Here is a 57671-nt window from a genome sequence, read left to right as displayed (position 1 = left end):
GTCTTGGAGACCGGAGCCTTCCATGATCAAGTCTGAACTTGTCGAGAAGCTCGCCGCAGAGAATCCGCATCTGTTCCAGCGCGACATCGAAAACATCGTCAATGCCATTCTCGACCAGATCGGGGATGCCATGGCGCGCGGCGACCGTGTCGAGTTGCGCGGTTTTGGCGCCTTCTCGGTAAAAAACCGCCCGGCGCGTGTCGGGCGCAATCCGCGCACCGGCGAACAGGTCGATGTCGAGGAAAAATACGTGCCGCAATTCAAGGCCGGCAAGGAAATCCGAGAACGTCTCAATCGCGAGTGATGCGATACGCTCCTGGACCACTAAATTAGTTCGGAAGACTTTATGGTCAGCAAGATCGTTGGTTGGCTGGTTCTGGTGCCGCTTTGTGTGGCATTGGTGGCTTTTGCCCTCGCCAACCGGCAACTGGTCGCCGTCAACCTCAATCCTTTCGGTAGCCCCGCCTCGGCGGATGCCGCGGGCTATGGCATTCCGCTCTTTGTCATTCTCTATATCGTGCTGCTGATCGGCGTATTGCTCGGCGGCACCGCCACCTGGTTTGCGCAAGGGCAGCACCGCAAGCGCGAGCGCCAGTGGCGCCGCGAAGCCCAGGCGCTCAACTCCGAGCTCGAAGCCCAGCGCCGGCGGCAGGGTCAGGGCGGTACCAATGCCCTTTCCGAAGTCGACGAAATCCTGGACCTGCGGTGAACGCACCTCCTTGCCCCCTTTATCCTAGCTCCGACAGCTGAGTTCCGACCACGCGATGGGCGACCCCCTGATCATCAAAATCTGCGGCATCAAGACTTTTGCCATGCTCGACACCGCCATTGCCGCCGGCGCCGACATGATCGGCTTCATGCATTTTGCGCGCTCGCCGCGTCATGTGCCCATCGACATGCTGGCCGAATTGATTTCGGCCGCCCGCGGGCAGGTCGAAAGCTGCGTGGTGCTGGTCAATCCGGACAATAGCTCGGTCGCCGAAGTCGCCGCGCTCGGTCCGGACTGGATCCAGCTGCACGGCCCCGAAACCCCGCACCGGGTCGAGACCATCAGGTCCGATTCCGGGGTCGAAATCATGAAAGCGTTGCCCATCGGCACCGCCGAAGACGTGGCGCAGGTTGCCGCCTTTTCCGACATCGCCGACCGTATCCTCCTTGATGCAAAGCCCCCCAAGGGTGCGGATCGACCCGGCGGATTGGGCGAAAGTTTTGACTGGTCACTCCTCAAGGCGCTTGACCCGTCCGTGCCCTTCATGCTTTCCGGTGGCCTGACGCCGGACAATGTCGCCCAAGCCATAAGAACCGTCTCGCCATTCGGCATCGACGTGTCTTCGGGCGTGGAGCGGGCACCCGGCGAAAAGGACAAGAGGCTGATCGAAGCGTTCATCCGCAACGCCCGCGCGGCCGTTTGAAGGATCGTTTGCCGGGTCATCTCGGCGGCGCCGAGAGGATTTCAATGGACGGCACCAATTCCCTGCGCAATGGCCCGGACGAGCATGGCCGCTTCGGGATCTATGGCGGGCGTTTCGTTGCCGAAACGCTGATGCCGCTGATCCTCGATCTCGAAAAGGAATACCGGGCCGCCAAGGTCGATCCGGTCTACCAGGCGCAGATCAAGGACCTTGCGACCCATTATACCGGCCGCCCCAGCCCCCTCTACTATGCCGAGCGCCTCAGCCAGCATCTGGGCGGGGCAAAAGTCTGGTTCAAGCGCGAAGAGCTGAACCATACCGGCTCGCACAAGATCAACAATTGCCTTGGCCAGATTCTCCTCGCCAAGCGCATGGGCAAGACCCGCATTATCGCTGAGACCGGCGCCGGCCAGCATGGCGTGGCGACCGCCACCGTCTGCGCCAAGTTCGACCTGCCCTGCACCATCTTCATGGGCGCCACCGATGTCGAACGGCAGATGCCCAACGTCTTGCGCATGAAAATGCTCGGCGCCGAAGTCCGCCCCGTGACGGCTGGTGCCGGCACGCTCAAAGACGCCATGAACGAGGCGCTGCGCGACTGGGTGACCAATGTCGAAAACACTTACTACCTGATCGGCACCGCGGCCGGCCCCCATCCCTATCCGGAAATGGTGCGGGATTTTCAGTCTGTTATCGGCACTGAACTCAAAGAGCAGTTCCGCGAGCTCGAAGGCAAACTGCCCGACGCCGTGGTGGCCTGTGTCGGCGGCGGCTCCAATGCCATCGGCACTTTTCACGCCTTTTTGGACGATCCCGAAGTTGCCATTTATGGCGCCGAAGCCGGCGGCCATGGCGTCGATGTCGAAAACGGCCATGCCGCTTCGATGACCGGCGGCCGCCCCGGCGTGCTGCACGGCAACCGCACTTATCTGCTGCAGGATGCCGACGGCCAGATCCTCGAGGGCCATTCCATTTCGGCCGGTCTCGACTATCCCGGCGTCGGCCCGGAGCACTCCTATCTCCACGACACCAAGCGCGTCACTTATGTGCCGATCACGGACAACGAAGCGCTCGAAGCCTTCCAGCTCTGCACCCGCATGGAGGGGATCATTCCGGCCCTCGAAAGCGCCCATGGCCTTGCCCAGGTGATAAAACTCGCGCCGACCCTCGGGAAAGATAAGTCCGTGGTTCTTTGCCTTTCGGGCCGTGGCGACAAGGACGTCGAAAGCGTCGGAAAATATCTGGGGCTGCTGAAATAATGACCACCCGTATCGACCGCGCCTTCGCCGCCGCCAAAGCCGCCAACCGCCCCGCCTTCGTCACCTATGTCATGGGCGGCGATCCCGATCTCGCCACCAGCCAGGCCATTTTGAATGCCCTGCCGCAGGCCGGCGCCGACATTATCGAGCTCGGCCTGCCCTTTTCCGACCCCATGGCCGATGGCGTCGCCATCCAGATGGGCGGCCAGCGGGCGCTGAAGGCCGGGCAGACCCTGCTCGGGCTTTTGGGCATGGTGGAAGAATTCCGCCGCAAGGACGAAAACACGCCGATCGTGCTGATGGGCTATTACAACCCCATCTACAGCTTTGGCGTCGATAGATTTCTCGCCGCCGCGAAGGAAGCAGGCATCGATGGGTTGATCATCGTCGACCTCCCTGCCGAGGAAGACAATGAACTCTGCATTCCGGCCCTCAAGGCTGGAATCAATTTCATTCGCCTGACCACCCCGACCACCAATGACCAGCGCTTGCCGGTCGTGCTCGAAAATACGTCCGGTTTTGTCTATTACGTCTCGATGACCGGGGTGACCGGCGCGGCCATCAAATCGCGGGCCGCGGTCGGGGAAGCCGTGCAGCGCATCAAGGCGCATACCGATCTGCCCGTCGCCGTCGGTTTTGGCATCAAGACCGCCGAAGACGCCGCCGAGATCGGCAAGCATGCCGATGGCATCGTCGTCGGCACCGTGCTGGTGGAAGCAGTTGCCAAGACCCTGGTCGATGGCAAGGCCACCGACAGAACCGTCGCCGCCGTCCGGGACCTCGTTGCCGACATCGCAGCGGGCGTGAAGCGGGCCAGGACGTAAAATGCCTCCTCCCCACAGTGTCATTCCCGCTAAAGCGGGAATCTCTGCCTGGGGTTTGAGATCCCCGCTTTCGCGGGGATGACACCGCGCTATGAAGGTGGATAGAGGCAAGCCAGCCTTTGCCGCGGCCCTTCCCACCTGATAAGAATTGCCACAATTGACGTTTAGGTGACGTCCCAAAAGCGTTTCAGAGAAACGCCAGAGCTCACCGCGAAAGGCCGCGCCATGAACTGGATCGACAATTTCGTCCGCCCCAAAATCCGCTCGTTCCTCAACAACAAGCGCGACACGCCGGAAAACCTTTGGGTGAAAGACCCCGAGTCCGGCGAGATGGTGTTCTATCGCGATCTCGAGGCCAATCAGTGGGTGGTGCCGAATTCGGGCTACCACATGAAAATCAAGCCAGCCGACCGGCTGGCCAATTTCCTCGATGATGGCGCCTATGATCTCGTGCCGGCCGCCTCGGTCCCGGCTGATCCCTTGAAATTCCGCGCCCAGAAGCGCTATGTCGATCAGCTCAAGGAAAATCGCGCCAAGACTGGCTATGACGATTCCGTTCTGGTCGCGACCGGCAAGCTCTATCAGCGCCCCGTCACCGTCGCCGTGCAGGATTTTGATTTCCTTGCCGGCTCTCTCGGCATGGCCGGGGGTCAGGCGATCATTGCCGGGCTTGAAACCGCTGTCGAGCGCAAGACGCCTTTCATCCTCTTCGTCGCCTCCGGCGGCGCGCGCATGCAGGAAGGCGTTCTGTCGCTGATGCAGATGCCGCGCACCACCGTCGCCGTGCTGCGCCTGCGTGAAGCAGGGCTGCCATTTTTCGTGGTTCTCACCAACCCGACCACGGGCGGCGTCACCGCCTCCTACGCCATGCTGGGCGACGTCCACATCGCCGAGCCGGGCGCCCTGATCGGCTTTGCCGGCCAGCGCGTTATCGAGCAGACCATCCGTGAAAAGCTGCCAAAAGGCTTCCAGCGCTCGGAATATCTCTATGAGCACGGCATGGTCGATATGGTCGTCCACCGCCATAACCTGCGCTCCACCATCGGCTCGCTCGCCAGCATTCTCACCCGCGCTCCGGCCAATGACGAGCTTTCGGGTTCGACCAGCAAAGCTATCGCCGCGCAGTCGAGCCTTCGTGACGCAGCCGTTGCCGCAGAAGGCGACGACGACCTCGCTCCCGCTGCCGCCCACGCTGAATAAGGCCTTTACCCGCATTTAACGGCGTTCGCCTAACCTCGCAAAAAACAGCGCGCCTGCCGAAGGGATTCGGACTGGCGCGCCTTTGCGAGGACACAGATGCGCCGCTTCTCCCTGCCCATAGCCCGGAAACTGCCGCTCGCCCTATTGGGCTCCGCTCTCCTCGTCAGCGCGGGCGTCGGCCTCGCCAGCTATATCATCGGTTCGCAGGCCTTGCGTACCTCGGCGGAGAACACCCTTGCCACCCTCGCCTCCGAGCGCGCGCGGCAGGTGTCGTCCTATATTCATGGCGTCGAGGAAGACCTCGTCGCCACCGCACGCTCTGCCGATACCCAGCAGGCGCTGCGTGACTTTGCCGGCGCCTGGCTGCAGTTCAAGGTCGATCCGACCGCCGAAGTCCGCAAACTCTATGTCGATGACAACCCCGACAAAGCCAATCTCTCGGCGCTCGATACGTTGGGTACCACTGGCGCCTATGACGTCACTCATACCCGCTTCCAGCCGGGTTTCCGCAACAAGGTGGTAGCCCGCGGTTATCGCGATTTCTACCTGATGGATTTGAAGGGCTTTGTCGTTTACTCGCTCCAGAAGGGCCATGAATTCGGCACAAGCCTTGCCGAGGGAGGCCCGCTGACGTCAACCGGCCTCGGCCGGGTCTTTGCCCAGGCCCTGACAATCGAAAACGACAATGACATGGCCTTTGCCGACTATGAGGCCTACGCACCTGCCGCAGGTCTCCCCGCCAGCTTCTTTGCCAAGCCCGTCTTCAACGCCCAGGGCCGCAAGATCGGCGTCGTCGCCTTCCAGCTGCCCTCCGAAGTGCTCGACGGGGTCGTCGGCGATCGCACCGGGCTCGGGGAAACCGGCGAAGTCATCGTCGTCGGCGCCAATGGCGTGTTGCGCTCGGATTCCATTTTTACGCCCGACAATGATGCGCTCAAAACCGGCTTTGCCGGCCCGGTGCTTGACGCCGCCATTGCCGGCAGTCACACGATCGGGGAAACCACCGACTATCGCGCCACCCCCATGCTGGTCGCGGGCGCACCCATCACGACCAAGGGCGAGCCTTGGGCCGCTGTCGCCATCATGGCGCAGGACGAGGTTTTGGCGCCCGTCGCCCAGATGCGCAACATGATGTTCGCCATCGGCGCGGGCCTCCTCGCCGTGGTCGCCGTCCTCAGTCTTTTGTTTTCCCGCTCCATCACCAAGCCGATCACTCGCCTCACCGGCACGATGGAAACCGTCGCCGCCGGCGATTTCGACGCCGAAGTGCCAGGCACAACGCGGAGCGACGAACTCGGCGCCATGGCCCGGGCCGTCGAAGTATTCCGCGAAAACGGCCGCAAGATCAGCCAGCTGACCGAGGCCGAAGCGGCGCAGGCCCTTCGCAATCAGGCCGAACGCGCCGAAATGATGGTGACCCTGCAGCGCGCCTTTGGCGACGTCGTGGAAGCGGCCGTCTCCGGCGATTTCACCCATCGCGTCGAAGCCAAATTTCCCGATGCCGAGCTCAATACGCTCGCCCGCTCGGTCAACCGGCTCGTCGAAACCGTCGACCGTGGCCTTGCTGAAACCGGTTCGGTGCTCTCGGCCCTTGCCGACACCGACCTCACGCACCGCGTCAACGGCGACTATCAAGGCGCCTTTGCCCGCCTCAAGGACGACACCAATGCCGTGGCCGAACGGCTTGGCGATATCGTCGGCCAGCTCCGCGCCACTTCCGGCACGCTAAAACGCGCCACCGGCGAAATTCTTTCGGGTGCGAACGATCTTTCCGAACGCACGACGCGCCAGGCCGCCACCATCGAAGAAACCTCGGCCACGATGGAGCAACTCGCTTCCACCGTCCTCGACAATGCCGGCAAGGCGGAAGCGGCCAGCAAGAAGGCCCGCAATGTTTCACAAGCTGCCGAAGAGGGCGGCGAGGTGATGAGCCAGGCGACCAAGGCCATGGACCGGATCACCGCTTCCTCGGCAAAAATCTCCAACATCATCGGCCTCATAGACGACATCGCCTTCCAGACCAATCTCCTCGCGCTCAACGCCTCGGTCGAAGCCGCGCGTGCCGGGGAAGCCGGCAAGGGGTTTGCGGTCGTCGCCGTCGAAGTGCGTCGCCTCGCCCAATCCGCCGCCAGCGCCTCGGCCGACGTAAAGGTGCTCATCGAACAATCGGCGAGCGAAGTGAAGGGCGGCACTCAGCTCGTAGGCAATGCTGCCGGAAAACTCTCCGGCATGCTCGACGCCATCCGCGAAAACACCGCCGATCTCGAAGCCATCGCCAGGGGTAGCCGCACCCAGGCCTCGGCCATCGAAGAGGTTACGATCGCCGTCCGTCAGATGGACGAGATGACCCAGCATAATGCGGCGCTGGTCGAAGAAACCAATGCCGCCATCGAACAAACCGAAGGCCAGGCCGTGCGCCTCGACCAGATCGTCGAGCAGTTCACGGTTTCGGCGGCGCCGATTCGTGAGGCTGAACCGACCCGCGGCATAAAAGGCATGCAGGACAAGCTCAAATCTGTCGCCAGCACCTATCTCCGCCGCAGCAGCGGCAATGCCGCGCCAAAACTTGAGGACTGGTCGGAGTTTTAGAACCACCCCCCACCCAACCTCCCCCTCCTAGGGGGAGGGGTACTTCGGTGGCTCACCAGCCGTTCAGCAAACTCGATAGGTCCCTCCCCCTACCAGGGGGAGGCTAGGTGGGGGTAGCCGCGCACCGCTGCCAACACTGGACAATGCCCCCCATGCCCGGTTCTATCCCGGCATGAACACCCAAGACCGATTCCCCGATGTGATGCTGCTCGCCGCCGGCCTCGGCACCCGCATGCGCCCGCTGACGGATGCCCTGCCAAAGCCCCTCATTCCCGTCGGCGGCATACCCCTCATCGAACGCGTCATGGACAATGCGCGGGCCGAAGGCGCCAAGCGCTTCGTTGCCAATGCGCATTACCTGGCCGATCAGGTGCTGGCCCATTTCGGCGGTCTCCTCAAAGTCAGCCGCGAAGACGAACTTTTAGGCACCGGTGGCGGCGTGAAGCGGGCGCTGCCCATGCTCCATTCCGACCCCTTCTTCGTGATGAACACCGACGCCTTCTGGCCGGCCGGCAGCGACAAGCCACTCGCCCGCATGATCGCCCGCCATACCGGCCCTCAAGACATCGTCATACTCTGCGTACAGCCGCGCCGCGCCGCGGGCTTTTCGCGCAGCCACGATTTTTGTCTCGCGCCTGATGGCCTTGTGACCCGCGACTATGGCGCGCCGGTCATTTATGGCGGCGTGCTGCTGCTCGGCAGCGCGGGTTTTGCCGATACGCCAGACGGGAAATTCTCGCTTTATCCGCTGCTCGAAGCAGCGCTCGAGCGCGAAACCCTCAAAGGCGTCGTCCTCGACGCGCCGTGGTTCCATGTCGGCGACCCAACCGGGCTTGCCGAAGCCGAACGTCTGCTTGTTCAGCCATGACCATCTATTCCATCGCCCCAAACGCCCCCTTCCTGCCGACGCTGGCGGACGCCATTCTCGATGGCCGCGTGCTCGGCGATTGGCCGAGGCAGGGCCCATTCTGGCTCAGTGACATCACCGTCATCCTGCCCACCCAGCGCGCCCGCGAAACTCTGGGCGAGGCCTTTGCCGGGCACCCAAAATTTACCGGCCTCCTGCCTGACATTCGCACCTTTGGCGGCGATGATGGCGATGAAGAACCCTTCCTGCCGCCCTTCGACGCCCCGCCCGAACTGAGAGCCGCGAGCACGCTGCAGCGCAGGCTGCTGCTTTCTCATCTCGTTGCCGCCTGGGCCACGAGTGCCGCGGGCAAAGAAGCTTTTTCGAGCCCGCCGACGGCGGCCGAAATCTTCTACATGACCGATTCCCTCGCGCTTGTTTTTGACGATCTCGCCATTGCCGAACGCGGCACCAGCGAATTGCGCGCGCTCGGCGGTCAGCTCGGCCCCGAACTTGGCGCCTATTGGCAGCAGACGCTGACCTTTCTCGATATTGCCCTGACCGCCTGGCCCCTTATGCTGGCCGAAAAGGAGCGGGCCGATCCGTCCCAGCTGCGCGGCGCCCGCCTCGATCGGCAAGCCGATGCCGCGCCGTTCATCTATGGCGATCGCCCCGTCATCGCTGCCGGTTCGACCGGCTCAATCCCCGCCACCGCGCGCCTCCTCAAGGCCCTCGAACGTCTGCCGCGCGGAGCCCTGGTCTTGCCGGGCCTTGATACAAACATGTCGTCCGACACCCACGCGGCCCTCCTCGATCCCGATCAGAGCCCCCATGGGCATCCGCAATATCACCTCGCAAAACTGCTTCGCACCCTGGGCACCAGCCCGGCAGAGGTGATCGAACTCGCGCGCGTCGAACACCCCCGCACGGCGCTTCTCCACCGCGCCCTGGCCCTAACCTCGGAAACCGCCTTTTGGGCCGCACAGCGTCCCGACGCCGAAACCCGCGACGCCGCTCTTGCAGGCGTCTCGATTATCGCCGCGCGACACGAGGACGAGGAAGCCCGCGCCATCGCCATCGCCGCCCGTGACGCGCTCGCCAACAAACAGACTGTCGGTATCATCACGCCCGACCGCAATCTCGCCCGCCGCATCGCCGCCGAACTCTCGCGCTTCGGCGTCGTCGTCGACGACGCGGCCGGCGCTCCGCTGTTCCAGTCGACCGTAGGCCGCCTGGCCCGGCAGATCCTCACCCTTGCGGTCAACCAATGCGCTGCGGTTGATCTGATCTCGCTGCTCCGCAATCGCGCCAGCCTTTTCGGCCGCACCCGTAGCGAGATTTCCAATCTCGCTGACGATATCGAACTGGCTCTGCTGCGCGGACAAAGGCCCGCCCCCGGTCTCGATGGCCTGCGCACTGCACTCGCCGAACACGTCGAGAATCCGCCCAAAGGCGCTGCGCGTCGGCTCAACGAAACACACGCCCCCGCCATTCTTGCGCTGCTCGACGATATCTCGGCCGCGCTGGCGCCGCTGACCCGCCTTCTTGCCACCCCGCTCATTCGCGCGGCCGATCTCGCCGCCGCCATTGCCAGCGCTGTCGATCGCGTCGCGGCCGGCGCGCCAGTGCGGGGGCGCGAGGAATTGCAGGCCTGGGCCGAGGAAATGGCCAAGCTCACCGGCGAAGGCCATGCCTTCAAACCCGCCGGACTCGACGCCGTTCTCTCGGCGCTGATGCAGGGCTTTCAGGTGCGCAACCGCATCGATAGCCGTGGGGATATCGCCATCTGGGGCCAGATCGAAGCGCGCCTGATGTCGCCCGATCTGATGATCCTTGGCGCCCTCAACGAGGACATCTGGCCCGAGCCGGCCGATCCCGGCCCCTGGCTCAGCCGCGGCATGCGCCTCGCTGTCGGCCTCGAGCCGCCAGAACGATTGCAGGGCCTCGCCGCCCACGACTTTGCCCAGGCCATGGGCAACGCCGAGGTCATCCTGGCCTATGCCGACCGCATCGGCACGAGCCCATCTCTGCCCTCGCGCCTCGTGCAGCGGCTCGACGCCTTTGCCGGCGAAGACGCGGCAAAAACCATGCGACAGCGCGGCCATGGCTGGATCGAGGCCGCCCGCGCCATCGACGCGGTGGATGGCGAACAGCGTGCCGCGCGTCCCATGCCCAATCCCCCCGCCAGCATTCGCCCGCGAAAACTGTCGGTCACCGAGGTCGAGACGCTCATGCGCTCGCCCTACGACCTCTATGCCAAGCACGTCCTGAAACTGCGCCAGCTCGATCCGCTGGGCGATGTGCCCGATGCCCGCGAGCGCGGCACCATCATCCACGATGCCTTTGCCCGCTTCGTCATCGATGGCCACGACCCCACCGCGCCCGACGCCTTCGACACGCTGATGACCATCGCCGCCGACGCCTTTTCGGGTCTCGAGGCCATCGGCGAGCGCCGCGACATCTGGCTCAAGCGCTTTGCTACGGCCGCCGAGCAGTTTCTGGCCTTCGAGCGTGAGCGCCACTCCCGCGTGCGCCAACGTCATGCCGAAATCAAAGGCGAGATGCCCCTTCATCTTGCCAAGCCGTTCAAGATCACCGGCCAGGCCGACCGGGTCGACGAGATGATGGACGGCACAGTCGAAATCTTGGATTTTAAAACCGGCTCCCCGCCAACCCCGGCGATGATGAAGGCCTTTGAGGCCCCGCAATTGCTGATGGAAGCCGTCATGACCCAGGCCGGCGCCATGAAGGACATCACTGCCGCGCCGACCAGCGCCCTCACCTATGTAAAGATCGGCCTTGGCCCCGAGGCTTTTGTGCCGTCCGATTTCAAGGCCGCCGACGGTATGCCGCTGATGGAGGCTGCCGACGAAATAAACCGAAGGCTGCAAAGTCACATCGATCATTTCCTCTTCCGCGATACCCAGATGCCGGCCCGGCTCCTGCCACTCGCCGGCCAGCGCTTTGCCGGGGCCTATGACCATCTGGCGCGCGTCGCCGAATGGACCAGCGTCGACGGCGGGGAGGACGAAGCATGAGCGCAGAACGCGGAAAACTCACGGTCCCCTCCGACACCCAGCGCGCCCAGGGCCGCGCCACTGATCCCAGCCATTCGATCTGGGTGGAGGCCAATGCCGGCTCGGGCAAAACCTTCGTGCTCACCCGCCGCGTGCTGCGGCTGTTGCTGGCCGGGGTAAAACCCGAATCCATTCTTTGCCTGACCTATACCAAGGCCGCCGCCGCTGAGATGCGCAAACGCGTCTCCCAGGAACTGGCGCAATGGGCCGTCATCGACGAGGCCAAGCTGCGCGAAAAGCTCGACGACCTGCTCGGCGCCGTGCCCGATGCCGCAGGCCTTACCACCGCCCGCACGCTTTTTGCCCGCGCCCTTGAAACGCCGGGCGGGCTGCGCATTCTCACCATCCACGCCTTTTGCGAAGCAGTCCTGCATCGCTTCCCCATCGAAGCCGGTGTGCCCTTCGACTTTTCGGTCATCGAGGAAGATCAGCAGACCCAGCTCATCCTCGCGGCCCGCGAAAGCGTCTTGGCCGAGGGGCTGCGCGGCGGTGCCAATGGAGGAGCGGTCGAAACCCTGTTCCAGCTTCTCAGCGACCATCATATTACCGAAGCGATCGGCGCTGCCCTCTCCAAAGGCGCGCGCCTAAAACCACTGCTGGCGGATCCCGAAGCCGCCAAGGCGCGGCTGCGACGGCTTGTGGGCGTCGGCCATGAGAGTGCGGCCGATCTCATCGACAGCGCCATCGGCGACACGCTTCTCATCCCGGAAACACTACGCCATATCGTCTCGACGTTGGGCGGCGATCCCGAGGGCAATCGCAAATGCGTCGATCTGCTCGCCCGGCTCGATCCCGAGCGGCCCGATCGCGAAAAGCTCTATGCCGCCTTTTTCACCGGCAAGGGCGAGCCGCGCGCCAGCCTCCTCACCAAGGCCGAACAGAACGCTCATCCGCATTTTTTGGCCCTTCTCACCGCCGAACAAGACCGCCTCGTCGCGCTTGATACCGAAATCCGCGCGGCCCAGCTTGCCGAGCGCAGCAATGCCGTGCTCGACATTCTGGTCGCCATCGCCCGCCGCTACGAAGACGACAAGCGCCGCCGCGCCCTTCTCGATTTCGACGATCTCGTCGAGCGCCTCGGCGATCTCCTCGACAATCTCGAGATCGGCCCCTGGGTGCAATACAAGCTCGATGCCGGCATCGAGCATATTCTGGTCGATGAAAGCCAGGATACCAACGACCAGCAATGGCGTGTGGTCAGGGCACTGGCCGCCGAGTTCTTCGTCGGCGAAGGCGCTGCCCGCCGCCCGCGCTCAGTCTTTGCCGTGGGTGATCAAAAACAGTCCATCTATTCCTTCCAGGGCGCCCAGCCGGCCCTTTTTGGCACCACCGGCTACGATTTCGCCCGCCGGGCGGAAGCGGCCGAAATGGCCTTTGCCCGCCTGCCGCTCCACACCAGCTTTCGGACGCTTTCAGGCATTCTCGACGCCGTCGACAAGGTTTGTGCCCGTTCCGATATCCAGCTTGCCCTGCTCGCTGCCGATCCGGTGCTGCACACCGCCGCCCGCAGCCAGCCCGGCGGCAGTGTCACTCTCTGGCCGCCCATACAGGCGCAAAAATCCGAAGCCGGCGATGGCCAATGGCCGCTCGAGCCGGTCGAAGCCGAACAGAGCGCCGCGCGGCAGGTCGCCATGCGCATTGCCCGCGAAATAAGAAGTTGGATCGACAACCAGCGCCCCTTGGCCCAACGCGGCCGCGCCGTCACGGCCGATGACGTCCTGATCCTCGTCCAGTCGCGCAGCGCGCTGTTTCAGGAAATCATCCGCGCCCTGCGTCTATACCAGGTGCCCACGCCCGGCGCCGACCGGCTTGCCGTCACCGGCCACATCGCCGTGCTCGATCTCCTGGCGCTGATCGACGTGCTGCTCAATCCGGCCGACGATCTGCAACTCGCCGCCCTCCTTCGCTCGCCGCTGTTCGATTTTTCCGAGGATGATCTCTTCAACCTCGCCAGCACCCGCGCCGATCGGCAGACCCTGTGGTCGGCCCTTCTTGCTTCGACCCTGCCCGCGGCAAAGTCAGCCGCCGATCGTCTCACCACCTGGCGTGCCAATCTCGACTTCGAGCGCCCCTTCGAATTCCTCGCGAAAGTTCTCTATGCCGATCAGGGCCTCAAGCGTTTTCACGCGCGCCTCGGCACGGAAGTCGATGAGGTCATTTCCGAATTTCTGGAACTGGCCCTCAGCCACGAGCAGCGCGAGCAACCCTCGCTGCAGGGCTTTGCTGCCGACATGCGCCAGCGCAATGTTTCCATCAAGCGCGAGCTGGCCGAAGGTGGCGGCGGCGTTCGCGTCATGACCGTGCACGGCGCCAAGGGACTCGAAGCACCCGTCGTCATCATGGCTGATGCCGCGAGCAAGCCGGCCGCTAAGCAGATCGGCAGCCCGATCTATATCGTCTCCGACACGCCCGGCCCGCTCCTCATTCATGCGTCTAACCAGCGCCAGCACGTGCCGGTAACCTTGGCGATCAAGGAAGAGACCGACGCCAATCTGGCGCAGGAATATTGGCGCAAACTCTATGTCGCCATGACCCGCGCCGAGGACGAGCTTTACGTCACCGGCGCACTGACCCAGACCGGCAAGCTCGAAGGCTCATGGTATGAAGCCATAGAATCGGCCCTTTCCGACAATGCCGAGATGTTGGAGAGCGAAGACGGCCTTGCGTCTCTCGTCTACCCAATCGTGCGCCCGCAACCGGCTATCATAACCGGTGCCGCAATCACCAGCGCCACACCCAAGCGCTGGGTCGACCCAGATCCCCTGCTCGCCTTCGCCCCGCCGCGCACGCTCTCGCCGTCGCGGGCGAATGAGGCGAGTGCCAGTGAACCCGCCCTTGCCACTACGGCCGAACGCGTACGCGATGCAGAAACCGCCCGAAAATCCGGTATCGCCCTTCACGCGCTGCTTCAGCATCTTGGCAAGATCGACCGCACCCTCTGGCCCAATGTCATCCCCCGCGCGCTCGACGTGCTGCTGCCCGAAATGCCCGATGAGCAGGCCCGCCTCGCGCCAAAGGCCCGCTCCATTCTCGAACGGCCGGAATTCGCCGATCTCTTCGGCCCCGATAGCCGCGCCGAATTGCCGTTTCTGGTGGAAGCCATTCGCGAGGGGGAACCAATCCGCCTTTCGGGACGTATCGACAGGCTCGTAGTTGACGACCACAGCGTGTTGGTGATCGACTACAAGTCCGACGCAACGGCGCCGAAAACGGCCGGTGACGTGCCCCAGAGGTACGTTACGCAACTCTCGCTTTATGCGCTGGTTGCAAGCCAGCTGTTCCCCGGCCGCTCCGTTCGCGCGGCAATTCTATGGACCGAGTTGGAATCATTGATGAATTTGCCGTCCGAGCTTCTCGAACAAGCGCGCGGGAGTTTCACCCTCAAGTGAACCACCTTGTCCAAAGGCTGGACTCTCCCCAGCTTTGGGAGCAAACAACCCACCGCTTTCAACCCAAAAGGCACAATAAATGACGAAGCACGTTTCCGACGCCACGTTTGGCGAGGAAGTCCTCAACTCCCAAGAACCCGTTCTGGTGGATTTCTGGGCCGAGTGGTGCGGGCCCTGCCGGGCGATCGCCCCCGTGCTCGATGAGCTTTCCACCGAGCTTTCGGGCAAGGTGAAGATCGTCAAGCTCAACGTTGACGAAAATCCCTCGACCACCGTGAAATATGGCGTCCGCTCCATCCCGACCATGATCCTCTTCAAGAACGGCGAAGCCGCCGACATGAAGATCGGTGCCGGCACGCCCAAGGCGGGCCTCACCAAGTGGCTCGAAGGCCACGCCGCCTAACACCTTGTTGCGCACTTTTTGAAAGCACCGCCGAACCCTTCGGCGGTGCTTTTTTGTGCCCGTCCTCCCTCACGAGGAACCATAGATTCGCCTCACAAACCCGTGAGTTTGGGCAGTGGTGGAGTGCTGCGAGCTCTGCTAGCACTATCCCACCGCAAGACCGCCCGTCCGGAGAGATTCTTTTGGCCCCTATCGACTTGTCTGCAGCGCCCTTCAATCTCGACGAGGAGGCCATTGCCTGGGTGCATGCGACGCGCGATGGCCTCGCCCCGCGCGACAAGCTGGCGCAGCTTTTTGTTCTTCTGGCCCGCGGCCCGGCCGAGGAAGCACTTGAGGCGATAAAAACCTTCCGGCCCGGCGGCATAACCCGCATCTATTCCGAAGATCTCGCCAGCGAAATCAGCCTTGCCCGCCAGCTCGATGCGGCTGGTCCCGCTCCAATGCTGGTCAGCGCCGATCTCGAAGGCAGCCGCATGAGCCTGCCCTTTGGCACGTCTGTACCCAATCCGCTCGGCCTTGCCGCGGTCGACGATGTTGAAGCCACCACGGCCATTTCCACCATCATGGCCGAGGAAGCGCGCGCCGTCGGGCTCAATTGGAGCTTTACCCCTGTTATCGACATCAATGCCGCCTGGCGCAGCGCCATTGTCGGCACCCGCTCTTATGGCAGCGATATCGATAGAATCGAGCGCCACGCGCTGGCGCAAATCGCTGCCTTCCAGGCCAATGGCGTCGCGGCGACTGTAAAACACTGGCCCGGCGAAGGGTATGACGACCGCGATCAGCATCTGGTCACCACCGTCAATCCACTGACCCTTGCCGAATGGGAAGAAAAATTCGGCCGCCTCTACCGCGCCGCGATTCGCTCCGGCGTCCTCAGCATCATGTCCGCCCACATCGCCTTCCCGGCTTTTGTGCGCGAGCTTGATCCCGAAGCGACATCCGAAGCCTTCCGCCCGGCCTCGCTGAGCCGCGTTCTCAATGAAACGCTGCTGCGCGACCGCCTCGGCTTCCAGGGTCTAATCGTCTCCGACGCCACCCCCATGGCCGGCATGGGCGATTGGGGCCCGCGCGACGAAACCCTCCCGGAACTGGTCATCGCCGGTTGCGACGTCATCTTGTTTTCCGACGATCCCAATGGCGACCTGATGCGTCTCGTCAAGGCCGTGGCCGATGGCCGCCTGACGCAGGAACGGGTCGACGAGGCCGTTACCCGCATTCTCGCGTTGAAAGCCGCCCTTGGCCTCCACAAGGACCGCCCCGAGCCCAATATCGACGCCGCGCGGGCTATCGTCGCCACGCCGGAAAAGCTCGCCAAGGCCAGGGACGTCACGGCGCGCATGCCGACATTGGTGAAAGACACGGCCAATCTGCTGCCGCTGTCCCCGGCAAAATACAAGCGCGTGCTGATCTACTCGACCGGTGCCATTCAGCCCTTTGCGCCCGAACCGATTCCGCTGTCCCTGCCCAGTCGTCTCACCGCGGAAGGCTTTGAGGTCACGCTCCACACGCCCGACCTTGCCGTGCGCGCTGGGGACTACGACCTCGTGCTCTATCTATTGGCGGAGGAAACGCTCCTCACCCGAAGCCGCATCTTTCTTGATTGGAAACGGCTAACGGGCAGCGTCTTTGGCGCCATGCATCGCCATTGGCACGAAGTGCCGACGCTCATGGTCTCGCTCGGTTTTCCCTACTACCTCTACGACGCCCCGCGCGTATCGACCTATATCAACGCCTATGGCTCGAGCGACGCCATTCAGGAGGCCGTGCTCGATACCCTCCTCGGCCGCGTAGCCTTTACCGGCACCAGCCCGGTTGACCCGTTCTGCGGTAGTGAGCAGGCGAAGTATTAGGTCACCAGACCTCCCCTCGCCCCTTGAGGGAGAGGGACAGATTTTCTGCGTTCAGCAGAAAATCAGGGTGAGGGGTATTCTCTCCTCCGCAGAGGAGTTTGTGAGAATATCCTATACCCCTCATCCCAGCCGAATTCGCAAATGCGAATTCGGTGACCCTTCGGGCACCTTCTCCCTCAAGGGGAGAAGGAAGAAAGTTGACTAGTTCGGCGGCGTACCGTTTTTCGCGAGCACGTCGCCAGCCAAATACAGCGATCCACAGATCAGCACCCGCGCATTGGGCACGCCAGCCGCCGCCTTCAGCGCGGTCACGATTGACCGCATCGGCCGCGCATCGAAACCGACATCGGTGGCGCGCGACACGATATGCTCGGCCGGATGGGCGTTCTGTTCCCCCGGAATGGTCAGCGCCAGCACCTGCGGCTTAAAATCGGCAAAGGCCTCCAGGAACTCGCCGGGATCGCGATTGCTCATCATGCCCATGATCAGCACCAGCGGCGCGGGTCGATTCCGGTCGAATTCGGCAATCGTTCGCGCCAGCGCCTTGGCGCCGTGCGTATTGTGCCCGCCATCGAGCCATAGTTCATCGCCTGCGGGCAGCAGGGCGCGCAATTTGCCCTCACGGATCGGCTGCATCCGCGCCGGCCACGTCACCTTTCGCAGGCCTTCGGAAATGGCCGCTGCATCGACGGGCAGCTCAAAATGCCGTGTTGCTGCAATGGCCAAAGCCGCATTGTCGAACTGGTGCGGCCCCAGCAGCGCCGGCGGCGGCAGATCGAGCATGCCGGCTTCGTCGGTATAGACGAGCCGCCCATCCTGCGAGACCCCGTGAAAATCTTCGCCCTGCCAGAGCGGCGTGATCCCCAACCGATGCGCCGCGCGTTCCAAGACCTTGCGGCCCTCGTCGCGCTGAATCCCCATCACCGATTTCGAGCCGCGCTTTAAAATGCCGGCCTTGTTGGACGCGATCTCGGCAATGGTCTTGCCCAAAAATCCCTGATGATCGAAATCGACCGGCGTGATGATCGTCCCGAGCGGATGTTTGACGACATTGGTTGTGTCGTATGTCCCGCCCATGCCGGTTTCCAGCAACAGAAAATCGGCCGGCGTCTCGGCAAAAAGCTTGAACGCGGTCACCGTCGTCACCTCGAAAAAGGTGATCCCGGCCCCATCATTTATTTCTTCGACTTCTTCAAGCGCTGCATTGAGCGTCCGCGTTGATACCAATTCGCTCGCGAGCCGAATGCGCTCGTTGAAACGCACGAGATGCGGCGAATTATAGACATGCACCTTCTTCCCCGCCGCTTCGAGGAAAGCCCGCAGATAGGCAATCGTCGAACCCTTCGCATTGGTCCCCGCCACATGGATCGTGGGCGGCAGACGGTCCTGCGGATTGCCCAGCTTTTCCAGCAGCGGCAGCATCCGATCGAGGCTGAGATCGATCAGCTTGGGATGAAGGCCTGACAGGCGTTTCAGAATGGCGTCGGTGCGGGACACTGGTTTTGTCTCCGAATGGCGGCGAAAAATCGCAACGCGCTTGCCGTACCCCCCTCCCAGCCTCCCCCACAAGGGGGGAGGTGAAAATCAGAGTTTGGCAAAATATCGAGCCACCCACCGGCCAAACACCTCCCCCTTGATGGGGGAGGATGGGAGGGGGTGACTTGGGGAAAACTACTTGCGCAGTTCGCCGCCGGTGGTCTTGGTCACGGCGGCAACGATCGCCGATGACACCTTCTCGATGTCCTCATCGGTCAGCGTACGGTCGCGTGGCTGCAGGGTTACTTCGATGGCTACGGATTTTTTGCCCTCGCCAACGTGTACGCCTTCAAAGACGTCGAAAATGCCGACATCGGTGATGAGGGCCTTGTCCGCACCCTTGGCCGCCCTCAGAATCGTCGCTGCCGCTACGCCCTTGTCCATCACAAAGGCAAAATCGCGGGACACGGGCTGGAACTGGCTGAGTTCGATCGCGGGCTTGGTCTTGGTCGCTTTCTTCCGCGCTTCGGGAAGCGCATCGAGGTCGATTTCGAAGGCCGCAACCGGCCCCGAAATATCAAGCTCTGCCACCAGCGCCGGATGCAGTTCACCAAACCAGCCCAGCGTCACCTTTGGGCCCAGCGCGAAGCGCCCGCCGCGTCCCGGATGGCTCCAGGACGCCGCCTCAGGCAGCACCTGCACTTTTTCAACATCGATCCCGAGCGCATCGAGCACCGCGGCCAGATCGGCCTTGGCATCCCAGACAGTGACCGCCTCGGCCTTGCCCGACCAGTGGCGACCGGCGCCGTCGATCTTTGCCGTGCCGGTGCGCACGCCCGAAGCATAAGTGTGCTGACCTTCGGGCTTGTCGGAGAGGAAAATCTGCCCGACTTCGAACAAAGCCACATCGGCAAAACCGCGATTGGCATTGCGGCGCGCACCAGCCAGCAGACCCGGCAGCAGCGAAGGCCGCATGTCGGTCATGTCCGAGGCAATAGCATTGGCCAGCTGACGATCATCCGTGCCGCCGCCAAACCGCGTGGCCTCATCATGCGAAATGAAGCTCCATGTGACCGCCTCATCCAACCCACGCGACGCCAAAACGCGGCGGGCAATGCGACGACGGTTCTGGATAGCGGTCAGAATACGCGGCGCAACGTGATTGAGGCGCGCCAGCGGCTCCACCGGCACGTTATCGACGCCCACCATGCGCATGACCTCTTCGACGAGATCAGCCTTCTGGGTGACATCGGGGCGCCAGCTCGGCACTTTTACGGTGCGGGTATCGCCCGAACCTTCAGCGACGAAACCGAGTGCTGCGAGGATAGCTTCGATCCTGTCCGAAGATACTTCAAGGCCCGTCAGACGACGCACTTCCCCGAGCGGGAATTCCACCGTGGTATTGGCAAAAACGTCCTCTCCGGAGATCGCCGGCTCCGCCGGTTCGCCGCCGCAGAGTTCGAGCACCAGGCGCGTCGCCAGTTCCATGCCCGGCTCGGTCAGCGCCGGATCGACATTGCGCTCAAGCCGATAGCGCGCATCGGACACGATCCCGGTCTTGCGGCCGGTGCGGGCGATCAGCTCGGGGTCCCAGCTCGCGCATTCCATGAAAATATTGGTGGTTTCGTCGGTCACGCCCGAGCGAATGCCGCCCATAACGCCGCCGAGGCATAGGGGCCCCTTGTCGTCGGCAATGACTGTCATGGTCTCGTCGAGCGTATAGACCTTGTTGTCGAGCGCATCGAAGGCCTCGCCACGCGCATTGCGCAGCACCATTTGGCCCTGCACCTTGTCGGCATCATAGGCGTGGAGCGGACGGCCCCAGCCGAGCGAGACGAGGTTGGTAATGTCCACGATGGTGTTGATCGGCCGCAGGCCGACGGCGCGCAAGCGCGCCTGCAGCCAGTCCGGCGAGGGGCCATTCTTCACATTGGCAATATAGCGCCCGGCAAACTTGCGGATTGCCTTGGGCTCGTCCGAAGAGAACTGCTGCGGCAGCGGCGCAATCGGGCTTTTGCCAACCGAAGGGATGGGCGAGAAATCGGTCTTCTTCAGCGTGCCCAAGCCGAACGCAGCGAGATCGCGCGCCACGCCATAGACGCCGGTCGCGTCGCCACGGTTCGGCGTAATTGAAATGTCGAAAACCACGCCATTGATGCCGGCATAGTCGACATATTTCTGGCCGATCGGCGCATCCGCCGGCAGTTCGATAATGCCATCGTGGTCGTTGCTCAGCTGCAGTTCGGCGGCCGAACACAGCATGCCATTGGAGGGCGCACCGCGAATGACGACGCCGCCCTTGAGTTCAAAATCCTTGCCCGGAATATAGGTACCGGGAAACGCAAAAACGCTCTTCATGCCGGTCCGGGCATTGGGCGCGCCGCAGACGACGTCGATCAGTTCGCCGGTCCCCGCATCGACCTTGCAGATATTGAGATGGTCGGAATTGGGATGGGGCTTTGCTTCCACCACATGGGCAATGACGAACTTTTCGAGTGCCTTGCCCTGGCTTTCAATGCCTTCCACCTCAAGGCCGATCATGGTCAGCGCCTTGCCGATCTCTTCGGTCGAGGCCGTGGTCTCGAGATGTTCCTTGAGCCAATCAAGCGTGAATTTCATGTTTCTGGACCTTAGCGGAAGTCACTCTTGCTGCCGGTGATACCAGGCAGCGCGGACGAAAGTTGAAAGAGTTCGACAAGCACATTGGCAAAGCCCCGCGCGTCGTCGATGGCTTTGTGGGTATGGGCGATATGGCCATAAAATTCGGCCGGCAGCTTGCTCATGCCCCAATCGAGATAGGGCGCGCCGCGCAACGTTCCGGCCATGGTATAGAGGCAAACGCCGCCCCCACGAAAAATCTGGCGGCCCTTGAAGGGACCGCTCAGCGCACGGGTATCGGCATATTCATCGAGATAATGGTCCATCCAAAGACCATCGAAAATCATCGGCGCCGCGACGAAAACTTTTAGGCCGGGCAGGCTATCCACCCAGTCGGCAAAGCGCGGCATGACCACGCTCGCGTCTTCGGCGCCTTCCGTTGCCGCCTTCCACGCCTCGGGCTGGGTCTTCCACCAGTCCATGGTCATGTCGTTCTGCGTGCGGTCGGCGCGCGGTTTCAAGACCGCTTCAAACTCGCCATGCCGCGTGCCGTCAGCTTCGATAGCCACCGAAGCAAAGCTCAGCATGGAATTGTGCAGCGGCGTCGGCCCATCGGATTCGATGTCGGTCACGATGAAGATCGGGCGAGCCACGCGATTATAGAGTTCGCGACCGGCCGGCAGCACGCTCAGGAGCTTGAACGTCTCACATACAATCTGCATGTCCGGCGAAAATCCGCCATTGCGGGCGAAAAAAGCTTCGTGCTCGGCCCGCCATTGCGCATAGGGGCCTTCGCCTTCGCGGTCGGTGAAGCTGGGGTCGATATCGTCGAAGCGCCTGGTTTCGAGCGACAGTGTCTCGATCACACAGGCCTCTTCACCGGCGCCATTGAGCACGATATCGCGCCGCCCAACGGCCGGCATGGCTTCCTTGCCCTCTTCATAATCGCGCAGCGCCCCACAGGTCGCGGTCTTTTTGCCGGCCAGCACCAGCGCAAGCAGGCTATCGGCCAGTTCGGGGGAATCCCCGAAGCTGAACTTTACCTGCGCGCTGTTCGACGTGGTGTCAGACATTGTCTCGACTTGCTCGGTGTCATTCCCGCGAAAGCGGGAATCTCTGTTTGGGCCGTAAGGCGGGATTCCCGCTTTCGCGGGAATGACCGGTGATTGGGTTAGCTCGACAGCCCACCAAACAGCGTCGGCAGATCGAGCGGCCTAAAACCATAGTGCTCTATCCAGCGCTGGTCGGCGTCGAAGAAGGCGCGGAGATCAGGCATGCCATATTTCAGCATGGCGAGGCGGTCGATGCCCATGCCCCAGGCAAAGCCCTGATAGACATCGGGATCGAGCCCGGCATTGCGCAGCACGTTTGGATGCACCATGCCGCAGCCCAAAATTTCGAGCCAATCAGAGCCTTCGCCGATCTTCACTTCCGAACCCGAACGGTCGCACTGCACGTCGACTTCCATCGACGGCTCGGTGAAGGGGAAGAAGCTCGGACGGAAACGCAAAGTGACGCTTGGCACTTCGAAGAAAGCTTTCAGGAATTCTTCGAGCACCCAGCGGAGCTGGCCAATGTGCGAATCCTTGTCGATGACCAGGCCTTCCACTTGGTGGAACATCGGCGTGTGCGTCTGGTCGCTATCGTTGCGATAAGTGCGGCCGGGCATGACGACGCGGATCGGCGGATCCTGCGAGGGGGTCAGGTAGGAGGCCGCCGGCTTTTCGTTGGTTTTCTGCATGACGCGCACCTGCACGGGCGAGGTGTGCGTGCGCAAAACCTTCTTTACGCCGTCCGGGCCGGGCTTCATGAAAAAAGTGTCGTGCATTTCGCGCGCCGGGTGACCCTCGGGGAAATTCAGCGCAGTGAAATTATAGTAGTCGGTCTCGATATCGGGCCCTTCGGCGATGGCAAAACCCATATCCGAAAAGATCGCGGTGATTTCGTCGATGGTCTGGGAAATCGGATGTATCCGCCCCTTGGCGGTCGGCGCCGGCGGTAGCGGCAGGGTCACGTCGAGCGTTTCGGCCTTCAGCCGCGCTTCGAGCGCTGCGCCTTTGAGTTCGGTGCTGCGCGCTTCGATCAGCCCGGCAATGTCGTTCTTGAGACCATTGATCGCGGGGCCCGCGCTCTTGCGGTCTTCTGCGGCCATGGCGCCGAGCGTGCCGAGAAGGGCGGAAACCGAACCCTTTTTACCCAGGGCAGCAACGCGAACCGTGTCGAGCACGGCTTCGCTGTCCGCGCCGGCGATGGCCGCGGTCAGTTCCGAGCGCAGGGTCTCGATTTGATTTTCAAGCGACATTCGGAGCTCTCAGTAGAATTTTCAGGGGCGGTTAGACCAAAACAAAACGCCCCGCGCCAGCCCCTTTCGGGGTGGCGCAAGGCGCAATTTCGACCTCAGCGAGCTGGGGTTAGCTTAGGCGGTAACGCGAGCGTGGGTAACGGTGTCCACGCTGGCGAGATAAGCCAGAGCTGCCTTGGCCTTGACGACCAGGGCGCCGAACGCTTCGGGCTGGGTGATCGCGAGATCGGACAGCACCTTGCGGTCGACGGCAACCTCAGCCTTGCTGAGGCCGTCGATAAATCGGTTATAGGTCAGGCCGTATTCGCGCACGGCAGCGTTGATACGCTGGATCCAGAGAGCGCGGAAGTTGCGCTTCTTGACGCGACGATCGCGATACGCGTACTGGCCGGCCTTTTCGACGGCCTGCTTGGCAATACGGATCGTAGACTTACGACGGCCATAATAGCCCTCGGCGGCCTTCAAGACCTTCTTATGACGGGCGTGGGCTGTTACGCCTCTTTTTACGCGTGACATGTTTTAGTGTCCTTCCAGCTTAGCGGTTGTACGGCATGTACCACTTCACCAGACCCTCGTCGCCCTTGGACAGGATCTTGGTGCCGCGGTTGGTGCGGATGTACTTGGCGTTGTGGCTGATCAGGCGGTGGCGCTTGCCGGCAACGCCGGCCTTCACCTTACCCGAGGCGGTGAAGCTGAAACGCTTCTTGGCGCCGGACTTGGTCTTCATCTTGGGCATTTTGCGGGTCCTTATTGGTCTTAACAGGCTCTTGCGAGCCCATCGCTTTCAAAGACCGCCACGGCATGCCTTTTGGCCGGGCGATCCGGAGATGGCGCTCTATAGGGGGAAAGGGAGGGAAAGGCAAGTGGCCCCGGCGCGGCTCGCCGGATAGGATTGAACCCGGATTTGGATCACACACAAATCAGTGTTCCACCTTACCGAACATTCATGAAACCCGGCGGGGGTCTCAAGCGTAATTCCTGCATGCTCCAAACCGTGGAGCAGCCTTTCTGAAACAGGAGACTATCATGCGTCTTATCAAAGCCATCGCCGTGGCCGCAATCCTTGCCACCTCTGCCGGCGCTGCCATGGCCAGTCCGTTCGATGCCCGTGGGTCGGTGCAGTCGCTCGACAATGCCAATTACGCCACGGTGCTGAAGGTCAATGCGGGTGAAGCCCGGGCGCTGGCCATCAGTTTCGACACTGCCGCCCTGCAGCAGCGCGTCAAGAGCAATCCGGCGCTCGCTCGCACGGTCGCCGATCAGGGTTTTTCCATTGACCAGATCGTTGGCCTCGATGCGAGCCGGGACGGCACCAATGTCACGCTTTATGCGCTCTAGTCTTAGAGCGTCCCCAATGACGGGCGGCCAATCGGCCGCCCTTTTTCTTTGCGCCGCTCAATGCGCGCCGGCCGCCGCTTCGTCATCGCGATAGTGCCGCAAAGCCACGAAGACCCCGACCGTCAGCAGACCAATAAGGCCTGCGGCACTGAGCAGCACCACGCCATGGGCGTCGGAAAAGGCCAGCCGCGCCGCTTCCACCAGCGGCGCACCCGCCTGTCCCAATTGCTCGGCGGCAAACATGGTTTCGCCGATGGAGTGCGCAGCATTTTCGGGCAGGGTTTGCGCCAGTTCCGCCGGAATACGCAGCGCGCCCGAATAGCTCGACGCCAGCAGCACGCCGAAGAAGGTGATGCCGAGCCCGGCCCCCAGTTCATAACCCGTGCCTTCGAGCGAACCGGCAACACCGGCCTTGTCGGCCGGGGCGCTCGACATGATGGCGATCGACGAAGCGGTGAGGCCAATACTCAGCGCCAGACCGAGGGCAACCATAAGCGCCACCACGCCAAGGCCGGGATTATGAAAATCGCTCAAACCGAGCCCGGCAAGGCTGAGCGCTGCAATGCTCAGTGAAGCGACCGCCACCAAACGTAAACCCGCATGACCCACGGCAAAGCCGGCCAGCGGCCCGCCAATGCCCGAGGCAATCACCAGCGGCAGCATGAACAGCCCCGCCTGGAGCGGGGTATAACCGACAACGAACTGCAACTCCTGCGCCACGGTCAGTTCGACCCCGGCGAGCGAGCCGGAGACCACCAGCGCCATCACCATGCCCATGCTGATTGCCGGCCGCGAAAAGAGCGTCAAATCGAGCATGGGGGATACCGCGCGCAACTGCTGGCGCACGAACCAGACGAGAAGACCGATACCGGCCATCAGACTTGCCGCCGTCACCACAGGCGAGTTGCCCGCCTTGAAGCCGGATTTTATCGCATAGACCGTCGCGATCAGCCCCGCGATCAGCACCAGCGCCTGCCCGATGGTCCAACTGCCTTGGGCGCTCGTCTCGCGCCGCGGAATGGTGAAAAAGGCCAGCGGCCAGACCACCAGCATCACCGGCACATTGATGAGAAACACCGAACCCCACCAAAAATGTTCGAGCAGCGCGCCACCGGCCAGCGGGCCCAGCGCCGCGCCGGCCGAACCGACCGTGCCCCAAAGCCCAAGCGCCATCGCGCGCTCCTTGGGGTCGTCAAACGTCTGGCGGATGATGGCCAGCACATTGGGCATGATCATCGAGGCGCCAAAAGCCAGAGCGACGCGGGCGCCGATCAGCATCGCGGCGTTCGGAGCAAAGGCTGCCGCAACCGAGGCGACCAGAAACACCAGCAGCCCAGTAAGCAGCATGCGCCGATGCCCGACGCGGTCGGCGAGCGTGCCCATGGGCACCAGCAGACCCGCCATCATCAGGGGATAGATATCGATGATCCACAAAATTTCGGTGCCACTGGCGCCAAGAGCCAGCGTTAGCGAAGGAACTGCAATATGGAGAATCGTCATGTCGATGACGACGGGCAGGAAAGCCAGCATGACGGCCAGCAGCACCAGCCAGCGATGACGCGGGGAAGACATTTTTATCACCTCGTGGCAGGCATAGACCTATTGCTGCCGGATGGCGGGCTATATAAATCCGTCTGGACGGATTGAAAAGAGGGCATTATGGGCCGGAAACAGACAATTGATCGCGGCGCCCTGCTCGATGCGGCCGAGCGCGTCGTCCTGCGCGACGGGGCCGGCCAATTGACCATGGATGCGGTGGCGGCCGAAGCCGGCGTCAGCAAGGGCGGGGTGCTCTATGCCTTTCCCAGCAAGGACGCCTTGATCGACGCGCTCTTTACAAGGGTCTTTGCCGCCATGGACGCCATTGGCGACGCTTTTCTCGCCACGGCCGGCGATACGCCGGAAAACCGGATCCGGGCCCATGTGCTGGGCAGCCGGGGCTCAAGCGAACTCGTTACTGAACGCTCGCTGGCGCTGATCGCCAATTTCATGCGCTCCCCGCAATATCGCAAAGGCGCGCAGGACTATTATCGCGAGGTTTTGGGCCGCCTCGACCTCTCGACCCCGGCCGGCCGCCGCGCCCGTTTGGCGCTCCTTGCCACAGAAGGCGCATTGATGCTGCGCGGCTTTGATTTCCATCCGATCAGCGAAGAGGACTGGCAGCAAATCCACGCCGACATTTTGGAAATTTTGTTGGGTTAGGTCTAAGCCCGCGCCGCTTTGAGCATGGGTTCGATATGGTCCTCGAACAGCAGTCCCGGCTCGTCGCGCAGCGCCGCGCCATAAGCCGCCTCGGCCGCCAGCGATACCCGCAGGAAGCGCGCGACCCCCGCCCCATCCACAGCCGAAAGCCCATAAAAACCGCTTTCGAGACGGCGCAGGATTTCGGTTTTGCTCGCGATCATCCCCGCCGCCACGTCCTTGCCATTGCTCATCGAGCCATCGCGCTTGATGTAGTCGTGGAGCGGGGTGCCCAGATGCATGGAGAGCGGGGTTTTCCCATAGAGCTGAAGCAGCAGTTCGAGATCGGTCATATTACTCAGCGTGGGATCATAGCGGGCGTCGGTTTTCGTCCGGTCCCAGACCACCATTGAATCCATGGAAAGGCTCACCCATTTGTGCTCGCCCGGGCTCAATTCCCGATCGGGTCCGTCCCCGACATAGCGCAGGTGATCGAAGTCCATGGTCATGACATCGAGCGCCGTCGTCACGATCGCGTGGCTCTGCAATGCCGCCACCGCCAAGTCCAGTTTTTGCGGTTTTAGCCGGTCGTCGGCATCGAGAATGGCAACATAGGGCACAACCAATTGTTCGAGCGCCACGTTTCGCGTCCGCGAGGCCCCAGTGCCGATGCCACCGCTCGACAAAAACACCTGCCGCTCGTCCCGCAGCCCCTGGCCATCGAGAAAGGCCGCATAGTCAGAGCCGTCATCGGCAATGATAAAATGCTGCCAGTCGGCATGGGTCTGGGCGAGCACACTTTGCACGGTCGTGGGGAGCGTATCCTCGGCGCGAAAGGCCGGCGTGATGACGGCGACGGTTTTCGACTGGGTCATGAAAAGCCTCTGATCGCTTCGCGCGGGCCGCCGGCTCAGGCTTGAACAGACGGGCCATAGGACCCATATCTGCCTCAGCCTGTCGATGCCAGAGTTTTGGGTCGATAGGATTCGTTGCTTGCTTGAAACAAGGACGGCGTAGATGTCGCGTATATCGGTCTTTTCCGCGCCCTTTCTCCTCGGCTTTGACAGCTTTGAGGAAAGGGTCGATCGGCTCGCCCGGTCTGCGGACGGCTACCCTCCTTACAATATCGAGCGCACCGTCGATCAAGACGGGGCGGAACGCTTCACCATCTCCATCGCGGTTGCCGGATTTTCCGACGCCGAGCTCGAGGTGATGAGTGAAGACAACCAGCTCAATGTTCGCGGAAAGCAGAAGGATGAGCCGGGGCGGGAGTTCCTGCACCGGGGCATTGCTGCACGGCAATTCCAGCGCACTTTCCTTCTTGCCGATGGAATGATCGTGAAAGATGCAACTTTGAGCCATGGCATGCTCGTTATTGCTCTTGAGCGTCCTCGCGCGCCCAAGCTTGCCCGCCGTATCGACATTCGCTCGCTGTAAAGGAAAGGGCCAAAAAATGATGGATAGACGCAATACCGACGCCGTTCCTGCCGATGTGCACCCGCTTCGAGACCTGACCGAAGCTCAGTTCGCCGCCCTGGGCGGCAGTGCCGTGGCCTATATCAAGCCGGTTTCCGGCCTCGTTCTGTCGAGCATGATCGAGGACGCAGAATTCAACGATGGCGAGCTTTATCAGCTCGTCATGTCCGCCGACGGCACCCCGCTGATGGTGGCCGACACCGCCGATGCCGTCACCGAATGGCTCGGCGACAAGAATCTGGGCCTTGCGACGCTGCACTAAGCGCCGAGACAGTCCAAAGAAAAACCCCGCGGACCGGTCTGGTCCGCGGGGTTTTCAATTTCAGTCACTCCACGCGCCTCAGGCGGCGCAGGAATCCTCAAGCGGCGTCGTCAGCAGGGCATAGAGCCGCTTGACGTCGGTTTCCCGCCGCAGCTGATCGATGACGCTTTCCGTGCGCAGAAGCCGCGCAACCCGCGACAGGGCCTTCAAATGATCGGCACCGGCGCCGACAGGCGCGAGCAGCATGATCACGACATCGACCGGCTGGTCATCGACCGCGTCGAAGTCGATCGGCGTATCGAGCCGTGCGAACACGGCGGTTACGTCCTTGAGACCATTGAGCTTCCCATGGGGAATGGCGATGCCATTGCCGAGACCGGTCGACCCCAATTCCTCGCGGCCAGCAATGGCCGCAAGGATATCGTTCTGGTCCTTGCCGGTGATCTCGGAAGCCTTTTTGGACAAGATGTCAAACAGCTGGCGCTTCGAGGTGACACCCGTACAGTCAAGTACGGCATCCTCTGCCAGAATGTCAGCCAATTCCATTAGTCTGCCTTGGGCTCTACTTCAGCTTTGCTACGGCAGTCGGGGCTCTCAATTTGCTCCGAGCGCTGGATCGATCCAGCCTATATTGCCGTCCGCGCGGCGGTAGACCACATTCAGGCCGCCATGTCCAGCGTGGCGGAACATCACAACATTCTGACCGGAATAGTCGAGCTCCATCACCGCCTCCTCGACGCTCATCTGCCGCAGGTTCTTGGTGGTCTCGGCGACGACGGGCGGCGCATAGTCCTCATCGAGCTCGTCAAAGGCGTCGGAGGCGCCGAACACGGTATATTGCGCCGTCACATCCTCCTCGCCGGCACCATTGCCACGGCGGTGCTGCTTGAGCTTGCGATTGTACCGGCGCAGGCGCTTTTCGATATTGAGCGCCATCACTTCGTAAGCCGAGGTCGCATCGCCCCCCTGGGCGCTGGCCTGCAGCACGGCGCCGGAATCGAGGTGGACAACGCAGTCGGCACGGAAACCGATTCCGTCTGGAGTGAGGGTCAGATGGCCGTCATAGCCGCCGTCGAAATACTTTCCGACAACAGTGGAAAAGTGATCCTCTGCTTTACCGCGCAGAGCATCGCCGACATCCATATTCTTTCCCGAAACGCGCAAGGCCATGGCTTCTTCTTCCTTTCGGTCGTGTGTACGACGCAAGAGGTCCCGAAGCCGATTTCCCGACATCCGGGTTCCTGCCTACTGTCACCCTTTTAATGTGGGGTGGCAGACATGAGGATGCTAGACCCAGCCGGGGGCAGGGGCAATCCGCATCATGCCCGGTATGGCCAAATGAGGGGATGACAGGGGAGGGCCGCTCAATTAGCCTTCCCACCGACAACCGAGCCATCCGGGACAAGAGGCCAACGCCCGCGCCCCGCTCTGGGGTTCCACAATCCCCAGGCGAACGAGACGATTTGACGCGAGGGTCAGGCGATCTTTTGCAGCGCTTTTTTCTGGCGGCGGCGGATCACCGAGGAGGGGATGTTCATGCCCTCGCGATATTTGGCCACCGTGCGCCGCGCGACGTCGATGCCCTGCTCCTTGCGCAGCATTTCAGCGATCGTGTCGTCCGAGAGAATATCGCTCGCCAATTCCGCATCGATAAGCTGCTTGATCCGGTGCCGCACCGCCTCCGCCGAGTGATCGCTGCCGCCATCGGACGACGAGATGGCGGTCGTAAAAAAGTATTTCATCTCGTAGAGGCCGCGCGGCGTCGCCATATATTTGTTGGCGGTGACGCGGCTGACGGTGGATTCATGCATTTCGATTTCTTCGGCGACCATTTTGAGCGTCATTGGCTTTAAATGCGCGACACCATGGGTCAGAAAACCGTCCTGCTGGCGCACGATTTCGGCTGATACCTTGGTAATGGTCTGGGCCCGCTGATCCAGGCTCTTGGTCAGCCAATTGGCCGTCTGCAGGCAATCGGACAGAAAGGTCTTTTCCGCACTATCGCGCGCCTTCTTGGTGACGCTTGCATAGTAGACGCGATTGACCAGCACGCGCGGCAGGGTCTCGGTATTAAGCTCGATCTGCCATCCGCCATCGGGCCCGGAACGCACGAAAACATCGGGCACCACCGCTTCGATCGGGGCACTATCAAAGGCCAGGCCCGGCCGTGGATCGAGCAGCCGCAATTCGCCCAGCATGTCGGCGAGATCTTCGCGATCGCAGCCGACGGCCTTGATCAGCGCCGCCATATTGTGCTCGGCGAGGAGGCCGAGATTATCGAGCAGGCGCTGCATCATCGGATCGAGCCGGTCGCGCTCGGCCAATTGCAGCGCCATGCATTCAGCCACCGAGCGGGCAAAGACGCCGATGGGATCGCAGGTCTGCAGCGCGCCAAGCACGGCCTCGACATCGCCCAGCTCGGCGCCGAGCAGTTCAGCCACCGCGTCGAGTTCGACGGTGAGATAGCCGGCCTCATTAAGACCATCGATCAGATGCTGGCCGATCAGCCGGTCGGCCTGAGTGCGCAGCAGCATCTGCGCCTGCGCTTCGAGGTGGTCGGAGAGGCGCGGGCGCGAGGCTATATACTGGTCGAGATCGGGCGCTTCGCCGCCCTCAAAACTGCCATTGCGGTCGGGGCCGGTGACACTGCCCATCTCGTTGGGATTGGATTCGGGGAAAACGTTCTCGACCGCGGTGTCGTAGCCCTCCGCGATCTGATCGGCATCCTTGATGCGGTCCCCCTGGGCAACCGTGTCCTCATAGGCGCTAAGCTCGGCCACGCGCTCCTGGGTTTCGCTGGGTTCGGCATCGCCCGCTTCGCCGCCCTCTTCGCGTTCGAGCAGCGGATTGCGCAGCAGTTCGGCGTCGACGAAATCATTGAGTTCGAGATGGCTCAATTGCAGCAGTTTGATCGACTGCATGAGCTGCGGCGTCAGCGTCAGGCTTTGGGCCTGGCGAAACTCCAGCCGCGGCGAAAGTGCCATCTATTCAACCTCTTGGCGCGTCACTCATGCCCCGAAGGGCGGCTTCCCGCGCGCAACATGGCGCACTTTGCGCCGAAGGGCAAGCGCCAGGGCAAGTTCCGTGCCAGTTGCGTACAAGGACCGGTCGCCATTCAGCTCAGGCTGAGACGAAAATGGCGGTTTTCGAGAACCGGAGCGCAGCGTACGTTTGGGTACGTGAGCACCGGAAGCGCAGAAAACTGCCATTTGCAGGCCAGCATCAGCTGAAGGGCGGCTGGTCCTAAAGTTCGAAGCTCTCGCCGAGGTAGACGCGCCGCGCTTCGGGGCTGGCCGAAATGGTTTCGGGCTTGCCCTGGATCATCACCGAACCGCCATGGATGACATAGGCGCGATCGACGAGCCCGAGCGTCTCGCGCACGGCGTGGTCGGTGATAAGCACGCCAATGCCGCGCTGGGTCAATTGCCGCACGAGGCCCTTCACTTCGGCCACCGCAATGGGATCGACGCCGGCAAAAGGCTCGTCGAGCAGCATGAAGATCGGCTCGGCCGCCAGCGCCCGCGCAATCTCGACGCGCCGCCGCTCGCCGCCCGAAAGCGAGAGCGCATTGGCCTTGGCGAGATGGGCGATGGAAAACTCGTCCAATAATTGTTTTAACCGCCGTTTGCGCTCGGCCCGGCCGCGCACGGTGTTTTCCAAAATCGCTAGAATATTGCCTTCGACGCTCATGCCGCGAAAAATCGAAGGTTCCTGCGGCAGATAGCCGATGCCGAGCTGGCCGCGCTGGAACAGGGGCAGTTTTGTTATGTCATTGCCATCGAGCTGGATTTTTCCGGCATCGGGCCGCACCAGCCCCATGATCATGGTAAAAACAGTGGTCTTGCCGGCCCCATTGGGCCCGAGAAGGCCGACCGCCTCGCCCCGCTTCACAGCCAGGGATACGTCGCGCACGACGGTGCGCTTGCCAAAACTTTTGGCCAGGCCCTGGGCGACGAGCCAGCCCGATTGGTCTATGCGCGTTTTCTCATTCATTGGGTGGTGAAGACGCCGGTTACGCGTCCGCCCTGGCCGGCACTGAAGGTCGAGACATTGGTCGCCAGATTAACCACCAGTTCCTCGGCATTGACGTTCCCGGCCGCATTGCTGACCTTCACATTCCCGGTCAGGCGCAGCAATTGATCGGCCGGCGTGAATACGGCGCGATCCCCGGTTGCCGTCTGCTCGTCGGTTTCGAGCTTTACATTGCCGGTCGCCTCGAAACTCTTGATGTCGCTGGTGCCGCCCTCGCCATAGGTGGCGATGACCTTTTCGGCCCAGACATTGACCGTCGGATGCTTGATCACGACATTGCCGACGAATACTGCCTCTTTGGTACCCTCCTCGATGGTGAAGGTATCGGCGGAGATTTGCACGGCGGTCTGTGCCAATGCCGGCGCTGCGAGAACAGTCGCGAAAACAGCGATCAAAGCAAAGCGCGCGAAATTCATTCCTGCTCTTCCCCGGGGGTTTCGGGCAGCGTGACGATGGCCTTGGTAAAAGTCCAGCGATTACGATCGGCCTCGTGCACCAGGCCCTCGGCGCGCACGGTGGAGCCGTCCGAATAATTGATGGTCACCGGGCCCCTGGCGGTCAGGGTCTGGCTCGCCCAATCGAAAATGGAATCATTGATGTGACCCGAAATGCCGCTCGATTCGCTGATTTCGGTGCGATGCGCGACGCGCACCTGCTGGGTGACCGTATCGAGCACGGCGTCCTCGGCCGAGGCTTCGCGCCGCACGCCATCGGCGCGTTCGAGCATCACCCGCACATTGGTCATGGTAATGAGATCGGTATTGGCGATGGCCGCCGCCGCCTCCTCGGCCCAGACGCGATAGGTTGAACCATCGCTCAGCGTGCCGGCATATTCGGGCGTTTCGACCCTGATCCGGTCGGGGGTCACCTCGATCTTGCCGATGCCATAACGCCCACCAAAGCTCGAAATGGTGATCTGAATGATCAGGGCTAGGAACAGCACCAGCCCCGCTGCGGGCACGGCAAAGCGCAACACCCCCACTACGCGATTGCGGCGCAGGAGGCGTCTATATTGGCGAGACCGGCCGGGCTGATCGGCAAAGGCCAAGGGCTGTTCCTCAGCTATGGGCGAAAATATCCGTCTCTTCCCAACCCAGGAGATCGAGGGCGCAACGGGTTTTGACGAAATCAAAGCACGATTGCGCCAGTTCCATGCGGTTTTCGCGCTTGAGCATGCGATCGAGATGGCGCTTGAGGTCGTGGAGATAAAGCACGTCGGATGCGGCATAGTCGAGCTGGGCGTCGCTCAGCTTCTCATTGCCCCAGTCCGAGCTCTGCTGTTGCTTGGAGAGATCGACATTGAGCAATTCGCGCGCCAGTTCCTTGAGGCCATGGCGATCGGTATAGGTGCGCACGAGGCGCGAGGCGATCTTGGTGCAGTAGATCGGCCCGGTCACGACCCCAAAGCGCTGCTGCAGCACGGCGACGTCAAAACGCGCATAGTGGAAGATCTTGGTGACGCCGGGATCGGTCAGAAGTTTCACGAGATTGGGCGCGTCCGTCAGATCCTGCGGGATCTGGATGACATCGGCGCTGCCGTCGCCAGGGGAAAGCTGCACCACGCAAAGCCGGTCGCGATGGGGGTGAAGCCCCATGGTTTCAGTGTCGATCGCCACCTCACGGCCGTAGTTGGAGAGGTTGGGCAGATCGCCGCGATGCACTCTGATGGCCATGGTTTTTCCATTCTTCCCTTTTGCTTTCATTGGCACAGCAAGACGGCGATGGAAAGGCACCTCCGCCAAGGCAAGAAATGCTCATCTTTGCGGCCCGATCATATCAAGCTTTCTTTATATCTCCCTTGACCCGGCGGGCGCAGGGTGTCACAAAACGGTCAGTTTAGCCCATTTTCGGGCATTTTCTGCATTATCGGAGCATTTACGTGGCCCGTTCGTCTTACCACTTCACCTCTGAGTCGGTCTCCGAGGGTCACCCGGACAAGGTTTGCGACCGGATTTCGGACGAAATCGTCGATCTGGTCTTCCGCGAAGCCAAGAAGGTCGGCATGGATGCCAGCCAGGTCCGCATTGCCTGCGAAACCCTTGCCACCACCAACCGCGTCGTCATTGCCGGCGAAGTGCGCGTCCCCGAAACGCTGCTCAAGAAAGACAAGGACGGCAACGTTCTCAAGGATAAGTCCGGCGCCCCGATCGTCAGCCCATCAAAATTCAAGTCGGCCGCCCGCAAGGCCATCCGCGCCATCGGCTACGAACAGTCCGGTTTCCACTGGAAGACCGCCAAGATCGACGTGCTGCTGCACGGCCAGTCGGCCGATATCGCGCAGGGCGTCGATGAAAGCGGCAACAAGGATGTCGGCGCCGGCGATCAGGGCATCATGTTCGGCTACGCGTCGCGCGAAACCCCCGAACTGCTGCCCGCCCCGATTTACTATGCGCACAAAATTCTCGAGACCCTGACCGAGGCCCGCAAGGCCAATCATGGTCCCGCCGGCAAGCTTGGCCCCGATGCCAAGAGCCAGGTCACGGTGCGCTATGAAGAGGGCAAGCCCGTTGCCGTCACCCAGATCGTACTCTCGACCCAGCACCTGGATGAAAGCCTGACCTCCTCGGACGTCCGGAAAATCGTGGAACCCTATATTCGCGAAGCGCTGCCGGAAGGCTGGATCAGCGACGAAACCGTCTGGCACGTCAATCCGACCGGCAAGTTCGTCGTCGGCGGCCCCGATGGCGACGCGGGCCTCACCGGCCGCAAGATCATTGTCGACACTTATGGTGGTGCGGCGCCCCATGGTGGCGGCGCATTCTCCGGCAAGGACCCCACCAAGGTCGACCGTTCGGCCGCTTACGCCGCGCGTTACCTTGCAAAGAACGTCGTTGCCGCCGGCCTTGCCGATCGCGCCACGATCCAGCTGTCCTACGCCATCGGCGTCGCAAAGCCGCTCTCGATCTATGTCGACCTCCACGGTACCGGCAAGGTCGATGAGGCGAAGCTTGAAAAGGCCCTGGCCGAGGTGATGGACCTGACGCCACGCGGCATCCGCACCCATCTCGACCTCAACAAGCCGATTTATGCCAAAACCTCCGCCTATGGCCACTTTGGCCGCAAGCCGGGCCGCGATGGCAGTTTTTCGTGGGAGAAGATCGATCTGGTCAAGGCCCTCAAGGCCGCCGTCGCCTGATCCATTCTATCGATTGACCAAAGGCCTCTTTTCCGCGATGCGGGGGAGAGGCTTTCGTTTTTGAAATTTTGCGTGCCATGACCGACCATCAGCTCCCCAAAACCCGTGACGGCGAACCCCGCGCCTTTTTTGGCCGCCGGTCCGGCAAGAAGCTGCATGGCGGGCAACAGGCCATGGTCGAAAACGCCCTGCCCGAGCTTGAAATCGCGCTGAACGATCACCTCGACCCCCAGACGCTGTTTCCGGACGCAAAGCGCCTCGTCATCGAGATCGGCTATGGCGGCGGCGAGCATCTGGCGCGCAAGGCCGAGGAGGAGCCCGAGACCGGCTTTATCGGTTGCGAGGTTTTTACCGGCGGCATCGGCAAGATGGTGCAGGCCGCCATTGCCAAAAAGCTGGCCAATGTCAGGCTCTTCACCGATGATGCGCTCAAACTCCTCGTCACACTGCCCGATGCCAGCATTGACGCGATTTATCTGCTCTATCCCGATCCCTGGCCCAAAACGCGCCACCACAAGCGCCGCTTCGTCTCGCCGACAACGCTGAAGGAACTGGCCCGCGTCATCAAACCGGGTGGCACCTTCCATTTTGCCAGCGATATCGAGGACTATGCCGATTGGACCCTCGCCCATATCGTGCGCGAGCCGCAATTTTCTTTTGCCCCGGAGGCGCCGGCCAGCTGGCACACACCCTATCCGGGCTGGCAGCCGACCCGCTACGAACAGAAGGCGCGGCGCGAAGGGCGGATGATCAGCTTTTATTTTACCTTCGAGCGCCGCTGAACCTTAACCGTTTCGTGACGGCGAACGACAAGTTCGCTCACCCGCGCTCTGGACCTTTGCCAATCGCTCCCCATATCGGCTTGACGCCGACCTTCCGGAGTTTTCCAAATGTCCACCACGCTTTCCTTCTCGCATGAGGACAATAGTTTTCTGGCGATGAGGACGGGGAAATGGACGCTGGTCGTCGTCGCCGAATTGAGCACGGGCACGCGGCGGTTCAATGAGCTGCGCCGCGCCATGGACGGAATTTCCCAGAAAACGCTGGCCTCCACCCTGCGCGAACTGGAGCGCGACGGCTTTATTTCCCGCACCGCCTTTGCCACGATCCCGCCGCGCGTCGATTATGCGCTGACCGAATTGGGCACGGACCTGCTCGATCTCGTCGATGCCTGCCGGGCCTTCGTCACGCGCAATCGCGACGCCGTCGTGGCCGCACGGCAAAATTTCGATCTCTCGAACAATATCAGCCTGCGTTAACCAGGCTTCGGGCGCCGCCGGAGGCCGGCAGCGCCAGGAGTGTCACGCTCACAGCGCCTTCGGGAAAAGTGGCTTGCACTTTTCCGTGTCGAAGGCGCGACGAGCAGGCGGTTAGATACCGACGGGAGCCAGAGAGTCGGCGTCGAAGAGCTGCATGGCCTGAGTGCCGTCTTCCTTGATCACGAAAGCGCGGACGAGACCGTTCCAGTCCTCGACGGAGGTGGCATTGATGCCCTTTTCCTTGAGGCGGAGCAGCGTATAGTCATTGGCGACTTCGCCGGTGAGATAGCTCTTGTCGTTGTCGTTCTGGTCGGGCGCTGCCGATGCGGCAAAGGCGGGCATGGCAATGCCGGCAACGAGAGCGGCGGTGGTCAGGGCGAGAATGCTGTTCTTGATCATTTCGAGTGTTCCTTTCGTTTGAACACCCCAAAGATGGGCCTCGTGAATTGGCCTCCAAGGGACAAAAACAACAATTTTGCTCTTGAAAGCGGGTTCATCATGCCGAGGGTTTCATAGGGAAATCAGGTGGTTGGAAAGAAACCCGGTTCTCTTGAGGGAACCTGGTTTCCTTGGCGTGCCGGGCCCGGGAACCGCCCGGCGGGCCGCGGAATTGTGCTTTGGAACCGAGGAGTGAGCCATGCAAATCAGCGTCAAAATTCTCGACACGGTGCCCGTCACCCACAATGTCAGGCACTACCGGGTCGAGCGGCCCAAGGGCTACACTTTCTCGCCCGGCCAGGCGACCGAGGTCAGCATTGACCGGATCGGCTGGCAGGACAAGACGCGCCCCTTCACCTTTACCTGCCTGCCCCAAGCGGAAAATCTCGAATTCACCATCAAGAGCTATTTTGACCATACCGGGGTCACCAACGAGCTTTGGTCCTTGGGCGCAGGCGACAGGCTGATCCTCCGCGATGTCTGGGGCACGATCCAATATCGCGGCCCCGGCACCTTCATTGCCGGCGGCGCCGGCGTCACGCCCTTTATCGCCATCCTGCGCCACCTCAATGCCACGGGCAAAATCGCCGGCAACAGGCTGATCGTCTCGAACCAGACCGAGAAAGACATCATCCTTCGCGACGAATTCGAAGCCATGAACGGCCTCGAAACGCTCTGGACCGTCACGAATGATGCAAAATCAAAGCTGGTGCAGGAGCGCATCGACGCCGATTTCCTCAAGCGCCATATCCCCGATTTCAGCCAGAATTTTTACCTCTGCGGTCCCGACGCGATGGTCAAAGACCTGCGCGGCTTCCTCGGAGACCTTGGCGCCACCGTCGCCAATGTCACCTGGGAGAAATAAAGCGGCCCCTCCGACGTCCCCAAGCCGACCTTGCCTTTTGCCGGAAGCGGGGTTATACGGAGCCAACATCGTTGCTCTCATACAGAGAGTGGTGCCCTGACCGGCCCCGCTCTTTTTGCTTATCTGGGACCCAATGGCTTTCGATCTCACCGAGAAACGCTATATCAAGGAAACCGGCCTCGAAGCCCGCGTTTCCCGCATCGTCGAGCCGGTCGCCAATGGTCTTGGCTACGCGCTCGTGCGGGTCAAGATCACCCCGGAAAATGGCTGCACCCTGCAGATCATGGCCGAGGACGAAAATGGCCGCTTCAACATCAATGATTGCGAGGCTCTGTCCAAGGATCTCTCGCCGGTTCTCGATGTCGAAGATCCGATCGAGCGGGAATATCACCTGGAAGTCTCGTCCGCCGGCATCGACCGCCCGCTGGTGCGCAAACGCGATTTCGAACGCTTTGTCGGCCACGAGGCCAAGGTCGAACTGCTCGACATGATCAATGGCCGCAAGCGTTTTCGCGGCGACATCCTTGCCGTGGACGAAGAGGGCGTAACGATCCGCCTGCCTGACGCGCCCGGCGGCACCAATCCCGACCACAAGCTCAGCTTCGTCACCATTGCCGATGCCAAGCTCGTAATGACCGATAAATTGATGGATATGGCGCGCGCCGATCAGGAATTGCATCCGATCGACGACGATGAGACCGAAACGGTCGAATATGCCGATGCCGATAACGACGATACTTTCTCCGAGGAGAGCAAATAAATGGCCGTTAGCGCGAATCGCCTTGAGCTTTTGCAGATCGCGGATGCCGTCGCCCGTGAAAAGTCGATCGACCGCATGGTCGTGATCGAGGCGATGCAGGACGCCATGGAAAAGGCCGCCAAGGGCCGCTATGGCGCCGAGACCGAGATCAAGGTCGAGATCAACCCGCGCACGGGCGAAACCCGCATGTGGCGCCTGCTCGAAATCGTCGATGCCGTCGAAGAACCGAGCCGCCAGGTCGATCTGAAATTCGCGCGCACCAAGTCGCCAGAAGCCAAGATCGGCGATTTCCTCACCGAGCCGCTGCCGCCGATGGAATTCGGCCGCATCGCCGCCCAGTCGGCCAAGCAAGTCATCGTGCAGAAGGTGCGCGATGCCGAGCGTGACCGCATGTTCGAGGAATATACCAACCGCGTCGGCGAAATCGTCAACGGTACCGTCAAGCGCGTCGAATATGGCAATGTCATTGTCGATCTCGGCCGTGGCGAAGCCATCATCCGCCGCGACGAATTGATCCCGCGCGAAATGTTCCGCTATGGCGATCGCGTCCGCGCCTATGTCTATGACGTGCGCCGCGAGCAGCGCGGTCCGCAGATTTTCCTGTCGCGCACCCATCCGCAGTTCATGGCAAAACTGTTCATGCAGGAAGTGCCTGAAATCTACGATGGCGTCATCACCATCCGCTCGATCGCCCGCGATCCGGGTTCGCGCGCAAAAATCGCTGTTACCTCGAACGACTCGTCCATCGATCCCGTCGGCGCTTGCGTCGGTATGCGCGGTTCGCGCGTGCAGGCGGTGGTTGCTGAACTGCAGGGCGAAAAGATCGACATCATTCCTTGGACCGACACCATTGCTGATCTCGTGGTTTCGGCGCTCCAGCCGGCCGATGTCGCTAAGGTCGTTCTCGACGAACAGGCCGAGCGCATCGAAGTCGTCGTGCCCGACGAACAGCTCTCGCTCGCCATCGGCCGCCGTGGCCAGAATGTGCGCCTCGCTTCGCAGCTGATCGGCTGGGATATCGACATCCTGACCGAGCAGGAAGAAAGCGAACGGCGCCAGAAGGAATTCACCGAGCGTTCGACTTTGTTCATGAACGCCCTTGACGTTGACGAGATGGTTGCCCAGCTATTGGCTTCCGAAGGCTTCTCCTCGGTCGAAGAGCTCGCCTATATCGAGCCCAACGAAATCGCCTCCATCGAAGGTTTTGACGAAGAAACCGCCGGTGAAATCCAGAACCGCGCGACCGAATATCTCGCCGAAATCGAACGCAAGTTCGACGATGAGCGTATCGCGCTGGGCGTCGATGAAGAGCTCTATGAAATCCCGGGCCTCAACGCTGCGATGCTCGTGGCGCTCGGCAAGGAAGACATCAAGACCGTGGAAGACTTTGCCGGTTGCGCCGCTGACGATCTCGTCGGCTGGAGCGAACGCAAGGATGGAGAAACCAAGCGTTTCGAAGGGACGTTCAAGGATTTCCCGGTAAGCCGTGAAGAGGCTGAAGACATGATCATGCAGGCGCGTATCCGCGCCGGCTGGATCGAGGCGAACGACGTTGCTGCCGAAGAAGGCGACATCGGCGACGAAACCGCGGAGGAGGCGGTCTAAGGACCGCCTTCTTGAGGTGATGTCGTGGCCCGGCGCGAAGAAACTATAAGGACCTGTGCTCTCACCCGGCTTGAAAAGCCGGTTGAGGAGCTGATCCGTTTTGTGCTCGGGCCCGATGGCACTATCGTGCCCGATACCGATGCCAAAGCCGAGGGCCGGGGCGTCTGGATCAGCCTCAGTCATGAAGCTGTGTCCGAGGCTGTTCGCAAGAAGGCCTTTGCCAAGAGCCTGAAAGAAAACGTCACTGTCCCGCCCGATCTGGCGGACCTGACGCGGCTCCGGCTCGAACAGAGATTTTTGTCGGCCCTCGCCATGGCGCGAAAGGCCGGTCAGTTCACCTCCGGTGGTATGAAGGTGAAAAGCGCCATCGAGGGCGGGCAGCTTATTGCCCTGCTTTCAGCGACCGATGGCGCGGCCGATGGCAAGAACAAGATGCTGGGGGCCCTGCGCGCCCTCAATCACGCCCGTCGCGAGGGCAGCGCAGCCGGTAAACAAGTGCCACATTTCGAATTGCTCTCAAGTACGCAATTGGGTTTGGCACTTGGACTAGAAAATGTGATACATGCTGCCCTCATGACAGGGGCGGCAGCCCAATCGGCGCTAGATAAGGCCAATCGACTGGCCCGCTACGACGCCAATCCGACGGATAACGACACCGACCGCCCTGCGGTAACCGGTGTGCTTTTGTCCGTGGAACAGGACGAAAGACGATAGGAAGTATGGCTGATAACGACGACAAGCGTTCTGACGATTCTGGCGCCAAGAAGACGCTGACCCTCAAGGGGGGTCCGGCTCTGGGCAATCGCGCCGGCACGTCGCGCGGTCCCTCGCGTGCGACGGTGGTCGTGGAGAAGCGGACGCGCGTAGTTCCAAAGCCCGCCGGCGTGCCCTCGGGCGCACAGGCCGGTGGTGGCCGCCCAGGCGGTTCGGGCCGTCCCGGTCAGGGCCGCCCCATGCAGACCCAGCGCGCGCCGCTCGGTCTCTCGGCTGCGGAAGCGGAAGCCCGCCAAAAGGCTCTTGCTCTTGCCGGCGCTCGCGCCGCCGAGGACAAGGAGCGCTTTGCGGCCGAAGAGGCCCGTCGCATCGAAGACGACAATCGCCGTCGCCAGGTGCGCGAAGAAGCGGCCCGCCAGGAAGACGAACGCCGTCAGGCCGACGAAAGCCGCCGCACGGAAGAACAGGCCGAAACTGCCGCGCCCGAGCAGACCAGCGCAGCGCCTGCTGCCCCGGCTGCCGAGCCCGACCCGCGCCAGCCTTTCGTTCCGGCAAGCCAGCGCAATCCCGGCCCCAGCGCCGTGCGCACCGTTTCGGGTCGTCCCGGCCAGTCGGCTCGTCCGCAGCGCAGCGAACGCCCCTCTAACGAACGTCCGGCCAATACGCGGCCTGATGGCGAGCGGCCCAACCCCAATGCCCGTCCCACCGGCAATACGCGCCCGGCCGGTTCCACCGGCACGCGTCCGGCAGGTACGAGCGCCCGTCCGGCCGGCGAACGCCGTCCCGTCGGCGCCGGCATGGCTCCGATCGGCAATGTGCCGCCCGCCGCACCGAGCGAGGCCGATGGCCGTCGCGTTCGTACCGGCGCGCCCCAGCAACGTCCGACGACCGAAGCCGAGCTTGAAAACGCTCGCCGCGCCTCGCGCGCCCAGCCCGAGCGTCCGACGCGCCGGTCCGATGATGGTGCCGCCCGCGGCCGCCTGACCGTTTCCAGCGCCACGACGGAAAACGATCGCGACAAGGGTCCGTCCCTCGCCGCCATGCGCCGCCGTCGCGACAAGAAGATGGGCCGCAACCAGCAGGAAGCGCCAAAACTCAGCCGTGAAGTCGTCATTCCGGAAGCCATTACGGTTGCCGAGCTGGCCAACCGCATGGCCGAACGCTCCGTCACCGTCATCAAGATGCTGATGGCGCAGGGCACCATGGCGACCATCAACGATGTGATCGACGCCGATACGGCCGAACTGATCGCCTCGGAACTGGGCCACACGGTCAAGCGCGTTTCGGATGCGGACGTCGAAGAAGGTCTCTATGACATCCCCGCCGACGACAAGGCCGAGGATCTGACCGATCGTGCGCCTGTTGTGACCATTATGGGCCACGTCGACCACGGCAAGACCTCGCTCCTCGACGCGATCCGCGAAGCCAATGTGGTTTCGGGCGAAGCCGGTGGCATCACCCAGCATATCGGCGCCTATCAGGTCGAAAAGAACGGCAACAAGATCACGTTCCTTGATACCCCGGGCCACGAGGCGTTCACCGCCATGCGTGCCCGCGGTGCCCAGGCAACCGATATCGCCGTTCTGGTCGTCGCTGCCGATGACGGCGTCATGCCCCAGACGATCGAATCCATCAAGCATGCCAAGGCGGCTGGTGTTCCGATCATCGTGGCCATCAACAAGATGGATAAGCCCGAAGCCAATCCCCAGCGCGTGCGCACCGAACTGCTTCAGCACGAAGTGTTCGTCGAATCGATGGGCGGCGACGTGCTCGACGTCGAAGTCTCGGCCAAAACCCAGGCTGGTCTCGACAAGCTCTTGGAAACCATCCTCTTGCAGGCCGAAGTCCTCGAACTGCGCGTGGCTCGTGATGGCCGTGCCGAAGGTCTTGTCATCGAAGCCAAGCTCGATCGTGGTCGCGGTGCCGTGGCAACGGTTCTGGTGCAGCGCGGTACTCTGGCCATCGGCGACATTCTCGTTGCCGGCACCGAGTTTGCCCGTGTACGCGCCCTGATCAACGACAAGGGCGAGCAGGTCAAATCGGCTGGTCCTTCCATTCCGGTGGAAGTGCTGGGCTTTACCGGCGTGCCGAGCGCGGGCGACCGCTTCTCGGTGGTCGAAACCGAAGCCCGTGCCCGCGAAGTTACCGAATATCGTCAGCGCGCCATCCGTGAAAAGACGGCCGGCGGCGGTGCAACAAGCCTCGAGCAGATGATGAATCAGCTCAAGGTGGCCGGCATCAGCAAATTCCCGCTGATCATCAAGGGGGACGTGCAGGGTTCGGTCGAAGCGATCGTGGCTTCGCTCAACAAGCTGTCCACCGACGAAGTGTCGGCGCAGATCCTGATGAGCGGCGTTGGAGGCATCACCGAATCGGACGTGACCCTCGCGGCGGCGTCCAATGCCATCGTCATCGGCTTCAACGTTCGTGCCAACAAGCAGGCCAACGATCTCGCCACCCGCGACGGCATCGAAATCCGCTACTACAACATCATCTACGATCTCGTGGATGACGTTAAGTCGGCCATGTCGGGCCTCCTGAAGCCCGAACGTCGCGAAACCTTCATCGGCTACGCAAAAATCCTCGAAGTCTTCCAGATCACCAAGGTCGGCAAGGTTGCCGGTTGCCAGGTCACCGAAGGCATCGTGGAACGCGGCGCCGGCGTGCGCCTCCTCCGCGACAACGTCGTCATCCACGAAGGCAAACTCAAGACGCTCAAGCGCTTCAAGGATGAAGTCAAGGAAGTCCAGACCGGCCAGGAATGCGGCATGGCCTTCGAAAACTACGAAGACATCCGCGCCAACGACGTCATCGAATGTTTCCGCGTGGAAACGGTTCAGCGCACGCTCTAAAGCGCTCTGCCACTTATCAAAAGGGCGCGACCTCGGTTGCGCCCTTTTTGCTTTCAGCAATTGCCCCAGTAACCCTCATGGTGAGGTGTTTTGCAGAGCAAACCTCGAACCACGAGGGCGTGGCTCGGGCATCAAGGCACGCCCTCGCCCTTTTTGTTTGTGCTATTCGCCCGCCTGCTTCTATGCTCGAAAAAAGAGGGGCAGGCAGCCTATGCAAACAATCATGATGGACGTCGACGGCGTCCTCGTTGCCGGCCGGCCCAAGGACGGCGCGCATCTTTTCGCTGATCTTGAGGCCGATCTCGGTATCCCGCTCGCCACATTGCAGCGCGAGTTTTTCAAGCCGCGCTGGCCCGCCATCGTCACCGGCCAGAAACCGCTCCTGCCTGAACTGGCAGAGGTGCTCGCCGTAATCGCGCCAACCGTCTCCGCCCAAACCCTCGTCGATTACTGGTTCGAAAACGACTCGCGGCTTGAAGAAACCGTGGTCACGGAGATGGCCGCCCTGCGCTCAAAAGGCCACCGCGTCTATCTGGCGACCAATCAGGAACACATGCGCGCCAGCTATCTCATGGACGTCATGGGCCTTGGCAAACATGTCGATGGCATTTTCTATTCGGCTGATATTGGTCACAGAAAGCCCGCGCCCGAATTCTATGATCATATCAGCCGCAGCATCGGCACGGCCCCCCGGCAGATCACGCTGGTCGACGATACCGAGCACAATGTCATCGCCGCCCGTGAGGCGGGCTGGACCGCCATCCACTGGCAAGCCGGCATGTCCCTGCTCCCCGCACTTGACACTGCTTGACTGAACGCCCAGGGCTACGCCCGCTCGCGCCCAAACCGCGCCACCCATTCGGCGCTGAGACTGTCGGCCATCTTGGCTGTGGGCGTCGGTTGGGTTTCAGCCATCGCCCGATCAAGGCCCAGCGCCGCAAAAATGTCTCCCAGCGCCTTTTGGGGCCCGGCGGTCACGCCTTCATAGGTCAGGCCCAGCGGTTCAATCCCATGCTCGGCAAAAAACCGCTCCCAAGCGGCATCATCCCGCTCAAGTTCATCGAGAATGGTGCCAATCCGCGCGCCGTCATAAACGGGCTCCGGCTGGGTCTCGCCGCCTTCAAGCACGCTGCCATCGGCACGCAGGTGCCACAGCCCCGTCTGCTCGGCCCGCGCCAGCGACACGGCCTGGCCCAGTTTGTCCCGCCGGGAGAGATGGATATAGAGCACCGGCCCAAAAGCCGCTCGAAGCGCCTCTGCGACATTGCCAGCGCGCCCCGCGGCGCGGTTGAGGCGTCGCGCGGCCTCGACAAGGCTCGAATACATGATGCGGACACCAAGAATTCCTGTCCCGGCGCGCCCTTCCCGGTGCATTGCTTCGAGATAGGCCCGGTCGAACCCGGCCGTCTCGATCCCTTCGGCCAGCGACACGCCCCACTTTTCGGCCCACCAGGCAATGTCCTGCGGCCGAAAATACGAGTTCGGCCGCCCGGCAACACCACTTGCCGCCAGCATCTCGCAGATCAGCGTGCTGCCCGAGCGCGGCGTGCCGCAGATGATGTAGGCGTGAGGTTTATCGCTCATGGCAGTCCTTAAAAGTCGGCCGCCATCATGCATATCGCGCCGACGCCGAAAAGGCGCTTGCGGACACACAACCCCAAAAGACGAAGAGCCCGTTCCTTGCGGAACGGGCCCTGGATGCCGGATGCGGGTGACTACGGTATGGTCCGCAGCCGGCAATTTTTTGGAGGTCGTGATGAGAGCTTGCAACTCTCGCTTACACGTTCCTCCAGAAATGTTGCGGCGACATTGCGCCTCAGGCGTTGATCACATTAACGCCACTAGGCGTTGATGACAGTCACGCGCGTGCCCGAGGGAACGCGGGAATAGAGATCGATGATGTCCTGGTTCATCAGGCGAATGCAGCCCGAGGAAACATTGGTGCCGATCGTATAGGGTTCGGTGGTGCCATGGATACGGAAAAGCGTATCGGCGCCGTTTTTATAGAGGTAAAGCGCGCGCGGCCCGAGCGGATTGGTCGGGCCCGGCTCCATGCCACCGGCATAGGGGCCGTAACGATCGGGCTCACGCGCGATCATTGAGCGCGTCGGGGTCCAGCGCGGCCATTCGGCCTTGCGGCCGATCGTGGCATCGCCCCGGAACAGCAGCGCTTCGTCCTTACCGACGCCAATGCCGTAACGCAGGGCCCGGCCGTTCTCCATCACGAGATAGAGGTAGTGGGCTGGCGTATCGACAACGATCGTGCCGGGTCGCTCAGTGGTGAAATAGGCCACTTCCTGACGCCACCATTGCGGATCGACGCGGCGCAAATCCATCGCCGCGACCTGATAGGGCTCGGTGGTGGATGCGGCATACATGCGCAGGTAATAGGGATCGATGACCGGTTCCTGAACCACGGGCTGACGCGTGGTCGAACAGGCTGCCAGGGTCGTCGCTGAAAGACCGAGAAGGAAAAGGCGGCGGGAAATCAAAACTGGAACCTCGGGACAGGCAATGGAGAATCAAGTGGCCGGGGAGCGGCCCTTCTTCCTTTGCAGTAACGCTTCTCCCGCTTAACGTGGCACGAATGCGGCAGTTCCTCGCCACAATGTGATCATACTTGCCCCTGTTGCTGAAATCCCACAGGTTTCACAGCGGTGTGATGGATTTGAGGGCATCAAGCACGGCTGGGGCCGCCAGTGACGCCTCATGATCGATGCCCGGCAGAACGGTCACCAGCGCTTGCGGCAACAGTGTCTGGTAAAGGTTTGGGTGATTTTTTTCGACCACTTCATCCGCATCACCCTGAAGGATCACCAGACGGGGAAGCGCTCGGAGCCTGGTGCTCGCATCATGGGGCAGGGCAAAATCCTCCATCTCCCAGCCGCCAGCACCCCAGAATGGCGCGGCCAGCGTCACGACGCCGAGCAAACGATCCGGCACGCCGAACCGCGCCAGCGTTTGCAGGATCACCGAGCCGCCGAGCGAATGGCCAAGCATGACGAAGTCGCCCTCGATTGCCCGCATCTCGGCGTCGAGTGCCATAAGCCATGGCTCTGCTTCCGGCGCGTCCGGCTTTGGCATCAAGGGCGCAACCAGCGCGACCCGCGGCGGCAGGATGGCGCGCAATCCAGTCAGCAGGGCGCTGCTGCCTTCTCCCGGCCCCTGCGGACCCGCGCTATGGATGAAGAGGATCGTGACCATGCCGCCATAGTGGTCCATGGAGACAAAAAGCAAAAGGCCCGGATTGCTCCGGGCCTTTTTCGTGATTGCGTAGCGCGCCTTATTCGGCGGCGTCGTCCTTGGCTTCCTTGACCAGTTCCTTGCCGGTTGCCTGGTCGAGCACCTTCATCGAGAGGCGGACCTTGCCGCGCTCGTCAAAGCCCAAAAGCTTGACCCAGACCTTGTCGCCTTCCTTGACCACGTCGGTGGTCTTGGCAACGCGGGCTTCGGCCAGCTGGGAAATGTGGACGAGACCGTCCTTGGCACCGAAGAAGTTCACGAAAGCGCCGAAATCGGCGGTCTTGACGACGGTGCCCTGATAGATGGCGCCGACTTCGGCTTCGTCGGTGATCGAGCGGATCCACTTGATGGCCGCTTCGATCTGGGTGCCGTCCGAGGACGAAACCTTTACCGTGCCGTCGTCTTCGATATTGATCTTGGCGCCGGTCTTTTCGACGATTTCGCGGATGACCTTGCCACCGGTGCCGATCACTTCACGGATCTTGTCGGTCGGGATCTTCAGCGTTTCGATGCGGGGAGCGAATTCGCCCACTTCGCCGCGCGAGGTCGAGAGCGCCTTGTTCATTTCACCAAGGATATGAACGCGGCCGTCCTTGGCCTGGCCCAGAGCGATCTTCATGATCTCTTCGGTGATGCCGGCGATCTTGATGTCCATCTGGAGCGAGGTGATACCCTCTTCCGTGCCGGCCACCTTAAAATCCATGTCGCCGAGGTGATCTTCGTCACCAAGGATATCGCTGAGAACGGCGAACTTTTCGCCTTCAAGGATAAGACCCATGGCGATACCGGCCACCGGACGCTTCATCGGCACGCCGGCATCCATCAGGGCCAGCGAGGTACCGCAAACGGTCGCCATCGAGGAGGAACCGTTGGATTCGGTGATCTCGGACACGATACGGATCGTGTAGGGGAATTCTTCCATCGAGGGGCGGATCGGGTTGATGGCGCGCCATGCGAGCTTACCATGACCGATTTCGCGACGCCCGGGCGAACCCATGCGGCCAGCTTCACCCACCGAATAGGGAGGGAAGTTGTAGTGCAGCAGGAAGTTTTCCTTGCGGGTGCCTTCGAGGCTATCGATGAACTGCTCGTCATCGGCAGTGCCGAGGGTCGCAACAACCAGCGCCTGGGTTTCGCCACGGGTAAAGATGGCGGAGCCGTGGGTGCGCGGCAGAACGCCGACTTCCGAAACGATCGGACGCACGGTTTTGAGGTCACGGCCGTCGATACGGCTACCGGTGTCCAAAATGTTCCAGCGCACGATTTTGGCCTGGAGATTGTGGACGACTTCGCCCAGCACTTCCTTGGTCAGCTCGCCGGCTTCGATCTTGGCAGCGAAGGCCGCCTTGACCTTGGCATTGGCAGCGTCAACCGCAGCGTAGCGCGAGGCTTTTTCGGTGATCTTGTAGGCAGCGCGCAGATCGGCTTCTGCAATGGCCAGAACTTCGGCTTCGAGAACGGAGAAGTCGGGAGCCGTGAAATCGCGCGGTTCCTTGGCGGCCAGTTCGGCGAGCTTGATGATCGCCTGGATGACTTTGGCGCTTTCGGCATGGCCGAACATCACGGCGCCGAGCATGACTTCCTCGGAAAGCTCCTGAGCTTCCGATTCAACCATGAGCACGGCGTCCTGGGTGCCGGCCATGACGAGATCGAGCTTAGAATCCGAACGGCGATCGATCGATGGGTTCAGCACATAGGCGCCATCGATATAGGCGACGCGTGCCGCTCCGATCGGGCCCATGAAGGGCACGCCCGAAATGGTCAGCGCGGCAGAGGCCGCGACCATCGAGAGCACGTCGGGATTGTTTTCCATGTCATGCTGGAGAACGGTGATGACCACCTGGGTCTCGTTCTTGTAGCCATCGGGGAAGAGCGGGCGGATCGGGCGGTCGATGAGGCGCGAAACCAGCGTTTCGTTCTCGGAGGGACGGCCTTCACGCTTGAAATAGCCACCCGGGATCTTGCCGGCGGCAAAATACTTTTCCTGGTAGTTGACGGTCAGGGGGAAGAAGTCCTGGCCGGGCTTGGCGGACTTGGCCGAAACGACGGTTGCGAGCACAACGGTTTCACCCAGCGTCGCGAGCACGGCACCGTCCGCCTGGCGGGCGATCTTGCCGGTTTCGAGCGTCAGCGGCTGGCCGCCCCAATTGAGTTCGACCTTGTGGTGGTCAAAATTGATCGACATGTTTTGTCTTTCCATTCTGTCCAAAGCGCGGGAACGCGGGGCTAGGCGAGGGCCCACGAACGCTTTGGTGTACCCGCACCGGCGCTGCACCCCATGTGCGCCCCGGCTCAAAATCAGGTACGGTTTCTATCTCTTTGCAGGTTCAGAACATGGACAAGACAATAAGCGGCTCCACAGCGGAAGGCGCCAATAATCCTGCCATGCTCCGGCGCTGCCGGCCTAGAGGGTCGCCTAAAGCGCGTCGCGATCTCTAGGATCGCTCTCTGCGCTTTAGCGCCTTGTTCTTGTGCATGTCTTTGTCCCGAAACCGGTAACCACTTTCGGGAGACATGCACTAAGGCAACCCTTTTCTTGTGCCCAAAAGGGCAACCGGCGCGGAAGTTACCCCCCGCGCCGGAATTTTGTCGTCTTAGCGACGCAGGCCAAGCTTTTCGATCAGCGTCTTGTAGCGGCCGTCGTCCACCTTCTTGAGGTAGTCGAGGAGGCTACGGCGCGTCGAAACCAGCTTGAGGAGACCACGACGGGAGTGGTTGTCCTTGTTGTGGCCCTTGAAGTGCTCGGTGAGATTGGCAATGCGCTCGGAAAGGATCGCAACCTGCACTTCCGGCGAGCCGGTATCATTGGCAGTGGTGGCGTATTCCTTGATGAGGGCAGTCTTGCGCTCAGCGGTAATCGACATCGGCATATCCTTCTATAAATGTGAGGATGAAGAGCCCCAGCCAGGATGTCGTCCAGGTGGGGCCTGTTTATAGCAGAGGCAAAGTGAGCCCGCTGGCGGTCCCTATAGTGCAAAGCACCAGACAAAGCCAGACTTATTGATTCCTGCGCTCTTGCATCTGCTCGTCCGGCCGCAGCGCGGCAAAGGCGGGATCGAGCGCGGTCATGGGGATATCGATGGTCCATTCCACCCCATCGGCATGTTCGTGCCGCTCGACCTTGGCGCCGAGCGCTCCGCCCACCATGGAGCGCAGGACGGTCGTGCCGAAACCCGCCCTTTCGCTGGCCTTGAGCGGCGCCGACAGGGTTTCGCGCCAACGCATGGCAAGCTGGTCCTCGTCCTCGCTCCAGGAGAGGGTCAACCTGCCTTTTTCATCGGCAAAAGCGCCATATTGGGTCGCATTGACCGCCAGTTCATGCACGGCCATGCCGAGGATTTGCGCGCCCTGCGGATTGATCCGGAGATCGGCCCCCTCGATCCTCACCCGCGCCACTTCCTGCGGCCGGAACGGGGCGATATGGAGATCGATCAGCTCGCGCAGCGAGACGCCGGCCCTTCCATGGGCCAGCAGCAGGTCGGTCGAGCGTGCCAGCCCCATGATGCGGCGCTCCAGCCCCTCGACATAGCGCGGCACGTCGGTGGCGCCGCGCGCGGTTTGCTTGGCCATGGCGGAAATAACCGCCATCTGGTTTTTCGAGCGATGCGCCAGTTCGCGCATCAAAAAGCGTACATCGCGCTCCGCCGTCTGCCGCTGGCGCGAGGCCTGCACCAGGGCCTTTGAAACTTCATCGATTTCGGCCACCGGATAATGCCGCTCGAACACCGCCTCGCCCCGCCCGAGGCGCTGCGCATCGAGCCGCAGGCCCCGCACCGAGCGGCTCAATTGCTGGGCGATGAAGAAGGCGATCAGCGAGGCGACGACGGCTATGACCAGGCCCCACGCCGCCAGCTGCAGGATGGATTCGCCAAGCGGCCGCTTGACCTGAGCCGCGGATGCCCAGGCAATGATGCGCCAGCCGGTCAGGCCCGAGCGCCATTCCGCCGTCACCACGGTTTGGTTGTGAAGGATTTCTTCGGTCCAGCCCGGCGTCGTATCTTCAAGATTGCGCCGCATGGGCAGGGTGTCGCCAATGGCGAATTCGTCCCCGGTGGTCGAGGCGATGACGGTATTGTTGCCATCCACGAGCGCTGCGTGCCAGCCTTCCGGCAATTCCCGCGATTGCAGCACCGGGATGAGATCGCGCGCATTCTGGGTCAGGGCGAGCAGCCGCACCGCGGCATCCTCGGCGAGCGGCAGCCAGACATTATAAACCCAGGTCTGCGCCACCTGGCCAAAGAACAGATTTGAAACGGTCGGTCGCCCCCGCTCGAGCGCCCGAGCCGCGGTGATCATGTCGGATGACTGGCCCAGGGGGGTACCAAATTCCACCCGGCTATTGAGCAATTGATGGGCGTCTTCATCGACGCCGATGAGATAGGAGCCGGTCCCAGCCAGGGCTATGGTAGCGCGATGATGGAATTGTTCGAAGTCTCCCGCTTCCAGCGATTGGTCCGAGGACAGCACGCGCAGGCTGGTGATCATGCCGGAAATCTCGCGGTCCACCGACTGACCCATGGCCTGCACCGTGGCATTGGTCAGGGATTCCACGACCTTTTCCTGCGCGTCGTTGGTGCTGTAGAGCAGCACCAACGCAACAACCAATGCAGGCAGCAGGATAACCAGCAGCAGCGAAAAAAGATAAAGTGCGACGGGTTGTGGCCGTTGCGGCTTCAGACTCTTCGCCTGGCCGGGGCCGGATACCCCGTCGTGGGCTTGTGCTGCCATGTCGTCCTGGTCCTCGTCGGCTGGCACATTGGGCCCGCGCGGGCTGGTCAATATTTTGCGCTAGCGTCGCTGGCGGGGAAACTCTCGTCCACCGCCTCGTCCACCTTATCCCATTTTCTCGGCTTGTCAGCCTGTGCTTCGGCCCCCGCATTGCGCACCTGTACCGGGGAATCCTTGGGCCCGGGCTTTCGCCCGTCCTGCATGGCGGCGGCTTGATCCCTGTGAGGTTTGGTCATGACCAGATCCTTTGGCTCTCCAGTCTCACAACACGCTCACCCCCAGCCCGGTTGCAGGCGGTAGCATCACACCTTCTCGTCTGGTAAATAGCCCGTCATGAACCAGATCGCGCCGAAGAAACTCTTCATCAAAACCTATGGCTGTCAGATGAACGTCTATGACAGCGACCGCATGGCCGACGCCCTGGCGCCGCATGGTTATGCCCCAACCACGGACATGGCCGAGGCCGATCTCGTGCTGCTCAATACCTGCCATATCCGCGAAAAGGCCAGTGAGAAGGTTTTTTCCGAGCTCGGGCGCCTCAAGGAACTGCAAACCGAAAAGCGCGCCACCGGCGGCGACCTGATGATCGGGGTGGCCGGTTGCGTGGCGCAGGCCGAGGGCGAGGAAATCGCCCGCCGCGCCCCCATGGTCGATATGGTCTTTGGGCCGCAAGCCTATCACCGCCTGCCGGACATGCTGGCGAAAGCCGAAGCCAGCCGCCACATGCACCCCGCGCTCCGCCGCGCCGTGGTCGATACGGATTTTCCCGAAGAAGACAAATTCGCCCACCTGCCGGCGGCCAAGAAAGACGTCACCATCGGCCGCGGCCTCACCGCCTTCCTCACCGTTCAGGAAGGCTGCGACAAGTTTTGCTCGTTCTGCGTCGTACCCTATACGCGCGGCACGGAAGTCAGCCGCCCGGTGGCGCAGGTGCTCGACGAAGCCCGCCGCCTTGCCGATGCCGGGGTCAAGGAAATCACCCTCCTCGGCCAGAACGTCAACGCCTACCACGGCGAAGATTCTTCAGGCCGCGCCGTCGGACTTGGTGAGCTGGCTTATCTTCTGGCGGAAATCCCCGGCCTTGAGCGGCTGCGCTACACGACCAGCCATCCGCGCGACATGGACGACGCGCTCATTGCGGCCCATCGCGATCTCGCTTTCCTCATGCCCTATCTGCACCTACCGGTGCAGTCCGGTTCCGATCGCATCCTGAAGGCGATGAACCGCAAGCATACCGCGGCCGAATATCTCCGCCTTATCGAACGCATCAAGGACGCCCGTCCCGATATGGCGCTCTCGGGCGATTTCATCGTCGGTTTTCCCGGCGAAACCGATGCCGATTTCGAGGACACCCTCAAAATCATCCGCGACGTCGGCTATGCCTCGGCCTATTCCTTCAAATATTCCACGCGCCCCGGCACGCCGGGCGCCAATCTCACCGATCAGGTGGAAGAAGCAGTGAAAGCCGAGCGCCTTGCGCGCCTGCAAGAGCTGGTCAACAAGCAGACCACCGATTTCCACGCCTCCTGCGTCGGCCGTACGCTGCCCATCCTCATCGAACGCGTCGGCCGCATGCCCGGCCAGGTCGGTGGCCGCTCGCCCTATCTCCAAGCCGTGCACCTCGAAGGGTCCACCGATCTCATCGGCTCCATCCACGAGGTCGAAATCATCGGCACCTCAACCAATTCGCTGGTCGGAAAATTGCGCCAGGCGGTTGCGGCTTAAGCGTCCACACGCTGAACCACCACCAGCCCTTGCAGCCCCTGAAGTAGCCCTGATGGTGAGGTGCTTTGCCCTTGCAAAGCCTCGAACCACGAGGGCGCGGCGCAGTGGCCTCCGCGCACCCTCTGCGGCCTAAAGCGCAATCAACCCCGCTTCTGTCGGTCGAAACCCGCAGCCACGATAAAATCCCAGCAAATGCGGTTCAAAATCGACATGGAGCCACTTGGCGCCGCGTTCTCGCGCAGCCTCTTGTGCTGATTTCACCAGCCTTGTCGCAATGCCCTGATGTCTGAAATCCTCGTCGACGCAGGTGTCGAGAATGAAGGCATGAATCCCCCCATCCCAGGCCACATTGACGAAGCCGACCAGTTTTTCGCCCTCAAAAGCCCCTATATGGGCGAGGCTCCGCTCCAGCACGGGTTTCCAACGCGCCGGTCCCGCATCGCCCCAAGCTTTCAGCCATAGCTGGCGCAACGCCATGTCAGATGGAAACGGATCGACGGCAATGCTGATCATATTCTCTCCCTTTTCACCCAATCTATCCAACTTATCCCCGCCCCCAAAATCTCATGCGATTATCTCCCCATTCCGCCAGGGTGAATTCGGCAGCCGCGCCTGAGATAATGGTAGCGCCTGAACCGGACCCGCCACAAACTCCGGATCCGTGACGGGCGGCCTTTGGCTCCCAATGTATTATACGGATCGAGTCAATGGCCGCCCGTTACCCGTGTACCCGCGACGCCGAAAGGCCGGGCGGTTTTTCGTGTTGCGTGCGGTTTTTGGAAAGGCGTTTTTCCGAGGGGCCGGGCCATTCGCGCATAGCGCTTATGGCCTCCACCCCTCAAATCGCTCCACTGGAGCGATTTGGCCGCCCTTGCGGCCGGGGTGGAGCGTCACAATATTGCTACAGACATCGAACGCAAATCATCCTAGCCTCGTTAATGCATGGGCGACGCGCTCCGCGGCGCCCCCCTTCGGGAGCCGAGAAAGTTTGAGCAGGCACTTGCCACCCACCGCAGACAACGCCCTCGCATCGCAACTCGAACTCGCCTTTGAAGACAATCGCCTGGCTGCCCAGCTTTATGGCGATTTCGACCAGAACCTCGCCCTTATCGAACAGCGCCTCACCGTGTCGGCCACGCCGCGCGGCAATCATGTGTTGCTCAAAGGCTCTGCGTCGAAGGTCGATCAGGCGCGTCGCGTGCTGGAATCGCTTTACGCTAGCCTTGAAGAAGGCCGACCCGCCGACATAGCCGATGTCGACGCCGTCATTCGCATGGTCGAAACCGAGGACAGCCAACTGACCCTGCCGACGCTCGAGCGCAAGGGCAAGGTCCGCATGGCGCAGATCGCCACGCGAAAATCCACCATTGCCGCCCGCACCCCGGCCCAGGACGCCTATATGCGCGCCATGGACCGCGCCGAGCTGGTTTTCGGTGTCGGCCCCGCCGGTACCGGCAAGACCTATCTTGCCGTGGCCCATGCGGCATCGCTGCTTGAACGCGGCGACATCAACCGCATCATCCTCTCGCGTCCCGCCGTCGAAGCCGGCGAGCGCCTCGGCTTTCTGCCCGGCGACATGAAGGACAAGGTCGATCCCTATCTGCGACCGCTCTACGATGCCCTTTATGACATGATGAAGCCCGAAAACGTCGAGCGCTGCATCACCTCGGGGATCATCGAGGTTGCCCCGCTCGCCTTCATGCGTGGCCGCACCCTTGCCAATGCCGTGGTCATCCTCGACGAAGCGCAGAACACGACATCCATGCAGATGAAAATGTTCCTGACGCGTCTCGGCGAGAATTCCAAGATGATCGTCACCGGTGATCCGACCCAGGTCGATTTGCCGCGCGGGGAAAAATCAGGGCTCGTGGAAGCAGTGAATCTCCTCGATGGCGTCGAAGGCGTGCATATTTCCCGCTTCAACGACAAGGACGTGGTGCGCCACGCGCTTGTCGGGCGGATCGTGCGGGCCTATGAAGCCGACACCGCCAAGCGCCTGGCCTTGAAAGACCGGGATACGGAAGGTCTGGCGCGGACCCTCGGCGCTACGCCCCGGAGCTGAACCAGACACCTATGCCGCCGATCACCCCGCCGCTTGAAATCGCAGTCATCCGCAATGCGGATGACTGGCCCGACCATTTTGACGCCCTCGCCGAAAAGGCTGTGCTCGCCGCCCTTTCCGGCGCCAAACCCAAGATAAAGGGCGCCGCCGAGATTTCGGTGCTGCTCACCGACGATGCGGAGCAGCGCGAGCTTAATGCGCAATACCGGGGCAAGGACGCGTCCACCAATGTCCTGAGCTTCCCGCAGATCGAGCCTTTCGATCCCGTTATCGGCATCCTGGGCGACATCACGCTCGCCCGCGAAACGCTTGTTCGCGAGGCCGAAGAACAGGGCACGAGCCTTGAGGATCACTTCACCCATCTGGTTGTGCATGGCTTTTTGCACATTTTGGGCTATGATCACCTCGATGAGGACGAGGCTCTCGAAATGGAGGGCCTTGAAACCCAGATACTGGCCGGGCTCGGCATTGCCGATCCCTACGCCGACTAGGCCGCCGAATGTTGGCCGGCCTGGCTGCTTTATTTGTCCAATATGAGGATAGCGCGCTGCCCTGAGCAGCCTGAGATTGATGAACGATACCGATCGCAAGGGCAACCGGGTGCCCGATAATCCCGAACCTTCCTCTAGTCCCGCCCTCGCTCAGCCGACGCGAGGGCCGAGCCTGATTACGAGGCTCAAATCCATACTGACGCTCCGCCCGGTGAGCCTGCGCAATGACCTGCAGGTGGCACTCGACGAAAGCGCTGGGGCCGAAACGCAGGATTTCACCGAGAGCGAACGCACGATCCTGCAAAACGTGCTAAAGCTGTCAGCGGTCTCGATCGACGACATCATGGTCGAGCGCTCCGATATCCAGGCCGTCGAGGCCGATATCAATCTCGGAACCCTGCTCGCCAAGTTCCGCCAGGTCGGCCATTCGCGTCTGCCCGTCTACGAAGACGAACTCGACAAGATCATCGGCTTCATCCACATCAAGGATGCCATGGCCAAGATCACCGAGCCGGTGACTGATCCTGAAAAGGATGTCCCGGTAAAACTGCTCTCGGCGGCGCTGCGCCAAAAGATCAACAAGCTTGGCATCACCCGCACGGCCATGTTCGTGCCGACCTTCATGCCGGCCGGCGATCTCCTCCAGTCCATGCGCGCTTCCCGCGTCCACATGGCCATCGTTGTCGACGAATATGGCGGCACCGACGGCATCGTGACCATCGAGGACTTGCTTGAGGCCATTGTCGGCAAGATTGAGGACGAGCACGACGAAGCCGTCCGCGCCATGGTGCGCAAGGTGAGTGAAGACACCTATATCGCCAATGCCCGCGCCGAATTGGACGAAGTCCGTGCCGTTGTCGGCCCCGATTTCGACCCCGGCGAGCATGCCGAAGACGTCGAGACGCTCGGGGGTCTGGTCTTCGACCTTGCCGGCCACGTGCCGCGCCGCGGCGAAAAAGTCAGCGGGCTCGACGGTTTCGAGTTCGAGGTCCTCGCCGCCGACGGCCGCCGCATCAAGCGCCTGCGCATTCGCCGCAAGCGCGGAGACGGCGAAGAAATCCTGGCGATCACCGATCAGCGGCCGGAAGACCAGAAGGCTGCAGCGGAGTAGGGCGCTTGTCGCTGGCCCAACCACAAACGCGGTTGTCACCCCGGCGCAGGCCGGGATGACAGCTAGAGCATTTCACGTTTAGGTAGCTCTGTAGCCGGCGTTGGCGATATAATTTGCGCACTCAGATGGCTCGATGGCCTGTACGAGATGGCCAATGTGTCGCC

The 57671-nt window shown here is 61.9% G+C and carries 53 protein-coding genes; 29 read left to right on the top strand and 24 right to left on the bottom strand.

The genetic code is table 11. The features are described from left to right. Window positions 1-22 precede the first annotated feature (22 nt). The 12 genes from ASD83_RS15450 to ASD83_RS15395 all read left to right on the top strand — a co-directional run bounded on the left by ASD83_RS15450 (window position 23) and on the right by ASD83_RS15395 (window position 16853). Entirely contained in the window at window positions 23-304 is a 282-nt protein-coding gene (locus tag ASD83_RS15450) for an integration host factor subunit beta (protein ID WP_035084445.1), read from the top strand. A gap of 42 nt (window positions 305-346) precedes the next feature. Then, on the top strand, window positions 347-709 hold the full coding sequence (locus tag ASD83_RS15445; RefSeq protein WP_056312588.1) for a lipopolysaccharide assembly protein LapA domain-containing protein: 363 nt from the start codon (window positions 347-349) through the stop codon (window positions 707-709). A 55-nt stretch (window positions 710-764) separates the two neighbouring features. Continuing rightward, entirely contained in the window at window positions 765-1412 is a 648-nt protein-coding gene (locus ASD83_RS15440) for a phosphoribosylanthranilate isomerase (RefSeq protein ID WP_056312586.1), read from the top strand. A 44-nt stretch (window positions 1413-1456) separates the two neighbouring features. Then, entirely contained in the window at window positions 1457-2671 is a 1215-nt protein-coding gene (trpB, locus tag ASD83_RS15435) for a tryptophan synthase subunit beta (protein WP_056312584.1), read from the top strand. Then, the gene (gene trpA, locus ASD83_RS15430) at window positions 2671-3495 is read left to right on the top strand and encodes a tryptophan synthase subunit alpha (protein WP_056312582.1); all 825 of its coding nucleotides are present in this window, start codon (window positions 2671-2673) and stop codon (window positions 3493-3495) included. The genes trpB and trpA overlap by 1 nt, the downstream gene beginning before the upstream one ends. Window positions 3496-3720: 225 nt before the next feature. Next, entirely contained in the window at window positions 3721-4695 is a 975-nt protein-coding gene (accD, locus tag ASD83_RS15425; protein WP_056313284.1) for an acetyl-CoA carboxylase, carboxyltransferase subunit beta, read from the top strand. Between the two features lie 96 nt (window positions 4696-4791). Further along, a complete protein-coding gene (locus ASD83_RS21355) occupies window positions 4792-7284 on the top strand; it encodes a methyl-accepting chemotaxis protein (protein WP_056312580.1) in 2493 nt (830 codons plus the stop codon). A 172-nt stretch (window positions 7285-7456) separates the two neighbouring features. Then, on the top strand, window positions 7457-8152 hold the full coding sequence (locus ASD83_RS15415) for a nucleotidyltransferase family protein (protein ID WP_056312578.1): 696 nt from the start codon (window positions 7457-7459) through the stop codon (window positions 8150-8152). Further along, window positions 8149-11169 (top strand): double-strand break repair protein AddB, encoded by a 3021-nt coding sequence (gene addB, locus ASD83_RS15410; protein ID WP_056312576.1) that lies wholly within the window; start codon window positions 8149-8151, stop codon window positions 11167-11169. Before ASD83_RS15415 ends, addB begins: the two co-directional genes overlap by 4 nt. After that, window positions 11166-14597: a double-strand break repair helicase AddA gene (gene addA / locus ASD83_RS15405; RefSeq protein ID WP_056312574.1), complete on the top strand. Its 3432-nt coding sequence runs from the start codon at window positions 11166-11168 to the stop codon at window positions 14595-14597. The genes addB and addA overlap by 4 nt, the downstream gene beginning before the upstream one ends. 79 nt (window positions 14598-14676) lie before the next feature. Next, on the top strand, window positions 14677-15000 hold the full coding sequence (gene trxA / locus ASD83_RS15400; protein WP_056312572.1) for a thioredoxin: 324 nt from the start codon (window positions 14677-14679) through the stop codon (window positions 14998-15000). Window positions 15001-15182: 182 nt separating this feature from the next. Further along, window positions 15183-16853 (top strand): glycoside hydrolase family 3 protein, encoded by a 1671-nt coding sequence (locus ASD83_RS15395; protein ID WP_200946520.1) that lies wholly within the window; start codon window positions 15183-15185, stop codon window positions 16851-16853. A gap of 201 nt (window positions 16854-17054) precedes the next feature. On the opposite strand, the gene ASD83_RS15390 is transcribed toward ASD83_RS15395, so the two are convergent. From ASD83_RS15390 to rpmI, 6 genes are all read right to left on the bottom strand, one after another. Next, window positions 17055-18350 carry a bifunctional folylpolyglutamate synthase/dihydrofolate synthase gene (locus ASD83_RS15390; RefSeq protein ID WP_200946519.1) on the bottom strand — a complete coding sequence of 432 codons (1296 nt, stop codon included), beginning with the start codon at window positions 18348-18350 and terminating at the stop codon, window positions 17055-17057. A 174-nt stretch (window positions 18351-18524) separates the two neighbouring features. Further along, window positions 18525-20948 (bottom strand): phenylalanine--tRNA ligase subunit beta, encoded by a 2424-nt coding sequence (gene pheT, locus ASD83_RS15385; RefSeq protein WP_056312570.1) that lies wholly within the window; start codon window positions 20946-20948, stop codon window positions 18525-18527. Between the two features lie 11 nt (window positions 20949-20959). Beyond that, window positions 20960-22000: an ASCH domain-containing protein gene (locus tag ASD83_RS21505; RefSeq protein ID WP_082561262.1), complete on the bottom strand. Its 1041-nt coding sequence runs from the start codon at window positions 21998-22000 to the stop codon at window positions 20960-20962. 98 nt (window positions 22001-22098) lie between these two features. Then, window positions 22099-23229 carry a phenylalanine--tRNA ligase subunit alpha gene (gene pheS / locus ASD83_RS15375; RefSeq protein ID WP_056312568.1) on the bottom strand — a complete coding sequence of 377 codons (1131 nt, stop codon included), beginning with the start codon at window positions 23227-23229 and terminating at the stop codon, window positions 22099-22101. 114 nt (window positions 23230-23343) lie between these two features. Further along, a complete protein-coding gene (rplT, locus tag ASD83_RS15370) occupies window positions 23344-23745 on the bottom strand; it encodes a 50S ribosomal protein L20 (RefSeq protein ID WP_056312566.1) in 402 nt (133 codons plus the stop codon). Window positions 23746-23764: 19 nt separating this feature from the next. Beyond that, window positions 23765-23965 (bottom strand): 50S ribosomal protein L35, encoded by a 201-nt coding sequence (gene rpmI / locus ASD83_RS15365; RefSeq protein WP_035084480.1) that lies wholly within the window; start codon window positions 23963-23965, stop codon window positions 23765-23767. A gap of 290 nt (window positions 23966-24255) precedes the next feature. Here rpmI and ASD83_RS15360 point away from each other — a divergent pair, with 290 nt between their 5' ends. Continuing rightward, window positions 24256-24567, top strand: coding sequence for a hypothetical protein (locus tag ASD83_RS15360; RefSeq protein WP_056312564.1), 312 nt, complete (start codon window positions 24256-24258; stop codon window positions 24565-24567). Window positions 24568-24624: 57 nt separating this feature from the next. Here the strand turns inward: ASD83_RS15360 and ASD83_RS15355 are convergent, their stop codons facing one another. After that, window positions 24625-26139 carry an MFS transporter gene (locus ASD83_RS15355; protein WP_056312561.1) on the bottom strand — a complete coding sequence of 505 codons (1515 nt, stop codon included), beginning with the start codon at window positions 26137-26139 and terminating at the stop codon, window positions 24625-24627. Between the two features lie 87 nt (window positions 26140-26226). Here ASD83_RS15355 and ASD83_RS15350 point away from each other — a divergent pair, with 87 nt between their 5' ends. Continuing rightward, a complete protein-coding gene (locus tag ASD83_RS15350; protein ID WP_056312558.1) occupies window positions 26227-26769 on the top strand; it encodes a TetR/AcrR family transcriptional regulator in 543 nt (180 codons plus the stop codon). A gap of 2 nt (window positions 26770-26771) precedes the next feature. Here ASD83_RS15350 and ASD83_RS15345 read toward each other — a convergent pair whose 3' ends face one another. Next, window positions 26772-27623, bottom strand: a complete 852-nt coding sequence (locus tag ASD83_RS15345; RefSeq protein ID WP_056312556.1) for a glycosyltransferase family A protein — start codon at window positions 27621-27623, stop codon at window positions 26772-26774. A 142-nt stretch (window positions 27624-27765) separates the two neighbouring features. On the opposite strand from ASD83_RS15345, the gene ASD83_RS15340 reads away from it, so the two are divergent. Together ASD83_RS15340 and ASD83_RS15335 are read left to right on the top strand one after the other, a co-directional pair. Then, complete coding sequence (locus tag ASD83_RS15340; protein ID WP_056312554.1) at window positions 27766-28185, top strand: Hsp20 family protein; 420 nt, start codon at window positions 27766-27768, stop codon at window positions 28183-28185. A 16-nt stretch (window positions 28186-28201) separates the two neighbouring features. After that, window positions 28202-28486 carry a DUF1150 family protein gene (locus tag ASD83_RS15335; protein ID WP_162249180.1) on the top strand — a complete coding sequence of 95 codons (285 nt, stop codon included), beginning with the start codon at window positions 28202-28204 and terminating at the stop codon, window positions 28484-28486. 78 nt (window positions 28487-28564) lie between these two features. Here the strand turns inward: ASD83_RS15335 and ASD83_RS15330 are convergent, their stop codons facing one another. The 7 genes from ASD83_RS15330 to ASD83_RS15300 all read right to left on the bottom strand — a co-directional run bounded on the left by ASD83_RS15330 (window position 28565) and on the right by ASD83_RS15300 (window position 34191). Next, a complete protein-coding gene (locus ASD83_RS15330; protein WP_056312550.1) occupies window positions 28565-29032 on the bottom strand; it encodes a PTS sugar transporter subunit IIA in 468 nt (155 codons plus the stop codon). A 48-nt stretch (window positions 29033-29080) separates the two neighbouring features. Continuing rightward, window positions 29081-29656 carry a ribosome hibernation-promoting factor, HPF/YfiA family gene (gene hpf, locus ASD83_RS15325; protein WP_056312549.1) on the bottom strand — a complete coding sequence of 192 codons (576 nt, stop codon included), beginning with the start codon at window positions 29654-29656 and terminating at the stop codon, window positions 29081-29083. A gap of 305 nt (window positions 29657-29961) precedes the next feature. Beyond that, window positions 29962-31470: an RNA polymerase factor sigma-54 gene (rpoN, locus tag ASD83_RS15320; RefSeq protein WP_056312547.1), complete on the bottom strand. Its 1509-nt coding sequence runs from the start codon at window positions 31468-31470 to the stop codon at window positions 29962-29964. 259 nt (window positions 31471-31729) lie between these two features. Continuing rightward, on the bottom strand, window positions 31730-32479 hold the full coding sequence (gene lptB, locus ASD83_RS15315; RefSeq protein ID WP_056312545.1) for an LPS export ABC transporter ATP-binding protein: 750 nt from the start codon (window positions 32477-32479) through the stop codon (window positions 31730-31732). After that, window positions 32476-32934: an LptA/OstA family protein gene (locus tag ASD83_RS15310; RefSeq protein WP_056312542.1), complete on the bottom strand. Its 459-nt coding sequence runs from the start codon at window positions 32932-32934 to the stop codon at window positions 32476-32478. The genes lptB and ASD83_RS15310 overlap by 4 nt, the downstream gene beginning before the upstream one ends. Continuing rightward, window positions 32931-33566, bottom strand: a complete 636-nt coding sequence (locus ASD83_RS15305; protein ID WP_056312541.1) for a hypothetical protein — start codon at window positions 33564-33566, stop codon at window positions 32931-32933. Before ASD83_RS15305 ends, ASD83_RS15310 begins: the two co-directional genes overlap by 4 nt. A gap of 10 nt (window positions 33567-33576) precedes the next feature. Then, on the bottom strand, window positions 33577-34191 hold the full coding sequence (locus tag ASD83_RS15300) for a ribonuclease D (protein ID WP_056313279.1): 615 nt from the start codon (window positions 34189-34191) through the stop codon (window positions 33577-33579). Window positions 34192-34397: 206 nt separating this feature from the next. Between ASD83_RS15300 and metK the strand changes: the two genes are divergently transcribed. The 3 genes from metK (at window position 34398) to ASD83_RS15285 (ending at window position 36913) form a co-directional block, all read left to right on the top strand. Next, window positions 34398-35654 (top strand): methionine adenosyltransferase, encoded by a 1257-nt coding sequence (gene metK, locus ASD83_RS15295; RefSeq protein ID WP_056312539.1) that lies wholly within the window; start codon window positions 34398-34400, stop codon window positions 35652-35654. Between the two features lie 77 nt (window positions 35655-35731). After that, window positions 35732-36436, top strand: coding sequence for a tRNA (guanosine(46)-N7)-methyltransferase TrmB (gene trmB, locus ASD83_RS15290; protein WP_056312537.1), 705 nt, complete (start codon window positions 35732-35734; stop codon window positions 36434-36436). Between the two features lie 108 nt (window positions 36437-36544). Further along, window positions 36545-36913 (top strand): winged helix-turn-helix transcriptional regulator, encoded by a 369-nt coding sequence (locus ASD83_RS15285; RefSeq protein ID WP_056312535.1) that lies wholly within the window; start codon window positions 36545-36547, stop codon window positions 36911-36913. A gap of 111 nt (window positions 36914-37024) precedes the next feature. On the opposite strand, the gene ASD83_RS15280 is transcribed toward ASD83_RS15285, so the two are convergent. Next, on the bottom strand, window positions 37025-37312 hold the full coding sequence (locus ASD83_RS15280) for a hypothetical protein (RefSeq protein ID WP_056312533.1): 288 nt from the start codon (window positions 37310-37312) through the stop codon (window positions 37025-37027). 238 nt (window positions 37313-37550) lie between these two features. On the opposite strand from ASD83_RS15280, the gene ASD83_RS15275 reads away from it, so the two are divergent. From ASD83_RS15275 to ASD83_RS15250, 6 genes are all read left to right on the top strand, one after another. Next, window positions 37551-38216, top strand: coding sequence for a flavodoxin reductase (locus ASD83_RS15275; protein WP_056312531.1), 666 nt, complete (start codon window positions 37551-37553; stop codon window positions 38214-38216). Between the two features lie 133 nt (window positions 38217-38349). Beyond that, window positions 38350-38976, top strand: a complete 627-nt coding sequence (gene rimP, locus ASD83_RS15270) for a ribosome maturation factor RimP (RefSeq protein WP_056312529.1) — start codon at window positions 38350-38352, stop codon at window positions 38974-38976. After that, entirely contained in the window at window positions 38977-40581 is a 1605-nt protein-coding gene (gene nusA / locus ASD83_RS15265) for a transcription termination factor NusA (protein ID WP_056312527.1), read from the top strand. 24 nt (window positions 40582-40605) lie between these two features. Next, on the top strand, window positions 40606-41295 hold the full coding sequence (locus ASD83_RS15260; RefSeq protein WP_056312525.1) for an RNA-binding protein: 690 nt from the start codon (window positions 40606-40608) through the stop codon (window positions 41293-41295). A gap of 5 nt (window positions 41296-41300) precedes the next feature. After that, window positions 41301-44147 carry a translation initiation factor IF-2 gene (gene infB, locus ASD83_RS15255; protein ID WP_056312524.1) on the top strand — a complete coding sequence of 949 codons (2847 nt, stop codon included), beginning with the start codon at window positions 41301-41303 and terminating at the stop codon, window positions 44145-44147. A gap of 211 nt (window positions 44148-44358) precedes the next feature. Next, window positions 44359-44958 (top strand): HAD-IA family hydrolase, encoded by a 600-nt coding sequence (locus ASD83_RS15250; protein WP_056312522.1) that lies wholly within the window; start codon window positions 44359-44361, stop codon window positions 44956-44958. A gap of 14 nt (window positions 44959-44972) precedes the next feature. On the opposite strand, the gene ASD83_RS15245 is transcribed toward ASD83_RS15250, so the two are convergent. The 7 genes from ASD83_RS15245 to ASD83_RS15215 form a co-directional block, all read right to left on the bottom strand. Then, the gene (locus tag ASD83_RS15245) at window positions 44973-45731 is read right to left on the bottom strand and encodes a Stf0 family sulfotransferase (RefSeq protein WP_056312519.1); all 759 of its coding nucleotides are present in this window, start codon (window positions 45729-45731) and stop codon (window positions 44973-44975) included. 257 nt (window positions 45732-45988) lie between these two features. Beyond that, on the bottom strand, window positions 45989-46639 hold the full coding sequence (locus ASD83_RS15240; protein ID WP_244489205.1) for a L,D-transpeptidase: 651 nt from the start codon (window positions 46637-46639) through the stop codon (window positions 45989-45991). A gap of 157 nt (window positions 46640-46796) precedes the next feature. Continuing rightward, the gene (locus ASD83_RS15235; RefSeq protein WP_156386005.1) at window positions 46797-47384 is read right to left on the bottom strand and encodes an alpha/beta fold hydrolase; all 588 of its coding nucleotides are present in this window, start codon (window positions 47382-47384) and stop codon (window positions 46797-46799) included. Window positions 47385-47430: 46 nt separating this feature from the next. Beyond that, complete coding sequence (gene pnp / locus ASD83_RS15230) at window positions 47431-49575, bottom strand: polyribonucleotide nucleotidyltransferase (RefSeq protein WP_056312513.1); 2145 nt, start codon at window positions 49573-49575, stop codon at window positions 47431-47433. Window positions 49576-49984: 409 nt separating this feature from the next. Further along, window positions 49985-50254, bottom strand: a complete 270-nt coding sequence (rpsO, locus tag ASD83_RS15225; RefSeq protein WP_056313277.1) for a 30S ribosomal protein S15 — start codon at window positions 50252-50254, stop codon at window positions 49985-49987. A gap of 133 nt (window positions 50255-50387) precedes the next feature. Continuing rightward, window positions 50388-52118, bottom strand: a complete 1731-nt coding sequence (locus ASD83_RS15220; protein WP_156386004.1) for a sensor histidine kinase — start codon at window positions 52116-52118, stop codon at window positions 50388-50390. A gap of 47 nt (window positions 52119-52165) precedes the next feature. Then, window positions 52166-52354, bottom strand: coding sequence for a hypothetical protein (locus tag ASD83_RS15215; RefSeq protein ID WP_056312509.1), 189 nt, complete (start codon window positions 52352-52354; stop codon window positions 52166-52168). A 97-nt stretch (window positions 52355-52451) separates the two neighbouring features. Here ASD83_RS15215 and miaB point away from each other — a divergent pair, with 97 nt between their 5' ends. Further along, window positions 52452-53843 (top strand): tRNA (N6-isopentenyl adenosine(37)-C2)-methylthiotransferase MiaB, encoded by a 1392-nt coding sequence (miaB, locus tag ASD83_RS15210; RefSeq protein ID WP_056312506.1) that lies wholly within the window; start codon window positions 52452-52454, stop codon window positions 53841-53843. Between the two features lie 129 nt (window positions 53844-53972). Here the strand turns inward: miaB and ASD83_RS15205 are convergent, their stop codons facing one another. Then, on the bottom strand, window positions 53973-54356 hold the full coding sequence (locus tag ASD83_RS15205) for a GNAT family N-acetyltransferase (RefSeq protein ID WP_056312504.1): 384 nt from the start codon (window positions 54354-54356) through the stop codon (window positions 53973-53975). Between the two features lie 487 nt (window positions 54357-54843). Here ASD83_RS15205 and ASD83_RS15200 point away from each other — a divergent pair, with 487 nt between their 5' ends. The 3 genes from ASD83_RS15200 to ASD83_RS15190 all read left to right on the top strand — a co-directional run bounded on the left by ASD83_RS15200 (window position 54844) and on the right by ASD83_RS15190 (window position 57507). Further along, a complete protein-coding gene (locus ASD83_RS15200) occupies window positions 54844-55905 on the top strand; it encodes a PhoH family protein (protein ID WP_244489204.1) in 1062 nt (353 codons plus the stop codon). 11 nt (window positions 55906-55916) lie between these two features. After that, the gene (gene ybeY, locus ASD83_RS15195; RefSeq protein WP_056312500.1) at window positions 55917-56396 is read left to right on the top strand and encodes an rRNA maturation RNase YbeY; all 480 of its coding nucleotides are present in this window, start codon (window positions 55917-55919) and stop codon (window positions 56394-56396) included. Between the two features lie 79 nt (window positions 56397-56475). Continuing rightward, window positions 56476-57507, top strand: a complete 1032-nt coding sequence (locus ASD83_RS15190; protein WP_156386003.1) for a hemolysin family protein — start codon at window positions 56476-56478, stop codon at window positions 57505-57507. The last annotated feature ends 164 nt before the right edge of the window (window positions 57508-57671 follow it).

The organism is Devosia sp. Root685 (genome assembly GCF_001427875.1).
GTDB lineage: Bacteria > Pseudomonadota > Alphaproteobacteria > Rhizobiales > Devosiaceae > Devosia.
This window is presented reverse-complemented; position numbering and strand designations above follow the sequence as displayed.

Bases quoted from the DNA above. Each gene is read 5' to 3' on its own strand.
- ASD83_RS15450 (WP_035084445.1), top strand. From the start codon at position 23: ATGATCAAGTCTGAACTTGTCGAGAAGCTCGCCGCAGAGAATCCGCAT.
- ASD83_RS15445 (WP_056312588.1), top strand. From the start codon at position 347: ATGGTCAGCAAGATCGTTGGTTGGCTGGTTCTGGTGCCGCTTTGTGTG.
- ASD83_RS15440 (WP_056312586.1), top strand. From the start codon at position 765: ATGGGCGACCCCCTGATCATCAAAATCTGCGGCATCAAGACTTTTGCC.
- trpB (WP_056312584.1), top strand. From the start codon at position 1,457: ATGGACGGCACCAATTCCCTGCGCAATGGCCCGGACGAGCATGGCCGC.
- trpA (WP_056312582.1), top strand. From the start codon at position 2,671: ATGACCACCCGTATCGACCGCGCCTTCGCCGCCGCCAAAGCCGCCAAC.
- accD (WP_056313284.1), top strand. From the start codon at position 3,721: ATGAACTGGATCGACAATTTCGTCCGCCCCAAAATCCGCTCGTTCCTC.
- ASD83_RS21355 (WP_056312580.1), top strand. From the start codon at position 4,792: ATGCGCCGCTTCTCCCTGCCCATAGCCCGGAAACTGCCGCTCGCCCTA.
- ASD83_RS15415 (WP_056312578.1), top strand. From the start codon at position 7,457: ATGAACACCCAAGACCGATTCCCCGATGTGATGCTGCTCGCCGCCGGC.
- addB (WP_056312576.1), top strand. From the start codon at position 8,149: ATGACCATCTATTCCATCGCCCCAAACGCCCCCTTCCTGCCGACGCTG.
- addA (WP_056312574.1), top strand. From the start codon at position 11,166: ATGAGCGCAGAACGCGGAAAACTCACGGTCCCCTCCGACACCCAGCGC.
- trxA (WP_056312572.1), top strand. From the start codon at position 14,677: ATGACGAAGCACGTTTCCGACGCCACGTTTGGCGAGGAAGTCCTCAAC.
- pheT (WP_056312570.1), bottom strand. From the start codon at position 20,948: ATGAAATTCACGCTTGATTGGCTCAAGGAACATCTCGAGACCACGGCC.
- ASD83_RS21505 (WP_082561262.1), bottom strand. From the start codon at position 22,000: ATGTCTGACACCACGTCGAACAGCGCGCAGGTAAAGTTCAGCTTCGGG.
- pheS (WP_056312568.1), bottom strand. From the start codon at position 23,229: ATGTCGCTTGAAAATCAAATCGAGACCCTGCGCTCGGAACTGACCGCG.
- rplT (WP_056312566.1), bottom strand. From the start codon at position 23,745: ATGTCACGCGTAAAAAGAGGCGTAACAGCCCACGCCCGTCATAAGAAG.
- rpmI (WP_035084480.1), bottom strand. From the start codon at position 23,965: ATGCCCAAGATGAAGACCAAGTCCGGCGCCAAGAAGCGTTTCAGCTTC.
- ASD83_RS15360 (WP_056312564.1), top strand. From the start codon at position 24,256: ATGCGTCTTATCAAAGCCATCGCCGTGGCCGCAATCCTTGCCACCTCT.
- ASD83_RS15355 (WP_056312561.1), bottom strand. From the start codon at position 26,139: ATGTCTTCCCCGCGTCATCGCTGGCTGGTGCTGCTGGCCGTCATGCTG.
- ASD83_RS15350 (WP_056312558.1), top strand. From the start codon at position 26,227: ATGGGCCGGAAACAGACAATTGATCGCGGCGCCCTGCTCGATGCGGCC.
- ASD83_RS15345 (WP_056312556.1), bottom strand. From the start codon at position 27,623: ATGACCCAGTCGAAAACCGTCGCCGTCATCACGCCGGCCTTTCGCGCC.
- ASD83_RS15340 (WP_056312554.1), top strand. From the start codon at position 27,766: ATGTCGCGTATATCGGTCTTTTCCGCGCCCTTTCTCCTCGGCTTTGAC.
- ASD83_RS15335 (WP_162249180.1), top strand. From the start codon at position 28,202: ATGATGGATAGACGCAATACCGACGCCGTTCCTGCCGATGTGCACCCG.
- ASD83_RS15330 (WP_056312550.1), bottom strand. From the start codon at position 29,032: ATGGAATTGGCTGACATTCTGGCAGAGGATGCCGTACTTGACTGTACG.
- hpf (WP_056312549.1), bottom strand. From the start codon at position 29,656: ATGGCCTTGCGCGTTTCGGGAAAGAATATGGATGTCGGCGATGCTCTG.
- rpoN (WP_056312547.1), bottom strand. From the start codon at position 31,470: ATGGCACTTTCGCCGCGGCTGGAGTTTCGCCAGGCCCAAAGCCTGACG.
- lptB (WP_056312545.1), bottom strand. From the start codon at position 32,479: ATGAATGAGAAAACGCGCATAGACCAATCGGGCTGGCTCGTCGCCCAG.
- ASD83_RS15310 (WP_056312542.1), bottom strand. From the start codon at position 32,934: ATGAATTTCGCGCGCTTTGCTTTGATCGCTGTTTTCGCGACTGTTCTC.
- ASD83_RS15300 (WP_056313279.1), bottom strand. From the start codon at position 34,191: ATGGCCATCAGAGTGCATCGCGGCGATCTGCCCAACCTCTCCAACTAC.
- trmB (WP_056312537.1), top strand. From the start codon at position 35,732: ATGACCGACCATCAGCTCCCCAAAACCCGTGACGGCGAACCCCGCGCC.
- ASD83_RS15285 (WP_056312535.1), top strand. From the start codon at position 36,545: ATGTCCACCACGCTTTCCTTCTCGCATGAGGACAATAGTTTTCTGGCG.
- ASD83_RS15280 (WP_056312533.1), bottom strand. From the start codon at position 37,312: ATGATCAAGAACAGCATTCTCGCCCTGACCACCGCCGCTCTCGTTGCC.
- ASD83_RS15275 (WP_056312531.1), top strand. From the start codon at position 37,551: ATGCAAATCAGCGTCAAAATTCTCGACACGGTGCCCGTCACCCACAAT.
- rimP (WP_056312529.1), top strand. From the start codon at position 38,350: ATGGCTTTCGATCTCACCGAGAAACGCTATATCAAGGAAACCGGCCTC.
- nusA (WP_056312527.1), top strand. From the start codon at position 38,977: ATGGCCGTTAGCGCGAATCGCCTTGAGCTTTTGCAGATCGCGGATGCC.
- infB (WP_056312524.1), top strand. From the start codon at position 41,301: ATGGCTGATAACGACGACAAGCGTTCTGACGATTCTGGCGCCAAGAAG.
- ASD83_RS15250 (WP_056312522.1), top strand. From the start codon at position 44,359: ATGCAAACAATCATGATGGACGTCGACGGCGTCCTCGTTGCCGGCCGG.
- ASD83_RS15245 (WP_056312519.1), bottom strand. From the start codon at position 45,731: ATGAGCGATAAACCTCACGCCTACATCATCTGCGGCACGCCGCGCTCG.
- pnp (WP_056312513.1), bottom strand. From the start codon at position 49,575: ATGTCGATCAATTTTGACCACCACAAGGTCGAACTCAATTGGGGCGGC.
- rpsO (WP_056313277.1), bottom strand. From the start codon at position 50,254: ATGTCGATTACCGCTGAGCGCAAGACTGCCCTCATCAAGGAATACGCC.
- ASD83_RS15220 (WP_156386004.1), bottom strand. From the start codon at position 52,118: ATGGCAGCACAAGCCCACGACGGGGTATCCGGCCCCGGCCAGGCGAAG.
- ASD83_RS15215 (WP_056312509.1), bottom strand. From the start codon at position 52,354: ATGACCAAACCTCACAGGGATCAAGCCGCCGCCATGCAGGACGGGCGA.
- miaB (WP_056312506.1), top strand. From the start codon at position 52,452: ATGAACCAGATCGCGCCGAAGAAACTCTTCATCAAAACCTATGGCTGT.
- ASD83_RS15205 (WP_056312504.1), bottom strand. From the start codon at position 54,356: ATGATCAGCATTGCCGTCGATCCGTTTCCATCTGACATGGCGTTGCGC.
- ybeY (WP_056312500.1), top strand. From the start codon at position 55,917: ATGCCGCCGATCACCCCGCCGCTTGAAATCGCAGTCATCCGCAATGCG.
- ASD83_RS15190 (WP_156386003.1), top strand. From the start codon at position 56,476: ATGAACGATACCGATCGCAAGGGCAACCGGGTGCCCGATAATCCCGAA.